This window comes from Aerococcus viridans, assembly GCF_002083135.2.
In the GTDB taxonomy this organism is placed as follows: Bacteria; Bacillota; Bacilli; order Lactobacillales; family Aerococcaceae; genus Aerococcus; species Aerococcus viridans_C.
Genome location: NZ_NBTM02000001.1, coordinates 749,727 through 807,397, shown reverse-complemented (window position 1 = coordinate 807,397; position 57,671 = coordinate 749,727). Strand labels below are relative to the sequence as shown.

Annotated in this window: 47 protein-coding genes, 1 tRNA gene, 3 pseudogenes and 1 riboswitch (1 of these 52 only partly in view); of the genes and pseudogenes, 30 read left to right on the top strand and 21 right to left on the bottom strand. The window is 38.5% G+C overall.

The window, feature by feature from the left end; translation table 11 throughout:
- Nucleotides 1–323: 323 nt before the first annotated feature.
- Complete coding sequence (locus A6J77_RS03985; RefSeq protein ID WP_083068405.1) at nucleotides 324–1,532, top strand: IS110 family transposase; 1,209 nt, start codon at nucleotides 324–326, stop codon at nucleotides 1,530–1,532.
- A 286-nt stretch (nucleotides 1,533–1,818) separates the two neighbouring features.
- Here the strand turns inward: A6J77_RS03985 and A6J77_RS03980 are convergent, their stop codons facing one another.
- From A6J77_RS03980 to A6J77_RS03950, 7 genes are all read right to left on the bottom strand, one after another.
- Nucleotides 1,819–2,886, bottom strand: coding sequence for an iron-containing alcohol dehydrogenase family protein (locus A6J77_RS03980; protein ID WP_083068404.1), 1,068 nt, complete (start codon nucleotides 2,884–2,886; stop codon nucleotides 1,819–1,821).
- A gap of 77 nt (nucleotides 2,887–2,963) precedes the next feature.
- Nucleotides 2,964–3,998 (bottom strand): branched-chain amino acid aminotransferase, encoded by a 1,035-nt coding sequence (locus A6J77_RS03975; RefSeq protein ID WP_003142898.1) that lies wholly within the window; start codon nucleotides 3,996–3,998, stop codon nucleotides 2,964–2,966.
- A 403-nt stretch (nucleotides 3,999–4,401) separates the two neighbouring features.
- Nucleotides 4,402–6,216: an oligopeptide ABC transporter substrate-binding protein gene (gene opp4A / locus A6J77_RS03970; protein WP_083068402.1), complete on the bottom strand. Its 1,815-nt coding sequence runs from the start codon at nucleotides 6,214–6,216 to the stop codon at nucleotides 4,402–4,404.
- Between the two features lie 50 nt (nucleotides 6,217–6,266).
- Entirely contained in the window at nucleotides 6,267–7,184 is a 918-nt protein-coding gene (locus A6J77_RS03965; protein ID WP_048726946.1) for an ABC transporter permease, read from the bottom strand.
- A gap of 17 nt (nucleotides 7,185–7,201) precedes the next feature.
- Nucleotides 7,202–8,164 (bottom strand): oligopeptide ABC transporter permease, encoded by a 963-nt coding sequence (opp4B, locus tag A6J77_RS03960; RefSeq protein ID WP_059134971.1) that lies wholly within the window; start codon nucleotides 8,162–8,164, stop codon nucleotides 7,202–7,204.
- A gap of 1 nt (nucleotide 8,165) precedes the next feature.
- The gene (locus A6J77_RS03955) at nucleotides 8,166–9,122 is read right to left on the bottom strand and encodes an ATP-binding cassette domain-containing protein (RefSeq protein WP_083068400.1); all 957 of its coding nucleotides are present in this window, start codon (nucleotides 9,120–9,122) and stop codon (nucleotides 8,166–8,168) included.
- Entirely contained in the window at nucleotides 9,122–10,153 is a 1,032-nt protein-coding gene (locus tag A6J77_RS03950) for an ABC transporter ATP-binding protein (protein ID WP_083068399.1), read from the bottom strand. Before A6J77_RS03950 ends, A6J77_RS03955 begins: the two co-directional genes overlap by 1 nt.
- Before the next feature lie 2,818 nt (nucleotides 10,154–12,971).
- On the opposite strand from A6J77_RS03950, the gene A6J77_RS03945 reads away from it, so the two are divergent.
- The 12 genes from A6J77_RS03945 (at nucleotide 12,972) to thiW (ending at nucleotide 25,886) form a co-directional block, all read left to right on the top strand.
- Nucleotides 12,972–14,999 carry a DHH family phosphoesterase gene (locus A6J77_RS03945; protein ID WP_083068394.1) on the top strand — a complete coding sequence of 676 codons (2,028 nt, stop codon included), beginning with the start codon at nucleotides 12,972–12,974 and terminating at the stop codon, nucleotides 14,997–14,999.
- Nucleotides 15,000–15,001: 2 nt separating this feature from the next.
- Entirely contained in the window at nucleotides 15,002–15,454 is a 453-nt protein-coding gene (rplI, locus tag A6J77_RS03940) for a 50S ribosomal protein L9 (protein WP_083068392.1), read from the top strand.
- A gap of 118 nt (nucleotides 15,455–15,572) precedes the next feature.
- Nucleotides 15,573–16,961: a replicative DNA helicase gene (gene dnaB / locus A6J77_RS03935; RefSeq protein WP_083068390.1), complete on the top strand. Its 1,389-nt coding sequence runs from the start codon at nucleotides 15,573–15,575 to the stop codon at nucleotides 16,959–16,961.
- 18 nt (nucleotides 16,962–16,979) lie between these two features.
- On the top strand, nucleotides 16,980–18,272 hold the full coding sequence (locus A6J77_RS03930; RefSeq protein ID WP_083068388.1) for an adenylosuccinate synthase: 1,293 nt from the start codon (nucleotides 16,980–16,982) through the stop codon (nucleotides 18,270–18,272).
- Between the two features lie 509 nt (nucleotides 18,273–18,781).
- The gene (locus A6J77_RS03925) at nucleotides 18,782–18,994 is read left to right on the top strand and encodes a heavy-metal-associated domain-containing protein (protein WP_059349347.1); all 213 of its coding nucleotides are present in this window, start codon (nucleotides 18,782–18,784) and stop codon (nucleotides 18,992–18,994) included.
- A gap of 21 nt (nucleotides 18,995–19,015) precedes the next feature.
- Nucleotides 19,016–21,481: a heavy metal translocating P-type ATPase gene (locus A6J77_RS03920; protein ID WP_102950016.1), complete on the top strand. Its 2,466-nt coding sequence runs from the start codon at nucleotides 19,016–19,018 to the stop codon at nucleotides 21,479–21,481.
- 150 nt (nucleotides 21,482–21,631) lie between these two features.
- Nucleotides 21,632–21,704, top strand: a tRNA-Lys gene (locus tag A6J77_RS03915).
- A gap of 191 nt (nucleotides 21,705–21,895) precedes the next feature.
- Nucleotides 21,896–21,984: riboswitch (TPP riboswitch) on the top strand.
- Nucleotides 21,985–22,110: 126 nt separating this feature from the next.
- Nucleotides 22,111–22,677 carry an ECF transporter S component gene (locus A6J77_RS03910; protein ID WP_048727693.1) on the top strand — a complete coding sequence of 189 codons (567 nt, stop codon included), beginning with the start codon at nucleotides 22,111–22,113 and terminating at the stop codon, nucleotides 22,675–22,677.
- Entirely contained in the window at nucleotides 22,674–24,029 is a 1,356-nt protein-coding gene (locus A6J77_RS03905; protein ID WP_083068385.1) for an ABC transporter ATP-binding protein, read from the top strand. The genes A6J77_RS03910 and A6J77_RS03905 overlap by 4 nt, the downstream gene beginning before the upstream one ends.
- A 6-nt stretch (nucleotides 24,030–24,035) precedes the next feature.
- A complete protein-coding gene (locus A6J77_RS03900) occupies nucleotides 24,036–24,698 on the top strand; it encodes an energy-coupling factor transporter transmembrane component T family protein (protein ID WP_083068383.1) in 663 nt (220 codons plus the stop codon).
- Entirely contained in the window at nucleotides 24,698–25,393 is a 696-nt protein-coding gene (tenA, locus tag A6J77_RS03895) for a thiaminase II (protein ID WP_083068381.1), read from the top strand. The genes A6J77_RS03900 and tenA overlap by 1 nt, the downstream gene beginning before the upstream one ends.
- Nucleotides 25,383–25,886, top strand: a complete 504-nt coding sequence (thiW, locus tag A6J77_RS03890) for an energy coupling factor transporter S component ThiW (protein WP_083070238.1) — start codon at nucleotides 25,383–25,385, stop codon at nucleotides 25,884–25,886. Before tenA ends, thiW begins: the two co-directional genes overlap by 11 nt.
- 117 nt (nucleotides 25,887–26,003) lie before the next feature.
- Here thiW and A6J77_RS03885 read toward each other — a convergent pair whose 3' ends face one another.
- Together A6J77_RS03885 and A6J77_RS03880 are read right to left on the bottom strand one after the other, a co-directional pair.
- Nucleotides 26,004–26,519, bottom strand: coding sequence for a type 1 glutamine amidotransferase domain-containing protein (locus A6J77_RS03885; protein ID WP_083068373.1), 516 nt, complete (start codon nucleotides 26,517–26,519; stop codon nucleotides 26,004–26,006).
- A 280-nt stretch (nucleotides 26,520–26,799) separates the two neighbouring features.
- On the bottom strand, nucleotides 26,800–27,444 hold the full coding sequence (locus A6J77_RS03880; protein ID WP_227645114.1) for a deoxynucleoside kinase: 645 nt from the start codon (nucleotides 27,442–27,444) through the stop codon (nucleotides 26,800–26,802).
- Between the two features lie 169 nt (nucleotides 27,445–27,613).
- Between A6J77_RS03880 and A6J77_RS03875 the strand changes: the two genes are divergently transcribed.
- The 7 genes from A6J77_RS03875 to A6J77_RS03845 all read left to right on the top strand — a co-directional run bounded on the left by A6J77_RS03875 (nucleotide 27,614) and on the right by A6J77_RS03845 (nucleotide 33,519).
- Entirely contained in the window at nucleotides 27,614–28,390 is a 777-nt protein-coding gene (locus tag A6J77_RS03875) for a threonine/serine ThrE exporter family protein (RefSeq protein WP_193756633.1), read from the top strand.
- Nucleotides 28,390–28,914 (top strand): threonine/serine exporter family protein, encoded by a 525-nt coding sequence (locus A6J77_RS03870; RefSeq protein WP_083068367.1) that lies wholly within the window; start codon nucleotides 28,390–28,392, stop codon nucleotides 28,912–28,914. Before A6J77_RS03875 ends, A6J77_RS03870 begins: the two co-directional genes overlap by 1 nt.
- 125 nt (nucleotides 28,915–29,039) lie before the next feature.
- Nucleotides 29,040–30,221: an alpha/beta fold hydrolase gene (locus A6J77_RS03865; protein WP_083068366.1), complete on the top strand. Its 1,182-nt coding sequence runs from the start codon at nucleotides 29,040–29,042 to the stop codon at nucleotides 30,219–30,221.
- An 87-nt stretch (nucleotides 30,222–30,308) separates the two neighbouring features.
- Nucleotides 30,309–31,133 carry an immunity protein Imm33 domain-containing protein gene (locus A6J77_RS03860; protein WP_227645113.1) on the top strand — a complete coding sequence of 275 codons (825 nt, stop codon included), beginning with the start codon at nucleotides 30,309–30,311 and terminating at the stop codon, nucleotides 31,131–31,133.
- Nucleotides 31,134–31,173: 40 nt separating this feature from the next.
- Complete coding sequence (locus A6J77_RS03855) at nucleotides 31,174–31,542, top strand: CidA/LrgA family protein (protein WP_083068358.1); 369 nt, start codon at nucleotides 31,174–31,176, stop codon at nucleotides 31,540–31,542.
- Nucleotides 31,542–32,234 (top strand): LrgB family protein, encoded by a 693-nt coding sequence (locus A6J77_RS03850; RefSeq protein ID WP_083068356.1) that lies wholly within the window; start codon nucleotides 31,542–31,544, stop codon nucleotides 32,232–32,234. Before A6J77_RS03855 ends, A6J77_RS03850 begins: the two co-directional genes overlap by 1 nt.
- 265 nt (nucleotides 32,235–32,499) lie before the next feature.
- Nucleotides 32,500–33,519, top strand: a complete 1,020-nt coding sequence (locus tag A6J77_RS03845) for a branched-chain amino acid aminotransferase (protein WP_083068355.1) — start codon at nucleotides 32,500–32,502, stop codon at nucleotides 33,517–33,519.
- 162 nt (nucleotides 33,520–33,681) lie between these two features.
- Here A6J77_RS03845 and A6J77_RS03840 read toward each other — a convergent pair whose 3' ends face one another.
- The 3 genes from A6J77_RS03840 to A6J77_RS03830 form a co-directional block, all read right to left on the bottom strand.
- On the bottom strand, nucleotides 33,682–34,185 hold the full coding sequence (locus tag A6J77_RS03840; protein ID WP_083068353.1) for a nucleoside 2-deoxyribosyltransferase: 504 nt from the start codon (nucleotides 34,183–34,185) through the stop codon (nucleotides 33,682–33,684).
- A gap of 69 nt (nucleotides 34,186–34,254) precedes the next feature.
- The gene (locus A6J77_RS03835; RefSeq protein ID WP_083068352.1) at nucleotides 34,255–34,920 is read right to left on the bottom strand and encodes an HD domain-containing protein; all 666 of its coding nucleotides are present in this window, start codon (nucleotides 34,918–34,920) and stop codon (nucleotides 34,255–34,257) included.
- A 28-nt stretch (nucleotides 34,921–34,948) separates the two neighbouring features.
- Complete coding sequence (locus A6J77_RS03830; protein ID WP_083068350.1) at nucleotides 34,949–35,623, bottom strand: deoxynucleoside kinase; 675 nt, start codon at nucleotides 35,621–35,623, stop codon at nucleotides 34,949–34,951.
- A 563-nt stretch (nucleotides 35,624–36,186) separates the two neighbouring features.
- On the opposite strand from A6J77_RS03830, the gene A6J77_RS03820 reads away from it, so the two are divergent.
- Entirely contained in the window at nucleotides 36,187–38,283 is a 2,097-nt protein-coding gene (locus A6J77_RS03820; protein ID WP_083068348.1) for a copper-translocating P-type ATPase, read from the top strand.
- Nucleotides 38,284–39,218: 935 nt separating this feature from the next.
- On the opposite strand, the gene A6J77_RS03815 is transcribed toward A6J77_RS03820, so the two are convergent.
- The 3 genes from A6J77_RS03815 to A6J77_RS03805 all read right to left on the bottom strand — a co-directional run bounded on the left by A6J77_RS03815 (nucleotide 39,219) and on the right by A6J77_RS03805 (nucleotide 43,192).
- Nucleotides 39,219–40,400, bottom strand: coding sequence for a putative phage abortive infection protein (locus tag A6J77_RS03815; protein ID WP_083068347.1), 1,182 nt, complete (start codon nucleotides 40,398–40,400; stop codon nucleotides 39,219–39,221).
- A gap of 46 nt (nucleotides 40,401–40,446) precedes the next feature.
- The gene (locus tag A6J77_RS03810; protein WP_083068345.1) at nucleotides 40,447–41,010 is read right to left on the bottom strand and encodes a recombinase family protein; all 564 of its coding nucleotides are present in this window, start codon (nucleotides 41,008–41,010) and stop codon (nucleotides 40,447–40,449) included.
- A gap of 256 nt (nucleotides 41,011–41,266) precedes the next feature.
- The gene (locus A6J77_RS03805) at nucleotides 41,267–43,192 is read right to left on the bottom strand and encodes a heavy metal translocating P-type ATPase (protein WP_083068343.1); all 1,926 of its coding nucleotides are present in this window, start codon (nucleotides 43,190–43,192) and stop codon (nucleotides 41,267–41,269) included.
- A 364-nt stretch (nucleotides 43,193–43,556) separates the two neighbouring features.
- On the opposite strand from A6J77_RS03805, the gene A6J77_RS03800 reads away from it, so the two are divergent.
- The 3 genes and pseudogenes from A6J77_RS03800 to A6J77_RS03790 form a co-directional block, all read left to right on the top strand.
- A complete protein-coding gene (locus A6J77_RS03800) occupies nucleotides 43,557–43,871 on the top strand; it encodes an ArsR/SmtB family transcription factor (RefSeq protein ID WP_003143660.1) in 315 nt (104 codons plus the stop codon).
- A 38-nt stretch (nucleotides 43,872–43,909) separates the two neighbouring features.
- Nucleotides 43,910–44,818: a cation diffusion facilitator family transporter gene (locus tag A6J77_RS03795; protein ID WP_083068341.1), complete on the top strand. Its 909-nt coding sequence runs from the start codon at nucleotides 43,910–43,912 to the stop codon at nucleotides 44,816–44,818.
- A gap of 328 nt (nucleotides 44,819–45,146) precedes the next feature.
- Nucleotides 45,147–45,278, top strand: a pseudogene (locus tag A6J77_RS03790) (ATP-binding protein); the annotation flags it as partial.
- An 823-nt stretch (nucleotides 45,279–46,101) separates the two neighbouring features.
- On the opposite strand, the gene A6J77_RS03780 reads toward A6J77_RS03790, so the two are convergent.
- Both A6J77_RS03780 and A6J77_RS09345 read right to left on the bottom strand, forming a co-directional pair.
- Nucleotides 46,102–46,992 carry a DegV family protein gene (locus tag A6J77_RS03780; RefSeq protein ID WP_083068339.1) on the bottom strand — a complete coding sequence of 297 codons (891 nt, stop codon included), beginning with the start codon at nucleotides 46,990–46,992 and terminating at the stop codon, nucleotides 46,102–46,104.
- A gap of 26 nt (nucleotides 46,993–47,018) precedes the next feature.
- A pseudogene (locus A6J77_RS09345) lies at nucleotides 47,019–47,234 on the bottom strand (TetR-like C-terminal domain-containing protein); the annotation flags it as partial.
- A gap of 152 nt (nucleotides 47,235–47,386) precedes the next feature.
- Here A6J77_RS09345 and A6J77_RS09340 point away from each other — a divergent pair.
- A pseudogene (locus A6J77_RS09340) lies at nucleotides 47,387–47,723 on the top strand (transposase); the annotation flags it as partial.
- 38 nt (nucleotides 47,724–47,761) lie between these two features.
- Entirely contained in the window at nucleotides 47,762–50,260 is a 2,499-nt protein-coding gene (locus A6J77_RS03775) for a type I restriction endonuclease subunit R, EcoR124 family (RefSeq protein WP_321572537.1), read from the top strand.
- A gap of 177 nt (nucleotides 50,261–50,437) precedes the next feature.
- Here the strand turns inward: A6J77_RS03775 and dhaL are convergent, their stop codons facing one another.
- The 3 genes from dhaL to dhaM all read right to left on the bottom strand — a co-directional run bounded on the left by dhaL (nucleotide 50,438) and on the right by dhaM (nucleotide 52,492).
- Entirely contained in the window at nucleotides 50,438–51,013 is a 576-nt protein-coding gene (gene dhaL, locus A6J77_RS03770; RefSeq protein WP_083068336.1) for a dihydroxyacetone kinase subunit DhaL, read from the bottom strand.
- Nucleotides 51,014–51,037: 24 nt separating this feature from the next.
- The gene (dhaK, locus tag A6J77_RS03765) at nucleotides 51,038–52,030 is read right to left on the bottom strand and encodes a dihydroxyacetone kinase subunit DhaK (protein ID WP_083068334.1); all 993 of its coding nucleotides are present in this window, start codon (nucleotides 52,028–52,030) and stop codon (nucleotides 51,038–51,040) included.
- Between the two features lie 75 nt (nucleotides 52,031–52,105).
- Nucleotides 52,106–52,492, bottom strand: a complete 387-nt coding sequence (dhaM, locus tag A6J77_RS03760) for a dihydroxyacetone kinase phosphoryl donor subunit DhaM (RefSeq protein ID WP_083068332.1) — start codon at nucleotides 52,490–52,492, stop codon at nucleotides 52,106–52,108.
- Between the two features lie 314 nt (nucleotides 52,493–52,806).
- Between dhaM and A6J77_RS03755 the strand changes: the two genes are divergently transcribed.
- A complete protein-coding gene (locus A6J77_RS03755; protein ID WP_083068330.1) occupies nucleotides 52,807–53,991 on the top strand; it encodes a MalY/PatB family protein in 1,185 nt (394 codons plus the stop codon).
- An 87-nt stretch (nucleotides 53,992–54,078) separates the two neighbouring features.
- Here the strand turns inward: A6J77_RS03755 and A6J77_RS03750 are convergent, their stop codons facing one another.
- Nucleotides 54,079–54,972, bottom strand: coding sequence for a cation diffusion facilitator family transporter (locus tag A6J77_RS03750; RefSeq protein WP_083068328.1), 894 nt, complete (start codon nucleotides 54,970–54,972; stop codon nucleotides 54,079–54,081).
- A 247-nt stretch (nucleotides 54,973–55,219) separates the two neighbouring features.
- On the opposite strand from A6J77_RS03750, the gene A6J77_RS03745 reads away from it, so the two are divergent.
- The 3 genes from A6J77_RS03745 to A6J77_RS03735 form a co-directional block, all read left to right on the top strand.
- Nucleotides 55,220–55,594 carry a MerR family transcriptional regulator gene (locus tag A6J77_RS03745; RefSeq protein WP_083068327.1) on the top strand — a complete coding sequence of 125 codons (375 nt, stop codon included), beginning with the start codon at nucleotides 55,220–55,222 and terminating at the stop codon, nucleotides 55,592–55,594.
- A gap of 102 nt (nucleotides 55,595–55,696) precedes the next feature.
- Entirely contained in the window at nucleotides 55,697–56,917 is a 1,221-nt protein-coding gene (locus A6J77_RS03740; protein ID WP_083068325.1) for an LL-diaminopimelate aminotransferase, read from the top strand.
- 208 nt (nucleotides 56,918–57,125) lie between these two features.
- Nucleotides 57,126–57,671, top strand: partial view of a MetQ/NlpA family ABC transporter substrate-binding protein gene (locus A6J77_RS03735; RefSeq protein WP_083068323.1) — the 5' portion only. The gene runs 297 nt beyond the window's last position; 546 of the gene's 843 nt are visible here — the first part of the coding sequence; the start codon lies at nucleotides 57,126–57,128; its stop codon lies beyond the right edge, outside the window.

Sequence of the window (57,671 nt, the reverse complement as noted above, 5' to 3'; positions counted from 1 at the left end):
TTGATCCCACTTCTTAAGTTAATCATAAATTCCTCGTATAATAAGATTAGTCTTAAATGGCTAATCTTTTTTTACTATATTTGTCATTTAAGGCTGACTTAAACCTGTGACTCTTATGAGTTATAATTGTTTCGTATAGATAGAGGTCGTAGTTAAACTCCTTGAAGCTTCGTCTTCCTTTTAAAGACTGACGCCTCTTCTCTACGGACAGTATATGTATGAGCTGGATAGAACATTGTTTCTGAATCTCACACGAGGCTATATCGTCCATAGAGCTAAGAGGAGAACCCCTATCTGAATTTTTAATAGAAAGGTTGATTCGAATGTTTTTTGTATGTATTGATATTGGGAAACGAAACCATGAAGCGGCGATTATTGATGAACAGGGAAAGCCTATAGGAAAACCTATTCGGTTTAGCAACACGAAAGCCGGCAGTGAAAAATTACTGCAATTCATCAATGACCATGACTTATTACCTGATAACTCCATGATTGGTTTAGAGGCTACTGGACATTATTGGCTTTCTGTATTCTCTTTTCTAACCGCTTTAGAATTTAATGTAGTTCCTTTCAATCCCATTCAATCCGATACTCTCCGCAACTTCTATATCCGCAAAACGAAAACTGATACCATCGATGCCGTATTAATCGCACAAGTGGTTCGGATGGATTTACCTGATCAAACGTATTTGCCTTCCGAAGATATTGTACGCCTAAAGCAATTATCCCGTTTCCGTTACAGCATCGTTGACCAAACTTCTGATCTCAAAAGAAAAGTGATTGCATCTTTAGACCAAGTGTTTCCAGAATACGAAACACTTTTTTCAGATATGTTTGGAAAGTCATCCACCCAACTGTTACTTCAATCCCCCTTGCCTGAAGATTTACTCGAGATTGACGCTCAGAAGTTGATTGATCTTCTTAATGAAGCCAGTAATGGCCGTTTAACCATTGAAAAATCAACCCAGAAAGTTCATCAATTAAGAGATTTAGCGCAAGATTCCTTTGGAATCCGAGTCGCAACCGATGTTTATAAACTTCAAATCCAATTATTACTTCAGCAGATTCTTCTTTTAGAAGAACAATTGAAAACAGTTGAAGATGAAATGGCTGAATTGGTTGCCGCCCAAGATCAATATTTAACCACGATTACGGGGATTGGCCCCGTTACAGCAGCTGTGATTCTCTCTGAAGTGGGCGACATTCATCGCTTTGAACGCCCTAATCAACTGCTTGCCTTTGCGGGTTTAGACGCTTCCGTTCATCAATCGGGTGACTTTACAGGTACGCGTAATAAACTCTCTAAACGAGGTTCTCCATATCTTCGACGAGCCATTTGGCAAGCGGCCTTTATCGCTTCGAATCGAGATCCTGCGCTGTCTCTTTATTATCAAAACTTACGAAAACGTGGAAAGCATCATGGAACAGCCGTTGGGGCTGTATGTCGGAAACTTGTCAATATTATCTTTGCGGTTTGGACAAAAGGAAAACCTTATGAAGTGCATATAAATCCTGACTTAAAAACTGATTGAGATTATTTTTTTGAATAGTTTTTTCAGGGTTTATTTGGGTTGCCTTTCTTTAAAAGCAATAACATAAATTCCTTCAAAATCACACTTCAGAATCACGTCCTAAACTTTCAATTTATTCCTTGACATCTTTATAGCTGGCTTTGATGTGTAATTTAGAATACGCTTACACACTATAGGATAAAGCAAAACGAGCTGTGACGCTAGTCACAACTCGTTCTTAGGGGAATTCCTATGTTAAGTATGTTGATTACTTGTTTAATTTCATGTTCTAAGGAGGAAAATCTGATTAGTCTAAAGCTTCAACATCTCTAATTGCTTGTTCAAATTTCTCACGGGTAATGGTATATGGAGAGAATGTTAAATCGTCCATAGTCATCGCTTTATCAACTAATTTGTCGATATCTTCTTGCGTTGTTACACCTTGAGCTGCCAATTTAGTTGGCAATTTAATTGATTCCATGAATGCTTTCATACGGTCACGGTATTCAAATTGTTGGTCCATTGTTAGTAATAACAAGATACCATATGAAACTACCTCACCGTGTAAGTGTTCATGGGCTTGTGGCAGAACAGTATAGCCATAGTAGTAGGCATGTGCCATGTTTGAGTTGATGTCATTTTCCACTAATACAGACGCATAAGCTGATGCACCAATAATTTCAAGGACAACTTCTTCTAAAGCCTGGTTTGCTTCTTGGTTACGTACAGCTTCTAAAGCTTCAGCACCAACAGCCATCAATTTATCATTCGTACCTTTGACAATATTTACACCTAAACGATTTTCAAAGTTTAGGTCTCTGCCACGTGAAGAAAAACTAGTCTCTACTTCTTTAGACATACAATCACCAATACCAGCCCATAAGTATTCAACAGGCGCCTCAGCAATGATTTGTGTATCGATGAAGGTATGGTCAGCTGGTGCTTTACGGTAAGCTAAACCAGCCATCTCATGGTTATCATGGTACATAACACATACTGACGAAGTTGGCGCTGAAACTGAAGCTAGAGTTGGGAAAGTGAATAATGGTTTGTCTAAGTCACGAGCTACTACCTTAATTGTATCAATTGCGCGTCCCCCACCAACTGCAAAGATCATATCCGCATCTTGCACTTCTTTGATCGCTTTCATTTTCTCAACGTTGGTATATGAAGCTTCCTTACCGTAGACTTGTACGGTTGCTACTTCTAATGATGATTTTTCTAGGGCAGCAGTTAAACGTTCCTTACTGGCTGCCAAGGCTTTTTCACCACCTAGAATCGCGACGGTTGTACCAAATTGACTACAATATTCATCAATTGCATCAAAGGCATCAACACCAATTGTTAAATTCGGTAGGTTTACTGATAGAGACATATTTATCTTCCTTCTTTCTTCATAATCAGCCTTTTAACCTAATTTATGCCTGGTTTAAAAGGCTTTTGGCAAAATGATTAATCTTCATCAACGTCTACGATCCATCCTTCAGGCGCTTCTAACTCACCAAATTGGATACCCGTTAATTCTTTGTATAATTTTTGTGATACTGGACCAACCTCAGTTTCTGAGAAGAATACGTGACGGTTGTCTTTGTATGTTACAGAACCAGCTGGAGAGATAACAGCCGCGTTACCCATAGCCCCTGCTTCAGAATATTTGTCAAAGTCATCTACTTTAATATCGCCCTCTTCAACTTCTAATCCTAAACGGTGTTCCGCTAACCATAACAACGATTTTTTAGTGATTGAAGGTAATACTGTATCTGATTTAGGTGTTACAAATTTGTTTGTATCTTTCTCGATAGCAAAGAAGTTTGCTGATGAGAATTCATCTACTTTAGTATGTGTTGCTGGGTCTAAGTATAATACGTCATCGTAACCAGATTCTTGGATACGTTTAGCTGTTGCTAATGTTGATGCGTAGTTAGCTGTTGCTTTGATGTTACCAGTACCATCAGCTGCTACACGGTCATGTTCGTGGTCGATGATGTAGTTATGTGGTGCTAAACCACCTTTGTATAAAGGACCAACTGGTGTTACGTAGATTGTAAATAAGTATTCTTCAGCTGCTGATACTTGTACGTGGTCACCAATACCTAATAACATAGGACGGATGAACATTGCAGCACCGTTGTGGCCATATGGTGGCACATAGTCACGGTTAGCTTTAATAACTTCCTTACAAGCACGGACAAATTCTTCAACTGGTACTTCTGGCATCGCCATACGACGAGCACCACGGTTTAAACGTTCACCAAATTCATCTGGACGGAATAAAACGATCTTGCCATCTTTTGTACCATAAGCTTTATTACCTTCGAATACCCCTTGGCCGTAGTTGACGATTGGAGCAGCTTCACGAATTGGTAATTGAGGATCTGTTTCTAATCCTGCTTTATACCATTCGCCATCTTTCCAGTATGCACGCCAGCGGTATGGTACTTCCGTATAAGAAAAATCTAATTCATCCCAGTTTAATTTGTCAGTCATATTGAGCAACTCCTTTAAGTTTAATTTCTAAGTAACAATATCAGCAATTTATTAGCAAAAGAAAAGGCCCCCCACGCGCTGGTGGGAGGCCTAAGTCCCATTCAGCGTTAACAAGCACGAATAGGACTTACGATTTGTTATTAGTGAAACTCACTAATTCGTAAAGTCCTGTTTATTAATAATAATGACCACTTGTGCTGTCTTTTTCATGAGACTACCTCTTTCGTTTTTCTAATGTGAATTTAATATAACGCAAAAACATAATGATTGCAATAGGAAAAATGAAGAAAATCTAATAAATATGAGAATTAATTAAAATCATCTAATAAAAAGGCGTATATGGCCACGCCACATACGCCTAACCACTATCTAAAAATGGTTGTAATATCTAGTTTAAATCACTTTATTCTGATACTGGTGCATCAGCTGTCACTTCAACTGTGTGCCATCCAAAGTCATCCGCTGGGTTATTAGCGTAGTCAAAGTGTTTTACGCGGTTGTTAACAGGCATAACTTCTTGACGGAATAATGTTGGAATAACTGGTGCTTCTTCAGAGAAGTATTTTTGCCATTCAACAAAGGTGTTACGTTGGAATTCTTCGTCAAAGGCTTCTGCACTTGTAAAGTCAGCCATGAATTGGTCATTTTCTTCAGTCGCCCAACGAGTAAAGTTAAAGGCAGAATTACGCGCGTATAAACCGTTTGGTGCTGGGTCAGAACCAGTACCCCAAGCTGCTTGATAGATATCGATATTTTCATCATCTGCTTCAATACGGTCATAGAAACTGTTGAATTCTAGTAAACGACCATCTGTTAATTGAACATCCAAACCAACTTCTTTCCAAGCTTGGATATAGTATTGTGCAATTGGCTCAGCCGTTTCTCCACCTTCCATAGAGGCGAAGTTAATTTGTAATGGTTCACCATCTGGATCTTCACGAATACCATCGTTATCAGTATCTACATAGCCAGCATCATCTAATAATTGGTTGGCTTTATCTGCATCATAGTAGTAACCAGGTACTTCTTCAGTTGTAGCACCAAAACTACCAAATACTGGTGGGATAACAGTGTTGGCATTTGAACGTAAGCCGTTGTAGAAACGTTGTGCTACAGCGTCGTTATCAATGGCATATCCCATAGCTTGACGAAGGGATTTATCCGCCATTTTGGCATCTTCATCATAAACAACTTCACCGGCTTCAGCGTCCCATTTACCCAACTTAAATCCAATATATGTATAAGATAATTCTTCACGACCTAGTAATGTATAGCCAGGCAGTTCAGCGTAACTTGCATATAAATCAGTTGGCATACTTAAAGCAACGTCATATTTCCCATTTTCTAAAGCTGGTACAACCGAACTTGAAGGCACTACTTCAACGACAACGTTATCTAACTTAGGTTCACCTTGCCAGTAATATTCATTGGCTTCATATTCAACGGACTCACCTGGTGTTACTTTGGTAATACGGAAAGGACCGTCTCCAACTGGTGTAGATCGGATTTTCTCAGATGAAGCTAATTCAGCAACTGGAACGTCTTCTAAATAGTGTTTAGGCATTGCGTATGACCAAACACCCCCACCTGCTTGGAGCATTGAAGGACTTACTTCTTGGAATTCGATTTCAACAGTGACATCATCGACTTGGGTGATACCAGAAATCGTATCAGCTTCCCCACTGTGGTATTCTTCCATACCGACTACGTTTTGGAAGGTACCATCATAACGGATACCAGTATAATCAGGGTGACCAATGACTTCATAAGAGTAAATCACATCTTCAGCTGTTAATGGTTCACCATCAGACCATTTCAAACCTTCTTTTAAGGTAATTGTTGCTTTATTATTTTCTTGATCTAATGCCAATGTGGCTTTACCGGAGTCGTCAATTTGGAAGTCATCGTCAGTGCCAAATAATGACTCGAAACCAAACTCCATAATTTTTGCATCATAAGCATCTTCATAAAACTCCCAAGAGAAAATACCTTGGAAAGGGGAGTTCGTTACTAAACCAACTTGTAAAGTACCACCATCAATTGCATCACCCTCGTTATCGACTGTAGTCGCTAGTTCAGGTGCAACTACCTCACCACTTTCGCTACTAGAAGATGAATCTGCAGTTTCACTGTCACTATCACTGTCACTGTTACCACACGCCACTAAAGCCAAACTTGCGGCAGCTGTTAAACCCAATAACTTATACCATTTCTTCATACACTTTCCTCCTAAACTAAATTGTGATGTTGTAATTTTTAAAAATATAATTACCCTAAACGTTGTTTTGCATCTGCAGATCGTTTTAATGCTTGACCCACATAGTTAATGCAAAGCATCAATACTAAAATCAGTAGTGATGCAGGTAGCCATACCCAAGTCTTATTTTCCAGAATATCTGGTGACTGAGCGTAGCTGACCAATGTCCCTAAACTAGGTGTGGAAGTAGGTAACCCAAATCCTAAATAACTTAACCCAGTTTCAATACCGATATTTGCGGCAAAGTTCAAAGTGACATTTACGATGATCAGAGAGCTTAAATTCGGGAGAATTTCCCTAAATAATATCTTGTAAGTTGGTGTCCCCATCGTTCTTGATGCTGAGATATAATCTCTTCGACTCTCTGATAAGGCTTTACTGCGGATTAACCGCGCTTGCCCTACCCAATAGAAGGCACTCATGATGAGGATAAAGGTCCACACATTATAGTCTGAAACTAGTGTGATAAATACGATGATTAACATGGTTGTTGGAAGTAACATGATAAAATCAATGATCCGCATCAAGAAATTATCAATAATACCACCATAGTAACCAGCAACCAAGCCAACCGTGATTCCAACGATACTGGTCAGTGCCGTAATGGTAAAACCAATCGTAATGGAGTTTCTAGCACCTATAATTAGTTGGCCAAAAATAGAGCGACCACCGGAATCAGTTCCTAAGATAAAATCATCATTAGGTGGCATATAGGAATCTAATAGAGAAATTCGTAATACTTCATCTTGGTCGATGACAATTGCCCCAATGAATACCCCAAGAATAATAAGGATAAAGAAGATTAAACTAAATAGTGCTAGCTTATCTTTTAAAAATTCACGCCAAATTACGCGCAAACCAGTTGGCGGTGCACTAGCTAATTCTTGTGCAATCGCATCTTGGTCAGTTGTTTTTTTATAATTTTCCATTCGTCATCACCCCTTCCCTAATCAATTCGAATACGAGGATCTACAATCGTCATAATAATGTCAGAAAGTAGCGTACCTAGAATTGTTGAGATACCAAATATCAATACCAGGGCAGTAATGACCGAATAGTCACGACTATTAATCGATTGAATGAATAGTTGACCCATACCAGGATAAGCGAAGATTTGTTCAATAAATACTGAACCCCCAATTAAACCCGTAATTTCATAACCAAATGTTGAAGCCACTGGTAATAGCGAGTTTCTAAAAATGTGACGGTTGTACACCACATTCTCAGGTACCCCTTTAGACCGAGCCGTCTTCACATAGTCTTGCTGTTTTGCATCAATTACCTCACTCCGCAAATACTGGATGATCCCTGTTGTACCAAGCAAGGCGTAGGTAATTGCTGGTAGTAACATATGGTAGAATCGGTCCCAATAATAAGCAGGTGTGCCGGCACTTAATCCGGTAGATACCGACCCATTTGTTGGGAACCACTGCAACTCATACCCGAACAGCCAAACCATTAGTAAGGCAAGTACGAAAGTTGGAATTGCGTAGGAAATGAAGTTGTATAATACGACCCCTTTATCAAAAGAAGAATTATTATAACGACCTGATAAAATCCCAAGTGGTAAGGCAATTAAGTAGGTAAAAATCAAAGTGAGCAGTGACAGGAAGATCGTGTTAACTGCCCGTCCACCAATTAAAGTGGATACTGGCACTTTATAGGTATAAGACATCCCAAAGTCACCCTGGAAGGCATTCTTCAACCAATTAAAATACTGGACGATAATCGGTTCATTCAAACCAGCCCGTTCACGCAAGGCTTCAATCGTTGAAGGATCAGTTTCCGGTGTGATAAGCCCTGTAAAAGGGTCACCAGGCATCAATCTAGCTACCGCGAATACTAAGATACTCAAAATTAAAATTTGCGGGAGCATCAGCAGAACTCTTCTAAATATTGTCTTCCACATATTAATTGCCCCCTTTCAATGATTGATCAAAGGCAACATCATGATTGTCTGAGAATGGAGATAAATCATAAACACGATTATTTTCATCATAATAAATGTTAGACGTCTTTTGATACTCAGCATCAATTTGCTGACGTCGAGCTTTAATCTCAGCCCGTTTATTCGGATCCATTTCAGGAATTGCAGCCAATAACCGTTTGGTATAAATATGTTGCGGGTTATTGAAAATTTCTTTTTTGGAACCACGCTCAACAAATCGTCCTTTATGCATAATGGCAATTTCATCTGCCATGTGTTCCACAACCCCTAAGTCATGGGAAATGAACAAGTAACTCAAGTTATATTCACTTTGAATTTGCTTCATAAAGTTTAAAACCTGCGCTTGAACCGATAAATCCAAGGCTGAAGTAGGTTCATCGGCAATAATCAGTTTAGGGTTACTGGCTACAGCCCGGGCAACCCCTAAACGTTGCCGTTGACCACCCGAGAATTCATGCGGATACTTATAGATTGTATCTTCATTCAAACCAACAATCTCTAACAGCTCAATTACCCGATGCTTTACTTCTTTTTCAGAATATTGATAATAATTGCGAATTGGTTCAGCAATCACATCTAAAATCCGTTTCTTCGGATTCAAGGACATAGTCGAATCTTGAAAGATCATCTGAACATTCCGATTATACTCGCCGTATTTACCAGACCGCTTCCGCGCTTTATTGGTGACATCGGTTCCTTCATATAAAATCTGTCCAGCAGTCGCCTTCTCCAAACCGATAATGGCACGGCCGATAGTCGTCTTACCAGAACCTGATTCACCAACTAGGCCATAAGTTTTACCGCTTTCAATTTCTAAATCAACACCATCCACGGCAAATACATTGTCCTGTACCGTATTAAAGAATCCGCCGCGAATAGGATAATGTACTTTCAAATCTTTTACTTCAATAAATCCCATTACTCGACCCCTTCCTTCAAGTCCGCAACATCCGCTTCCTCGGGGAAATGGAAATGCTGCCAACAAGTACATTTCACGAAATGATTTGGCGCCAGCTCATGCATGGTCGGATTTTCTTCATGCTCACTATCATCAATCCATGGAATACGACTAGCAAAACGGCAACCACTTCTTGGCAGGTTTTGCAGTGAAGGCACAGTTCCTTGAATAACATGAAGCTCATCTTCCTCACTCTCAAGCTCGTGTGGCACTGAATTCAGTAGTGATCGCGTATAAGGATGTTTTGGATTATTAAATATTTCAAACACATCAGCAATTTCAACTACCTCACCGGCATACATCACGGCTACCTTATCTGCCGTTTGTGCAACTACCCCTAAATCATGGGTAATTAATAGGATGCCAGATCCCGTCTCATCTTGAATATCATTCATTAAATCTAAGATTTGCGCCTGCACAGTCACATCTAAGGCAGTAGTCGGCTCATCAGCAATAATAATGGCTGGCTTGTTTGCTAAAGCAATTGCAATCACTACACGTTGGCGCATACCACCAGATAATTCATGCGGATATTGTTTCATCACACGTTTTGGATGAGGGATTTGAACCTGTGTTAATAGTTCCTCCACCCTCGCAAGACGTTGAGATTTGGATAAACCAGAATGATACAATAAAGTTTCTTCAATTTGATCTTGTATTGTCATCAAGGGGTTTAAAGAACCTAAAGGATCCTGGAAAATCATCCCAATATCATTTCCCCTAATTTTGTTAAACTGCGCTTCAGTATTTTCTAAAAGATTATTCCCTCTATAGAGAATCTCACCCTGGATTTGCGTATTCGCTCGATTATGTAAGCCAACAATCGAGGTGGCTAAAGTACTTTTACCTGACCCTGACTCCCCTACAATGGCAAGGACTTCATTCTCATTCAAAGTCAAAGTAACATCATCGACAGCATTAAAGTACTCATCGCCAAAACGAAATCCAGTATGTAAATGATTAATTTCTAATAATACCTGGTTAGAGGACATGGTTTTAGCTCCTTTAAAAATGATAGTTTAATAAATTTTATCATTTAATTTTAATCGCTTTGAGTTTAAGATACTTTACATCAACTAGAATAAAATTTCAAGGAAAAATAGTTTTCTATTCATATTTTCTTAACATTTGTCTTAATTGTTTTTAATACTACTTCTTACCGTTTTAATAATAATAGGAAGAGAAGTCGATTAAGTAGCTTAAAGATAAAATTCAAACTAGAAGACATGTGTTTGTGGATAAGTCTGTGTCTAAGTCGAAAAAATGTTCGCATTTCACTGTTGCAGTAGGCAATTGTGTTGTGGATAAAAACCAGAATATTGAGTATATTCCTATTTATAAATGACTTATTCACATGTGGAATAGGTATATTTTAATCGATTATTTTTACTGAAGTGGAAGTTTCACATGAAAACTGTTGTTAAAAATAGCTGCATAATGATGTGGATAAATTGACGGTATATAAGTGTTTGAAAATTAAATAAAGAGCAAAAATAGTCTATATCATGTAAGGATATATAACATATACGAAAACTAATTGTTGTAGTACAGTGAAGGGAATTTAGATGAAAAGATTGCAATTTTTAAAAAGCGGGTATGGATTGCTAGTGGCTTTATGTAAAAACATTAGGGTAAAAAAGGGAAAAAGTAGATAAAAGATAAGTGATCAAAAGATGGTAATTAGTCGTATAAAAGTAAAGAGATATATTCAAAGCAGCAAAAGTAGAAAAGAAAAGGTGGTGTATCTCTTTTTAAGTGAATATAGATGTGAAATTTCACAAGCAAATGAGGTTGCATAAAGAAGAAGAAAGCAAAGCATTGATATATTTTAAACATGAATATAACAATCTAATAGGGGAAGTTAAGGAGAATTTAGAATGGGTACAATATTAGTTACACTTGAAATAAGTGAATAACGGAGAGCAGTATAAATATAACCTAGAAAAGTAGAATAAGAAGAATTATCTGTTGCTTGGTTTTAATGACATTTCACGTGGAACTGTATTAATAAGCGCACCCTTCTTACTTGCTTATCTTATTCCAATCCTTACTTAATTGGTAATTTTTAGTAGCAGGCGAGAGTTAATAAGGATCTATTTATTGAATTTCTCTTATATATTATGATTGACCAAGGTCTTGTTCAATAAAGGGTTAATGCATGAGTTTTTCACTGTATCTTTTGGCTAATATCCTATTAATAAGGCTTATTTTAGACAGTTTGTAGGGTACCGGTTTCTAAAATCAATCACCATTCACCATTTCCTTCACCCGTTAAAAGTAAAATCGATGCTTTACTATAATGAGTTACAAAAGTTTCTGTGATTATAGAATGACTTATGTTTTATTTACATGCTACTTTAATTAGGCTTTTTTATTAAACTAGAGGGATGTTTCACGTGAAACATTCCTCTTTAGTACTGATTATTCCTCTATGTGTGGTAAATGTTAAATGCCTTAGGCTTTATAATCCTTATACAAAAGGGTTAACCCTCGCTGGGTGCTTCTTTGCAAATAAAATTTAAAGAAAAAAGTATTAGACTTCTCACCGTCGCACTAGGTCAATATTAGATTGATTTGAAATAATTACTAGCCTCATGGCTGATGCTATGTTGTTTTAGTATGTTTCACGTGAAACAATTCTCCATAAAAGACTCTATTAGTATTATTCTGATATAAATAGAAGGTTTTAGAATAATAGAACTTATATGCAGCAGGCAAAGGTAGTAATAAGTTAATACTAGTAGTACAAGAATAATGTCCTAAAGTTTTCTGTGAAATAAATACTTATTTTTTATTACTTATTACTGTGCACTGTGATATACTAAAACATTTTATAGCAGCAAACCAAAGAACTTCATTATATTCTAGGTTTAACAGATGGATGATGTGATGTATTGATGTAGTTAGTAGCTATCCAATAAGCTGACAAGTTGGGTGTCTAATTAATATAGTTAGGACTAACAGTATGGATATGGATTCTATTGATTTAAGATTATATAGTAGCTACTTCAATAAACTTGTAATCATTTTGTCCTTCGATGATGTTTCACGTGAAACTTCATTCATCGTCGGTTATTTCAATTTGTAGCTAGCTATTGGATAATTACTTTCATTCATCAATTTGATTTACGGTAAATAAATAGCTTCTAGTGAGTGGGGGTAGGCTGGTATAAAAATCTATCCTCTTTAGAACAATTTGCTTTGCGGATAGGATAATTCAAAGGTGAATCAATACAATGACTTATAGCGTCCTTAGAAGCATTTGTTAGTGGTCTGAGGTAAGATATTTTAGTATCGGAGAGTACTCACATTATAAAACATGCGATCACATAAGACTCGTTGCAATTAGTATGCATGTTTCACGTGAAACATGCATGTTGGTTATTTCTTAAAGAAGTTTTTGACTTTGATATTTTTGATAAGACATGAATGATACCGATTTAAAGAAATATTATATCTATTTTCTACTTACTTGAAACGATTAAAAAATTTATATTTCCTACCTAGAAATAAGACCATATCAATTACAGGGGTTTGTCGATTTTAAAAATGCTTATACAATATGGTAATAGGGTTTTAAATTATTTTTTCAACACATAAGATTTTTATAAAATATATAGATATTAAAATTTTCATTTAGAAATCAATAATCCCATTATGATTAGATACCATTTAATTGTTTCACGTGAAACAATTATAACAGAACAAGTGTTTGGCAACGACTTAAAATATATAAAAATGATTGTTTCTTAAGATTGTGTTAAAATAGTATATGTTAAAGTGTCGAATTTTGACCTAAAGGAGATTATTATGAAGAGAGAGAATTGGCAGTCTAAAATTCCTTCTTTCTTATTGAAGTCGGCAATTATATGGCCACTTATTATCGCGCTATTATTATTAATTATCGTGACCGGTATTAGTGCAGCAGTTAGTTTACAAATGGGTTTTGTAATTGTTAGTTTGATTGTTGTTGTAATAGGTTTACTTGGTTTTGCTTTGGTCCAGATGTTAACCGCCTTAAGTGAATATATCTTAGGATTAGGTAACCAGATTAAATCTGTGCAAAGTGAAATTTTATTGAAGATGCCTATTGGTATTATTGTCTTCGATGAAAATGATCCAACAATTGAATGGGTAAACCCCTTTTTACAAAAGTACTTCTACCAGAAGGAAATCATTGGATTAGATATTAATGATTTAGATGAAGAAATTTTTGAATTATACAAGGAATTCCAGGAAGATCCGTCATTGAAATCTAAACGATTTCAGTGGAAGAATGCGCATTTCGAGGTAACTTATTTAAGAGATGAGCATGCTATGTACTTTATTGATGCAACCGAGTACGGGATTATTGCTGAGCATGCTGACCTTGGCCGTATTGTAATTGGTCATATCGTGATTGATAATTATGATGAAACGGTATCTTCAATGAATGATAGAAGAAAATCTACGATTGATAACTTGGTAACGAGTGATTTATCTAAGTGGGCTAAGAATTATGATTCTTATATTAAACGTTTGGATGATGATCATTTCTTACTGGTATCAACTTATGGTCAGTTGTCTCGAATGGAAGAGAATAAGTTTGTGGTCGTTGACAACCTTCGTGACAAAACATCAAAGGCTAATACACCATTAACGATTTCTATGGGAATTTCTTACCAAGAGAAAGATGACATTATTGATGTGGATGATATTTCTGAACAAGCACAGTCTAACTTAGACCTTGCGCAAAGTCGTGGGGGTGACCAAGTCGTTGTCCGTACTAAAAATCAAAAAGCGCGTTATTATGGTGGTAAGACAAACCCGATGGAAAAACGTACACGTGTACGTTCACGTCAAATCGCCAATACTATTTCAACGATGATTCAAAACACGTCTTCAGTATTCGTTATGGGGCATGATTACCCTGATATGGATGCTATTGGTGCCTGCTTGGGTATTCGTCGTATTGCTCAAATGAATAATCAAATTTGTTATGTGATTATTGATGAAAGTCGTGTTAATGATGATATTGAACGTTTATTGGTAGAGTTACGTAAGGATGGATCAATTGCGGAATCAATCATCTCGCCTGAACAAGCGGAAGAGTTGATGGCACAGGATTCCCTACTATTCTTGGTGGACGTGCATCGTCCGTCAATTACCACTGCTCCAGACTTGATTACACCGAATAGACCTGTTATTATTATTGACCACCACCGTAAGGGTGAAGAAGTGCCGGATAATGTATTGTTAGAATATATTGAGCCTTATGCTTCTTCTGCAAGTGAGTTAATTACAGAGTTCTTCGAGTATCAAAATCAAGAAAGTGAACCAATTAAACGAATTGAAGCAACTGCTATGTTAGCGGGTATGATCGTGGATACACGTAATTTCTCTCTACGTACAGGGTCAAGAACCTTTGATGCAGCTAGTTACTTAAAATCTGTAGGTGCTGATTCATTTATGATTCAAAACCTATTGAAAGAGGACTTAACGGACTACATTAAACGTAATCAATTAATTGAAAATGTTGAATTGATTTCTGGCAATCTGGGTATTGCTAGTGGTGGAGATAAGGATGTCTATGACTCAGTTACGGCTGCCCAAGCAGCTGATACTTTGCTATCTATGCGTAACGTGGATGCTTCTTTTGTGGTTTATCTAAGAGAAGACGGTCGGGTAGGTATTTCTGCACGTAGTCTTGGAACGATTAATGTTCAACGTACAATGGAAGAGTTAGGTGGTGGTGGTCATTTATCGAATGCTGCTACACAAATTTCAGATGTGACTGTCTCTGAAGCAGTAGACATGTTAAAATCTGTTATTATGGATAAAGATGAGGAGGATGAATAATCATGAAGGTTATTTTTCTACAAGATGTTAAAAATCAAGGTAAAAAGGGTCAAGTAAAAGAAGTCCCTAATGGCTATGCCCAAAACTTCTTATTGAAAAAAGGTTTAGCCAAGGAAGCTACAGCAAGTGCTGTTTCTGCGCAACGTGGTAAAGAAAAAGCCAATGAGAAACAAGCGCAAGAAGAACTACAAGAAGCAAAAGACTTAAAAGCGAAAATCGAAGACGAGAAAACAGTCGTAACGATTAAAGCTAAGGGTGGAGAAGACGGCCGTTTATTTGGTTCAGTCCCATCTAAACAAATTGCTACTGGCATGTTGAAACAATACGGTATTAAATTAGACAAACGTAAAATGGACTTGGACGAACCAATCCGTTCATTTGGTTACACAAATGTACCTGTAAAATTACATCATGATGTTGAAGCTACTATTCGCGTACATATCGTCGAAGAATAGGGCTAGTCTATCTATATGTTGGAGGCTAGGATGATTTCCTGGCCTCCTATTTTATTCAATTTTTATATCAATTTGCTTATGTTTTTTAGTATAATAGTTAGGTGATGGAGGTGCTGATTTGGCGGAGAATTTAGATCATACAACACCGCCTCAAAGTATAGAGGCTGAGCAAGCTGTGCTCGGTGCCATCTTACTTGATTCCGATGTGTTCATTTCAGTGCTGGAGTATGTTTCTGCCGATGATTTTTATAGTCGTGCAAACCAACTTATTTTTGAAGCGATGGAAGAACTGAACCGGGATGATGAGGCAATTGATGCATTAACGGTTCAACAAAAATTAAATAACATGCATATGCTTGAAAATGTTGGCGGCTACGAGTACATTTTCCAATTGGCAAATGATACCCCGACTGCAGCGAATGCGGAATACTATGCCCGCATAGTTGAAGAGAAATCTTTATTGAGAAAGCTGATTCAAGCTTCTAATAAGATTGCCCGCGATAGTTTTGAGCAAGAGGAGTCAGTATCTGTCATTTTAGATGAGGCTGAAAAGTCTATTTTAAATGTGGCAGAAAACCGAAATCGAAATGGATTTATCCATATTCGAGATGTCGTGTTCGAGTCTATGCAAAATTTAGATGATTTATCTAAAAATGGTCAGGACGTAACAGGGATTCCAACTGGTTATCCTGATCTAGATGCGATGACAGCTGGGCTGCAACCAGAAGAGTTGATTATTCTAGCAGCACGTCCGGCCGTTGGTAAGACAGCCTTTGCTTTGAATATCGCACAGAATGTGGCAACTAAGCAAGATGGTGTTGTCGCAGTCTTTTCTTTGGAGATGGGGGCTGGATCTCTGGTAAATCGTATGATTTGTGCGGAAGGTAGTATAAATGCTGGTCATTTAAGGACCGGACAGCTAACTGAAGATGAATGGTCAGATTTGATCGTTGCTTCAGGGGCGCTATCGGAAGCGGATATTTATATTGATGATACACCAGGTATTAGGGTAACCGAAATTCGTTCTAAGAGTAGACGTCTACTTAAAGAACGGGGGCGCCTGGACTTAATTGTGATAGACTACCTTCAATTAATTGAAGGGTCTGGTAAACGAAATGAAAACAGACAACAAGAAGTGTCTGATATTTCGCGACAATTAAAGAAAATCGCCAAAGAATTACACGTGCCTGTAATCGCCTTATCTCAATTATCACGTGGTGTGGAACAGCGGCAGGATAAACGTCCCGTCCTTTCTGACATTCGTGAGTCGGGATCAATCGAGCAGGATGCGGATATCGTTGCTTTCCTATATCGTGATGATTATTATGAACGTGGCGAGGGCGAAGATGATGATGGTGGCGAACCGAGACTAGAAGATAATATCGTAGAGGTTATTATCGAGAAAAACCGGTCCGGTGCGCGTGGAACAGTGAAACTTATTTTTACAAAAGAATTTAACAAATTTTCATCAGTGAGCTTTAGAACTGATGATGAAATGTTTGCATAACAGAGAGGAAAATCATTTATGTCAGGGATTGTCGTAGTAGGTACACAGTGGGGAGACGAAGGTAAAGGTAAAATTACCGATTTTCTAGCCAAAGATGCATCAGTGATCGTACGTTACCAAGGTGGGGACAACGCAGGTCACACGATTCAATTTGACGGCACTAAGTACGCTTTACACTTAATTCCATCAGGTATCTTTTCATCTGAGAAGTTATCTATCATCGGAAACGGCGTTGTTGTAAATCCGAAAGCATTGATTAAAGAATTGAACTACCTAAAGGACCATGGCATTGATGTGAGCGGCTTACGTATTTCAGACCGTGCTCATGTGATTTTACCTTATCATATTGAGTTGGACCGTCTTCAAGAAGAAGCTAAGGGCGACGACAAGATTGGTACAACAATTAAAGGTATTGGTCCAGCTTATACTGACAAAGCTAGCCGTAGCGGTATTCGTGTGTGTGACTTATTGGAAAAAGATACGTTCGCTGCTAAGCTTAAGGCGAATCTAGCATTCAATAATCAAATCATTACGAAAATCTACGGTGGTCAAGCCTTGAACTTTGAAGAAGTATATGAAGAATACTACGCTTATGGCCAAGAAATCAAAGGCTATGTAGCGGACACTTCAGTGATTATTAATGACTTCTTAGACCGCGGCGAAAATGTCTTATTTGAAGGTGCTCAAGGTAACCTATTGGATATCGACCAAGGTACATACCCATATGTAACATCATCTAATCCAGTTTCAGGTGGTGCGACAGTTGGTACTGGTGTTGGACCAACACGCTTTAATAAAGTTGTGGGTGTAGCGAAAGCTTATACTTCGCGTGTTGGTGAAGGTGCCTTCCCAACTGAATTATTTGATGCGGTTGGTGATCAAATCAGAGAAGTTGGACGCGAATTTGGTACAACTACTGGCCGTCCACGCCGTGTTGGTTGGTTCGACTCTGTTGTGATGCGTCACTCTAAACGTATCTCTGGATTAACTGATTTATCATTGAATTCAATTGATGTATTGTCAGGGTTAGAAACAGTGAAGATCTGTGTAGCTTACGAAACAGCTGATGGTACACGCATTGACCACTACCCAGCAAGTCTACAACAATTGGCTGAATGTACACCAGTTTACGAGGAGTTGCCAGGTTGGTCTGAGGATATCACTGCTTGTAAGACTTTAGAAGAATTACCAGCAAATGCACGCCAATACGTTGAACGTGTAGCAGAATTGGTTGGCGTGAACATCGCTACATTCTCTGTAGGTCCAGACCGTACGCAAACAAACATTTTAGAAGATATTTGGAATAGCTAATTAGATACAACATTTATAAGATATTCATAAGCGGGGCTTTGATAGTCCTGCTTTTTTTGGTTCAAGAAATGAATATTGGGATTTCTAGTGTGTTAACGGACTATAGTACGCTATTAAAAAAGCCCTCTGAATTAACACAAGACGGTAGTTTAAACCAGATTAGTCAGGACATTACTGAATATAAAGCTATCTGTATTTATGGACTTGGTAATTCAGGTCTAATTGCAAAGGAAATAGAACTACGATTTAACCGGATAGGTATTCCTTGTCGTGTGTAACGGATAGGGAACAAATTCTAGTGAATAATCCTATTATGGACAATGATAGTGAATCCAGTTATTGATGAGGAAGAATTCACCACATGAGCTATTTAGCCTTCATTTTTTAGGAAATTGAAAAAATGGCGACTTTATCGTTGACAAGCGTAATCAGTAAAGGTATATTAAGTTTATTAAGATTACAAATGTAAACAATATAAAAACACATACATAAATAAGGAGCGTTTTAATATGAATACGAAAACTTACTTAGTCCCAGATATGTCATGTGCCCACTGCAAGGCGCGTATTGAAAAGGAAGTAACTGGCTTAAATGGCGTTGAAGCAGCGGATGTACCGGTTGAAAGCAAAGTGTTAACGGTCAAATTTGATGATCAAGTAGTAGATAGTGCGGCCATTGTGGCTGCTGTTGCGGAAGCGGGCTATACAGCCAACCCGCAATAATTTTCGTCTAAAGGATGATGCATGATGAGAGATACTTATACAATTGAAGGCATGACTTGTGCATCCTGTGCGCAAGCGGTCGAGAAATCGGTAGGCAAGTTAGCCGGCATGGATGCTGCGAATGTGAACTTGGCAACTGAAAAGTTGACGGTTACTTATGATGACCAACAAGTTTCAGAGGCTGATATCACTCAGGCAGTTGAAAATGCAGGTTACAAGGCGGTGAAAAATTTATCGGCGACCAGTTTTGAAATTGAAGGGATGACCTGTGCGTCTTGCGCCCAAGCGATTGAGAAATCGGTAGGTAAATTAGCTTCTGTTTCATCGGTAAATGTGAATTTAGCCACTGAAAAAATGACAGTGACCTTTGATGAAGCGGCCCTAAATGTTTCTGATATAGTTCATACAGTTGAAGATACGGGCTACCAAGCCAAATTGGAAACCAGTGAACAGGAAGGGACTAGTCAAGCCGAGCGTCAAAGTGCCCATATCCAAGCTTTATGGCGCCGCTTTTTATGGTCTGCCGTTTTCACTGTGCCTTTACTTTATATAGCCATGGGTCCTATGCTACCCTTTGGCGGTTTACCCTTACCTGAATTCTTGAATCCAATGACCAATGCCGTGAATTTTGCGGCTATCCAGTTGTTGCTGACCTTACCGGTAGTGTATTTGGGACGCGACTTCTACAAAGTGGGTTTTAAAGCCCTCTTTAAAGGACACCCCAATATGGATTCCTTGATCGCTATTGGGACAGCGGCAGCGCTTGGTCAAGGGATTGTGATGACAGGTCTATTGGTGTCCGGCCAGCTGCATGTGGGTCACGGTCATCCTGACTTATACTTTGAGTCAGCAGCGGTTATATTGACATTAATTACTTTAGGGAAATATTTGGAGACTGTGTCTAAGGGCAAGACGTCTGAAGCCATTAAAAAATTGATGGGCTTGGCACCGAAAATGGCCCGAGTAATGCGCGACGGTCAAGAGGTTGAAGTGGCGATTGACCAGGTGGTGACGGGCGATATTTTGGTCGTTCGCCCTGGCGAGAAAATACCAGTTGATGGCGAGGTCGTTGAGGGCAGCTCAGCGGTTGACGAAGCCATGATTACTGGGGAGAGTATCCCAATTGAAAAAAGGGTAGGCGACAAGGTTGTTGGTGCATCTATCAACAAAAATGGGACATTCCAATTCAAGGCCACTAAGGTCGGCAAGGACACAACCCTTGCGCAAATTATCCAACTTGTTGAAGAAGCGCAAGGGTCTAAAGCGCCGATTGCTAAATTAGCAGATAAAGTGTCGGGTATTTTCGTACCCATTGTGATGGGCTTAGCGGCGATTTCTGGACTTGCCTGGCATTTCCTAGGGCAAGAATCATGGGTATTTGCCTTGTCAATTACCATTTCCGTTCTAGTGATTGCTTGTCCATGTGCCTTAGGTTTGGCGACGCCAACAGCGATTATGGTGGGGACTGGTAAGGGTGCCGAAAATGGCGTCTTGATTAAGAGTGGGGATGCCCTAGAGGAAACTCATAAAGTTCAAACCATTGTTTTTGACAAAACAGGTACCATTACCGAAGGCAAACCTGTAGTGACAGATATTAAAGCTTTCAATGGCGCGGATGCAGATGATATTTTGCAAGTTGCAGCGTCTGCAGAAGTGGGGTCAGAACATCCACTAGGTGAAGCGATTGTAGCTGAAGCCAAGGACCGCAAGTTGGCATTAACAGCTAGCCAAGATTTCCAAGCGATTCCTGGACACGGCTTACAAGTTAGCTTGAATGACCGAATCGTTTTGTTAGGCAACAGTAAATTAATGGCTGATCACAATATAGATTTATCGGATGCAAGAGCTGTGGCTGACCAATTGGCTACTGAGGGTAAAACGCCCATGTTTGTTGGGGTTGACGGCCAATTATTAGGGATTATCGCAGTAGCGGATACGGTCAAAGAAAACTCTATAGCAGCTATCCAAAAATTACACCGAATGGGCATTGAAGTGGCCATGATCACAGGCGACAACAAGGGGACAGCTGAGGCGATTGCCAAACAAGTCGGTATCGACCGGGTCTTTAGTGAAGTCTTGCCGGAAGACAAGGCTAATGAAGTGAAGAAATTACAAGATGAAGGCTTACACGTGGCCATGGTTGGTGATGGGATCAATGATGCACCAGCGCTTGCCCAAGCCAATGTCGGAATTGCCATTGGTTCCGGGACTGATGTAGCCATTGAATCAGCAGATATTGTCTTGATGCGTAGCGACTTAATGGACGTACCAACATCAGTTGAGTTGAGTAAAGCAACTATTCTCAACATTAAACAAAATCTCTTTTGGGCCTTCGCCTATAATGTGGTTGGGATTCCAATCGCCATGGGTATCCTCTACCTGTTTGGTGGCCCATTATTAAGTCCTATGTTTGCTGGTGCAGCCATGAGCTTGAGTTCAGTTTCTGTGTTGTTAAATGCCCTTCGCTTAAAGCGCTTTAAAGTATAGTTATAAAAAGTATAATACTTAAAATATTAGCCATCCTTTTTTGAGGGATGGCTATTTAGGGTAAATATATATTTTTTAAGTACAATGCCTTGAAAGATTCCTTGATTGGGTGTAAAATTTTAGTATTGTATTTGGCAAATTAATGAATTTGGACTGGTAGCTCAGTTGGTAGAGCAACGGACTCTTAATCCGTGGGTCCAGGGTTCGAGCCCCTGTCGGTCCATCTTATAAAAGGCGTCGTATCAGAGTTTATATACTTTGATGCGATGCTATTTTTTGTGATGAAAAAAGGTGATCGGAAAATAATTGATAAACATAAATATTGCTATGTAAAATTGCATAACTCAAATAATAGTCATTTTTAGGTTTCCTTTTTCATATCGATATGGTAATATCGGATACAAATGAATATAGTAGTGACATTTGGGGTGCCGAAAGCTGAGATTATACCCATTGAACCTGACACAGTTAATACTGGCGAAGGGAAATGTAAAAATGTTTATGATACGGAAACTATCGGACCAAGTGTGTCTGGATAGTTTATTAAAGTGTTTAAAACAAGAAGCGAATTCGTCTTTGCTCACCCCTTATGCCTCTATTTTTAAAATATAGGAAAAGGGGTTTTTTTGATGGAAAAATTTAAATGGGCCTTGCCCGACGTCATCTTTTTAGCATTTCTAGCTTTCTTATTTGGAGCTGTATTTATGGGCGCTGGTGTCCTATATGCCATTTTAGTGTCCCTATTAACACCGTTTGGTTTAACACCATTTGCCAATGAAATCTTATTTGGTATGTGGACGATTGCAGCGCCAGTGGCGGGTATGTTGATCCCGAAAGTGGGTAGTGCCTTGTTAGGTGAGGTTTTTGCCGCCCTTGCCGAGATGCTATATGGGTCATATTTTGGGGCTGGCGTTTTACTTTCTGGCTTAATTCAAGGACTGGGTACTGAAGCGGGCTTCTTTGTTACCAAATACGAACGCTATGATACGACGACTTTAGTTTATGGTGCCATTGGGACAACGGTATTTAGTTTTGCCTTTGAATTCTTCAAATTTGGCTACGCGACTTATGGCCTTGGCTTTGTCGTGGCTTTATTCTTAGTTCGTCTGATTTCAGTGACATTTTTCGGTGTCTTTTTAACTAAACAAATCGTTAGCCTATTCAACAGGGTCCAAGCCAAAGGACTTGCCCAATGAGTGCCTTAGTACAAATTAGTGACTTGACCGTCCGGAAAAATGAGACCGTCATCCTAGACAGGATTTCTTGTGATTGGCAGCTAGGCGATTTTATCTTACTGACAGGTGATAGTGGTAGCGGCAAAAGCACCCTCATCCATACCATAGCTGGCTTCAATGGTGCAAGTTTTCAAGGGAATGTTGTAATGGATGGCCAGCGGATGTCAGACTATACTATTCCAGAAAAAGCTCAGAAAATCGGGTTGATGTTTCAAAATCCGGGTCAACAATTTACCATGCGAACCCTGGAACGGGAATGCTTCTTTGCTTTAGAAAATTGCGGTCTACCTTATGACCAGGCCAAAGTACGCTTAAACCAAGCGGTTGACGATTTGGGTATCAGACATTTACTAGAGCAAGACTTGATGACCCTGTCAGGTGGGGAGAAGCAGCGGGCGGCCTTGGCTATCTTGATTGCAGTCAATCCACCAGTTTTCTTTTTAGACGAACCCTTTGCATCAATTGACCCAACCTCTAGACTTTTCTTGATTAACGTATTGGCGAAATTAAGACAGCAAGGCAAGTTGATTGTGGTGATAGACCATGAGTTGACTGACTATAAGGGGCTAATCAACCGATTCTTTATCATGCGAGATGGCCAACTTTCTGAAGCAGATGTAACCACCTTGCCGGAAAAAGCGCCTATTCCATTGTTGACTAGTGGTCAAGCTAGCAGCGAATCAGCTTTCACCTTGGAAAATATTGCGATCAAACAAGGCGATAAAACCCTGCTTCACCAAGAAAAATTCATTTTTCAAAAAGGGGTATCCACCCTAACTGGCGATAATGGGGCGGGGAAATCAACTTTGTTAAAGGCCATGGCCCAGTTACACCCTTACAAGGGCAAGATGCGGTTTCAGGACCGGAGACTTTCAAGGTTTTGGGGCAAGAAAAGCTTATACGAATCACTCACCTTGGCTGTTCAAGATGCAGCCCAACAATTTGTGACGTTGGAAGTAGCGAGTGAGTTACGTTTTCCAAATGAAGATGCTGGTGAAATTCGTGACCGACAGATGCAGGCACTTGAAGACTTGCATATAAGCCACGTTTTAGACCGAAGTTTATATCATTTAAGCGAAGGGCAGAAGAAGATGGTGCAATTAATCGCCTTGTTGAGTCTAGACCACGAGTTTTTAATGCTGGATGAGCCTTTTGCGGGTTTGGACCAGAAAGCCAGTGATTACTTTGCGGATTGGATTAAAGACAAGAAAAGAGATACGGATTTCTTGATCGTGTCTCATCGCCTTGGTCCGCTCGAAGGTGTAAGTGATCATCATATTCACTTGTCCAATCAAGTGCTGAAGGAGGTTTGATAATTGATGGAAGAGAAGAAGACAGCGATTCCAGCTATTCTGGCCTTGGTATTCTTGTTCACGATTGAAATATCTTTTACCTATTCGGTTTGGCTGAATATTTATGTCTTATTGATGGTTGTGGCCTACTTAGCTGTTAAAAAACGATTTGGTGTACTGGTATTTTTATTAGCCCTACCTTTTATTCCCGCCATCACTACTTTTTGGTCGGTCTATATCCAAGGAAGTGGACTTGATGACGCCTGGGTATTATTCACTAGAACCTATGCCTTTGCGGCTTTAGGAATAGGATTTATGGTTGCGGTTGACTTACAAGATTGCTTACTAATTTTTGAACAGTATAAAGTGCCGGCTATTTTTATCTATGGCTTGTTGGTTGTGATACATGCTGTGCCTGAAATTCAAAGGGAAATCAAGAGTATGCATGATGCCAGTTTATTAAGGGGGAAGAAATTATATCCATGGTCACCTCTCTATTATGTGAAAGTGATCTTTCTAGCCCTCAATTGGCGGGACCGGTACGCAGAAGCCATGTATTCTAGAGGTTTCTCTGAAGACCAGCCGCGCCGCCAGTACCGTCAATGGAAAATGTCTACACCAGCTATTGTTTTATGCATGAGTTTAATTGTCGTCGGCAATATGATTATGAGATTGGAGAATATGATTTAATGGAGAATACTTTTACAGAAATCGCCCGCAGTCAAACGAGACCCTTTTGGGAGGGGAGTTTCCACCATCCTTTTATTTTGCAGTTACAAGATGGGACGTTACCCATTGAAAACTTCCGTTACTATTTGATCCAAGATGCTTATTATTTGCGTCACTTCTCAGCTCTTTATGAGAAAGTCGCGGAAATTACTGATGAGCCTGCGTTAAAGACGCAGATGCTTGAAAATGCCGGCCATTTAGCGGAAGGTGAATTAGCGATTCGTGCCAACTTTTTTGAAGAATTGGCGGTAACGGATGACGAGTTAAAAGAAACCGGCGTTGCGCCAACTGCTTACCACTATGTGTCACATATGTACCGGCAGTTAGTGGAAAATAATGATGCGATTGCGGCGGCTAGTTTATTGCCATGTTCTTGGCTGTATTTTGAAATTGGTCAACGGTTAAGACAATTAAATGTGACGTCACCTGTCCCAATCTACCAAAGATGGATTGAGACATACGGCGGGGAAGAAGCAAGTGAGGCTATCGAAAAGGAATGTGCCCTATTGAACCATCTGTACGCTGAGTCTAGTCAGGAAGACCAGGATAGTATGATTTCCGCATTTGTCGTAAGTGCTAGAATGGAATTTAATTTCTGGGAAATGGCTTTTAATTTTGAAACTTGGCCGGAGGGTATCCAACATGTTGACAAATAATAAAGTACAAAAAATGACGATCTTAGCCATGATGGTAGCCATGGATGTTGTCCTTTCACCACTATTTCGGGTGGAAGGGATTGCCCCAATGTCTAGTGTTATGAATGTGATTGCTGCTGTGTTGATGGGTCCCATATACGGGACAGTGATGGCACTCGCATGTGGGATTCTCCGGATGATCTTGCTTGGGATTCCACCGCTAGCACTTACTGGTGCCGTATTTGGGGCCTTTCTGGCTGGTGTGGGTTATAAATGGATGAATACATATCTTGGTGCCATAATAGGCGAATTTATTGGAACAGGCTTGATTGGGTCCTTACTCTCTTACCCAATCATGGTCTGGTTTACAGGGTCTGCCCAAGGTATGTATTGGTTTGTCTATACACCGCGGTTTATCTTAGGGGCATTATCAGGGTCATTAATTGCCTACCTAGTCCTGGTCAGAATAGACAAAGTGCCTTATATTCAACGGGTCAAGAAAACATTTGGCTAATAAGTTGAAGGCACAAAAAACTACCTTTTGCGAGGTAGTTTTTTTCTATAAAAAGTGTTATCAAAAAAAGCGCTACACCTATTCAGGTGCAACGCTTGCTTTCAGCTAGTTTAGCGTTTATTTCAATGCGTCGACAATAGCTTGATCAAATGCAGGTAAGTCTTCAGGCGTACGGCTTGAGATTAATTTACCAGCTTCATCAATCACAACCTCTTTGTCATAGAAGTTTGCACCAGCATTTTTTACATCAATTGCCACTTGTTTGACTGCGGTAATGTCTTTACCTTTTAAGGTATCAGCATTGACCAATAATTGAGGACCATGGCAGATGGTGAAAATCCACTTGTTATTGCTATCGAAATGACGCACAAAGTCTAACATACGCTCATCTGCGCGTAATTGGTCAGGAGAGTAACCACCTGGAATGAACAATGCATCAAATTCTTCAGCTTTCACTTCATCAATAGCTTTTTCAATGGTTACTTCCGTTCCATCTGTTTTACCTTGAACAATTTCACCAGCCTTAACACCAATAGTTATTACATCATGTCCTGCTGCTTCTAAAGCTTTCTTTGGTTGAGTATATTCAGAGTCTTCAAATAAGTTTGCTAATACAGTTGCAATTTTTGCCATAATTTATAGCCTCCTTAAGCTTTGATACTTATATCATATAATGCATATCCATAGCATGCAAAGGATATGCATTATATGATATTTAACTGATCAATATTAAAGAACAATTTCTATTATATTGGTTAACAAGCTAATATTGGCATGTTAACCATATATTCTAAGGTAAGTTCATATATTATTTCATTAGTTTTTACGGCTCCACAACTTCTCTCACTATTAGAATATATATGGAAGTGATTTAACAAAGTAAAAAAAGCTCAAGTGGTAGTAATTATAGTGATTAATTTTTTTGGAGTGTTGCCCACTTATCTTGAATTTTTTTCGCAACGATTTCTTGGTCCTTATTTGTTAAAATGTCAAATTGGCTAACATCAATGGCCATTTTAGCTGAATGGTCATAGTTTGCGTACCATTCATCATATAGGGTGTGTAGTTGCTTATAGTAGGCTAGTAAATCTGGTCGACCTTCTACTTGTTCGTATGGACGCCCACGACGCTTGATTTTCTCAAGGACTAAATCGAAAGGCGCATGTAAGTAGACAAGTAATTCCGGTGATTGGTTGGTTGATTCTGAAATAATATGAACATCGTCCATCATATTGGCCAATAAATCTTGGTACAATTGCCACTCTACATCTGATATATTGCCGTTAATATTATTTACCTGAGTGAATAAAGCATCTTCATAAATTGACCGATCTAATATTGCACGGTCAAATTTCATCCCGCGTTTAATACTTTTAACGCGTTGGTTTAAAAAGTAAATTTGCAGTGAAAAAGCATATTTCGTCGGTTCGCTGTAGTATGCATCCAAAATTGGATTTTCTGATACCTCTTCAAAAAGTGGTTCTGCTTGAAACATTTTTGCCATATGGTGGGTATAAGTAGTCTTACCAACACCGATCATGCCTGCCATGGTAATCATAATTAATTGCTCCTTCATCTAATTAGTCGGGGCAATTATAGCATAAATTTGACCTGACTTGGGTTAGAAGACAGGTTGAAATAGGATACATTTACATGGAAAGTGGCATCTTTATTCTTTGATGACCTATGGTACAATAGCCGTGGATTATGAGAAAGGGTGGGTCAAAATGGTAGACTTAAATAAGAAAATTTTAGAAACTGCCCTGTTAGCCGGGCAAATAATGACAGAAAGTAATGCAGAGTCATATCGTGTTGAAGATACGATGAACCGTATTTTAACAACATCAAATGCAGCATATGCAGTGGCAATCTCTCTTTCAACAGGTCTTTATATGACCCTTGATGACCCATCTTTTGAAGGTTCTGGGTTTACTGGTATTAAGAGAATTACACGCCGTTCTAACAATTTAAATAAAATTACCCAAGTGAATCATATTTCACGTGAATTGACTTCAGGTAATATTTCAATTGACGAAGCTTATGAGCGGTTACAGGTTATTCGGTTCCAGAAGCCCCAATATTCAAAATTACAAGTATCAATCGGGGTAGTTGGTTTAGCTGCAGCTTTCTCTTTCCTTTTTGGGGGAGGTATTAACGAGTTGATCTTGTCTTCAATTAATGGTTTAATTTTAGCCTTATTATACCGTCTAGTGGATAAATACTATATTAGTGAAGGTTTTTCAAATATTATTCAAGCATTTGTTGTAACCGTGGCTGCTTATTTAATGCAAGCCTATGTATTATCGAATACAGATATCAATATTGTAATTATTTCTACATTGATGCCAATGGTTCCAGGAACGGCCATAACGAACTCCTTACGTGATATTTTTCATGAGGACTACATTGCGGGCGTTTCTAGAGCAACAGAAGCCTTCTTGAATGCCTTAATGATTGCCTTAGGCGCAGCACTGGGTCTTGCGTTGATTGGAGGTTTATATTAATGAAGGTAATGGATATTATTTTACAATTAATAGGTGCTTATGGGGTAGGTTTGTTCGCAATTTTAACGATTGAAGGACCACGAAAAGTTCTATTTTGGACGCCACTCATTAATATTGCTGGCTGGGGTAGTTATCTGATAAGTTTACATCTTGGTGGTTTTTCAGAAATAATGGCTACTTATTTTGGTTCCTTGGTTATTGCCATAATTTCCCAGATGTATGCGCGTATTTTTCGAGAACCAGTAACAGTTTTCTTTATTCCAGCCTTCTTCCTCTTTGTGCCAGGAGGTGGCATGTACCGAACGGCATTAGCCTTTATTCAAGGGAATACGGCCCAAGGCTTTACTGAACTAGGGGGTACGCTATTTACTGCCTTGGCTATTGCGCTTGCAGTTTATACATCTGATACCTTTATGCAAATTATTAATAAACAAAAATTTCCAAAATTTATCCGAAAAAACTACCGTGTGATACCTAAAGTAGCAAAGAAAACTGAAAAGAAAATCGAGAAAAAACTTAAATAGATTAGGCTTACTTCTCCTAATAACTAGAAAAAAGCTGATAATGGATTACTATTTCATTTTAAGGGCGTATGTGATTTGTCACTGCGTCTTTTTCTATATAATGATAGAAAAGAGGGGGAGATAGTATGAAAAACTGGCTTGTGTTATTGGTAACCAGTGTTGTACTTACTGGTTGCGGGTTAAATTACCAGGATAAAGGTGTAGATTTGGATACGCTGAATGTGGATGAGGAGGTTGCTAGCTTGGATGAAGAGCCATCCCTTTTCACGAAAGATTTTGAGGCCAATGGAGAAGAGGCATTGAGTCAATTTAATGCAAAACTGGCTGATTTACCGGCAGTTGAGCTAAGAGATTCAGGCATTCAAGAGAGTCATTTTCTGCGGTTGAATGGGCTAGACCAGTATGTGTATGAGGTAGGTCAGGGTGAAGGCTTACCGGTGGCGATTTTCCTCCATGGGGGACCAGGCTTTTCTTATACAAACCAAGCAGATACTTTGGTTGGTTTATCTGATCAGCTGAATGTACTTTTTTGGGATCAGATTGGTGCAGGTCAAACTTATGAAGTTAATTCAAATGTAGAACCCAATATGGTCGATTTACAGGCTTCTTTAACAGATTTAGTTGCATATACCAAGGCCCGTTATGGGGTTGAACAAGTGGGCATTGTTGGTCATTCATGGGGGTCGGCGTTAGGGGTCTCTTATGCGCTTGACCATCCGGATGATGTGGCTTTTTATGTGGGTATTGGGCAAGTGGTCACACCAGTTGAGGATGAGGCAGTGGCTTTAAGTCAGACGCGAGAATTGGCGACAAGTTTAGGGCGTCAAGATCTACTTGATCAATTAAGTGAGATTTCAACTGATTATCCTAACACGGAAAATTTTTTGACTTTAGCTTATGAGGCGGCGATTTTAAGGTCAGTTCAGCGTGAATTAGGGTTTGGAACAGCTGATTTTGTCCAATATTTACCTTTATTGTTAACCAATCAGGTGGATAGGCTATCGGCAGGTGAGCGGGAAATGCTTGATCGTATATTACTCAACCAGCGCTTGTATCGAGAGTTATTAGCGACAGATATATATGCAAGGGACCTTGAATTCAGTATGCCATTTTACCTGATTTCTGGGGAAAATGATATCCAAGTACCAAGAAGTCAGTCTGAAAAAATGATTGAAAGGGTTCAAGCACCTACAAAAGAAATGATGATTATACCGGATGCGGGGCATACCCCAATGATTGATCAGGAAACTGATTTTATACAATCGCTAACAACCATTATAAACCGCATATTTTCGGCAAATGGATGATTATTTTTTGCCGATTTTTATGCTAAAATGGATACAGACAAATCTATTCAACAACATTTGATCTACAACAATATGCGGAGGATAAATATGACCAAGCAATTGATTCCAAACGGGGGTAATTGTTTAGCTTCGGTAGCACTACTTGAAGGTAAGCAGCCATTATTATGGGCCTTCCGTGAAAAGAGCTTGATGCCAAGTGATAGTGGTTGGCGTTTTTTTGCTGCGACGGATACGCAAACTGAAATTATGGACGGAAAGAGCATACTTCTTGTCGATATTAATAAAATTGCTGAACTGGAACCAACTGTAGCGGGTATTTATTGGTATCCAGAAGGAGCTGATTTTCAGCTAGCCAGTAAAGATGGCAGCAAGTATTTCGTGTACAACGATACTTTTGAGCGAGTTGTACCGGCAACCAACTATAAAGACTTACCACTTTCGTCAAAAGCCTTCGTACAACATTTTAATGAGGCCACGGCAACATTAACCCATACTGCCATGGCTGAAAGCTTACAATTATCTGCTGAAAAAGTGGATATGCTAAAACTATTAGATTTAATGCATACAAGCGATGCAGAGGAACTATCGGATACGGAGATTTTCCTCAATACAGGCTTATTACTTGGCTTCGTAGAAATGCGGAATAAAACCTTGCATACGACCTTATCAGATAGGCAATTGGATGATATCGCGGGAACTATGATGGATTATTTTAATCTAAAGCAAGAGAAAGCTAGTGCATACGTTTACCATTACGCTAACTTAAAGCATGATGGGACAGCGGTTGCTGAACAACAATTGACGATGTATGGTGGCAAAATGTATGAGTGGTTAAAAGTTGACGACTTTCATGCAATCAAAAATGAGTATGCTAACCTCGTGATGCATCATCGCAAAGCCAAAATGGTTTAGCGAATTTTACCGAAACTAAATAGAATGGAGCGTTAAAAAAGTGAAGTATTTGAAACAAGCTTTTATTATTATCGTGATTACTTTAATTGCTGAAGTATTATCACATACACTACCTTTACCTTTGCCAGCCTCAATTTACGGCATGCTAATATTGTTTGTCTGCTTGATAACTGGTGTGATAAAGATGGAACAAGTTGAAAATGTAGGAGAATGGTTAATTGCCGTAATGCCTGCTATGTTCGTAGTGCCAGGTGCTGGTTTTATTACCTCTTGGGCAAGTTTACAGCCGCATTTGTTATCATGGTCAGTGATAATTTCCGTGACAACTGTCCTTGTAATGGCTGTTGCTGGTCTTGTGGCACAATCGCTACAAAAACGTCAGGATGCTAAGAACGGAGGAAAAAAATAATGAATAGTTTATTTGATTTATTACCGTCTTTTGGCTTATTCCTAACACTAGGCGTATATATGATTGCCCTTTGGATAAACAAGAAATTAAAAACACCTATTGCCAACCCATTGTTAATTGCAGTTATTTTAATTATTGCTATCTTAGTTGTTGGCAAGGTGAATGTTCCTGTTTACCAAGAGAGCGCCAGCTTTGTGTCTTATCTTTTAACACCAGCGACTATTTCTTTAGCCATTCCAGTATATAAACAACGCCATATTTTAAAAGAAAACTTCTGGACAATTATCATTACTGTTGTTTCAGCAATGATTACAGCAGTTGTGAGTGTCTTGATTGTCGCTGTTATCTTTAATATGGACGAAGAAATTTTACGTTCAGTATTAGCTAAATCAGTAACCACAGCGATTGCTATTGATATTACGAAGATTATTGGTGGTGTTACACCGATTATTGTTGGTTCAGTTGTTTTGACGGGTATCTTTGGTGTTGTGGTGAACGAATGGATCTTCAAACTTCTAAAAATTGATTCATATTTTGCACGTGGTTTAGCTATGGGTACTTCAAGTCACGCTATGGGTACTGCAGAATCGATGAAAACTAATGAGTTACAAGGGGCAATGTCAAGTATTGCCATGGTAGTATCTGGTATTGTGATTGCTATTTTAGTACCAATCGTTGCAGGTTTCCTATAAAAATTGGTAAGCGCTAGTTACTAAATATATTTCAAAAAGTGTTGTCTATTTTGGACAACACTTTTTATTTATTTATAAAAAAGCAAAAAACAATAAAATGAGATTTATTCTCATTTTTATTAGAAATAAACTACCCTATTTCTAATAAATAGTGTTAAACTAATAGTATATTAATGAATCGTGAGAGGCGTTTATTTGCTTAGATGAATGATATCCAAACCAACACGAATTTCATATAAACAGATGATTTGAAAGGATGAGTAGCATGACAGTAGATATCAATTGGGAAGAATTAGGTTTTGAATATATAAACTTACCATACCGTTGGCGTGCCTATTGGAAAGATGGCGAATGGTATAAGAGTGGTTTGGAAACTGAAAATACGATTCAGATTGAAGAAGGGGCACCAATTTTACATTACGGACAAGGTGCTTTTGAAGGATTGAAGGCATTTAAAACAAAAGAAGGCGATATCCAAATTTTTCGTCCTGACCAAAATGCGAAACGTTTAAATGCATCAGCAGCTCGTTTAGTGATGCCTGAAGTACCAGAAGAGGACTTTATTCATGCGGTTAAAGAAGTGATTAAAGCAAATGCTGAATATGTGCCACCATATGGTACAGGTGCATCATTCTACCTACGTCCAACATTAATTGGCGTAGGGGATAATATTGGTGTGCATGCAGCAAAAGAATATATCTTCACAGTATTTGCCATGCCTGTGGGCCGTTACTTCAAAGGTGGTATGGTGCCAACAGCCTTTACAACATCTGAATTTGACCGTGCAGCACCTCATGGTACAGGAGCAGCAAAGGTTGGTGGAAACTATGCGGGTAGTTTACAGCCAGGAATTGAAGCCAAAGAACAAGGATACTCTGACGTTGTATACTTAGATCCGGCTACACATACGAAAATTGAAGAAGTAGGTTCCGCAAACTTCTTTGGTATTGAAAAAGATACCAATAAATTTGTGACCCCTAAGTCACCTTCAATCTTACCGTCAATCACTAAATACTCATTACTTTGGTTAGCTGAACATCGTTTAGGCTTAGAAGTTGAAGAAGGCGATGTGTATATTGATGATTTAGACCGCTTTAGCGAAGCAGGAGCATGTGGTACAGCGGCTGTTATTTCACCAGTATCATTTATTACCCATAACGACCATAAACATGTATTCTATTCAGAAACTGAAGTAGGCCCAATCACTAAAAAATTGTATGATGAATTAGTGGGCATCCAAAATGGTGACGTTGAAGCACCTGAAGGTTGGATTGTTAAAGTTTAAAGTAAAAACATAACGACCAAAAGTGATTAGCCTGATAAAAAAACGAATGGATTGTTTGATCTTTAATGAACATATTAAAAGGCATGAAAGGGTGGTAAAATTTCTTTCATGCTTTTTTGGTATACAAAAAGCACCAGGCCAACCTGATGCTTTTTCATTTTTTTAGATAACATCCATATCTGGAAGTGGGTTTGTTGGGAAGTGGTTGAAGTCATAAGTTGCTAATTCATTGATATCAGTCATGAAGTAAGTACCTCCACGCGCAATCATCAAGTTTAATTCTTTATTTTCTAAACCATTTTCACTTAATAAGACAACGATAGCAGGTTTGTGCATCGCACGCATAAAACCTAACTCAAAGGCTGTACCGTCATCAACGTTTTCAACGTCATATAAGAAAACACCAGCGTCTGCAGTATTCATTGCAGATAGGTCGTTTTGATAAGTCGCTACTTGCCATTCAAATGAACCAAAAATACCTTCTGGATCACGGTCAAAAGATGTGTCTTTGTATTGGTGATCAAATGGGAAATGAACAACACCAACAGTAGGGTTTGCATTTAAGGCTTTTGTCGCCTCATCTACACGGCGAACTTGGTCAGGATTGAAAAAAGGTGTTGCTAGATATAGCTTAGTGCTTGCTGAAGTATCTTTACGTTTATCCAATGATATAACCTCTTTCTTAAATTCAAAATGACTTGCTAATTATATTCTACAATAAATAATACGAATTGTTTAAATATTTCCTTGCCATTCAGCCATAAATTGGTCAAGAAATTGTCGCATAAAAAGTGTCCGCTCATGCGCAATCTCTTTGCCAGCTTCTGTATTCATAGAATGTTCTAGTTTAAGAAGTTTTTCATGAAAATGGTTAATTGCAGTTGAAGGATGGTTGCGGTAATCATCTTTATTCTGCACATCAATCACAGGGATTTTTGGATTATAGATTTCGTTATTAGCGTGACCGCCGTAGGCAAAAGTGCGAGCAATACCCATTGCACCAAGGGCATCAATTCGGTCTGCATCCTGAACGTATTGGCCTTCAACAGACAAATCATATTGGGTGGTTAAGTTTTTTGAGTAGGACATATGTTGAATAGTATAAAGAATATTTTCTCGACTAGCTGGCGAAAGACATAACTCATCTAAAAGTTGTTCAACTTCCATTTGACTAAAAATAATATCTGAAACTAGCTTGTCATCAATTGTATCATGTAAATAAGCAGCAGCTTCAATGATGATCAAAGCCTCAGTATTACTTTCACCATGATCTTCTATATAAAGGGTTTTAGCAAGGTTAGCAACTCGATCTGCATGCCAGTAATCATGACCAGTGGGGTCAAACGCCATGCGTTCTCTTGCAAAATCTTGAATTTTTTTAAGCCGTATTACCATTTCCATTTGCCCATCTCCTTAACCAAACAGTATTTTATTCAAATGTGTCAGCAGTCACAATATCATTTTCAATCATAAAGTCTTTAATATCTTGAATTAAGACATTTTGATGGTGGGGGTACTTGACCAAGTCGTATTTTTCCATATCAATGAACATCACTTTGGATTGATTATAGTGATTTTCCACCCAATCATCATAACCAGACCATAAGCGGTGGTAATAGTTGGTGAGTTCCTCTCCTTGTTCAAAATCACGTCCACGGTTTTCGATGCGAGTCATCACTGTTTCAAAAGAGCCATGTAGATACAACATTAAATCAGGATGCTTGCGCGGGATTTCAGCTAATTCTTCCATCATATTACGAGATAGATTTTCGTAAATTGAAAACTCTTCTTCACTAATACGGCCAATGTCTGTATTCACTCTAGCAAAGTACCAATCTTCAAAAATAGATCGATCTAAAACTGACTTATCTTCTCTAGAAGCTTGCTTAATTGTTTTAAATCGTGAATTCAAAAAATCCAATTGTGTTAAAAATGGATAGCGCTTCAACAATTGCTCTTCTGGACTAGCTTTATAAAAGTAAGGTAGCATAATGTTATCTTCAACTGATTCGTAGAAGGGTTTAAAGTCTAATTCATCTCTGATTAAGTTTGTAACGGTGGTTTTACCTAAGCCAATCATCCCACCAACGGTTATCATTGTCATTGTGTAACTCCTAACTTTTTTAAAAATCTTAAACCTTTAAATGAAATGGTTTAGCTAAAAAATCATTCTATACCTATCTCAGAATAAAAGGGCATTTGATATTTGTAAACCGATAAAATGATTACTTATATGCAATCTATCATTATTTATCAAAAGTACAAGCTCAATTTTTTGAAATTTGCTGGTTTCCACTCCCTATAAACTTTAAAGTTAAATTCATTTGATTTTGTAGGAAACGGTCGTCAACTAATACATCGTCAAAAGTATCTTAATGTAATAGTTCATGAACTACTTTTACCAAGAATACTGCCTTATTACTATAACATGAAAAAATTCATTTAAACACAATATATAGTATTATTATAATAACAATATATCATATATAGTGGTTTGTACAAGAATAATCTAAATTTCGGTAGTTTTGAATATCTTAACCTAGAAAAAAGTATCCTGGATGTATGCATGATTATTTGCATTTTCAAAATAAGACAATTATACTTAAATCAAATATAGTTTACAAACGTAAACAAATATAATTATCATGCAGTAGGAGGCAGGAAATAATGAATAAAGAAAATAAGACAAAACATCATCAGGATATGCACCATGATCACGACCATGAACATATGAATCACGGAGAGCATAACCGTGACCACCATGATCATAGTGGCCACGATGGTCATGGACATGACGGACACAGCGCTCATATGATGGCTGATTTTAAGCAACGTTTCTGGGTAGTTTTGGTATTATCTATCCCGTTAGCGATTATTGCACCTATGTTAATGCACTTGCTTGGTTATCATATTGATTTTCCGGGCCAAGGGCTTTTAGAATTTGGCCTTGCTACTATTGTATTCTTTTACGGAGGTAAGCCCTTCTTAAGTCATGCTTGGCATGAATTGAAATCGGGGGTTCCGGGTATGATGATGTTGATTTCTCTAGCGATTGTCGCAGCTTATGTCTATTCGGTTTTAACCACCTTCTTTATTAGTGGAATGAACTATTATTTTGAACTTGCTAGCTTGATATTGATTATGTTGGCGGGACATTACATTGAGATGAAAGCGCAAATGTCAGCTGGTAATGCCGTTGAATCACTAGCTAAACTCTTACCATCAGATGCTGAAGTGATTCATGAAGACGGATCAACAAGTGAAGTAAAAGTCGACCAATTGAAGAAGGGCGACCGTATCTTCATCCGGCCAGGTGCGAAGATTCCTATCGACGCTACAGTTTATGAAGGGCACTCTGAAGTAGATGAATCGATGTTAACTGGTGAATCTGTTCCCGTATTAAAAGAAGCGGATGCACAGATTGTTGGGGGTGCTATTAACGGTGACGGTATCCTAAAAGCTATTGTATCGAAAACGGGTACGGATACTTATTTAGCTCAGATTATTAACTTAGTTACTGACGCACAAGCACAAAAATCTAAGGCGCAATCCATTGCTGATGTCTGGGCTAAATATCTATTTTATATCGCTTTAGTTGTAGGGATTATTGCCTTTGTTGCTTGGACTGCTATCGACGGTTATCTAATGGGTTTACAGTTTATGGTAGCAACCTTTGTTATCGCATGTCCGCATGCACTTGGGCTGGCAGTTCCCTTGGTAAATGCTGAATCTACGTCCTTAGCTGCTGAATCTGGCTTATTTATTCAAAACCGTATCGCATTTGAAGACGCTCATAAGATAGATAAAATCGTTTTTGATAAGACAGGAACCCTTACTCAAGGTGAGTTTGGGGTAGACGAGATTACTGTTATGGATGGCAAGTTTAATGAAACTTCTCTTTTACAAATTGTCTACGCGATTGAAAGCCAATCTGAGCATCCAATTGCTCGAGGTATTGTGAAAGAAGCTGAAAGTAGAAAGATCGAAAAATTACAGGTCGCGGATTATCACAATCTAACCGGTAAAGGACTTGAAGGGACTGTAGATGGGAAGAATATTCAAATCCTAAGTCCAAAAGCTACTAGACAAGCAGGTTATACATTTGATGAAGAAGCTTTTAAGGCCTCTGCTTCTAAAGGGCGTACTGTTGTCTTTGTTATCTATGATCAGGTGTTAGTTGGTGCTATTGCAGTGTCGGATATTGTCCGTGAAGAAGCGAAGCAAGTAGTCGCTCAACTGCAAAATAAAGGGATTCAAGTGCTGATGTTAACGGGTGATAACCAACAAGTGGCAGATTCAGTAGGTCAAGCGCTCCATTTAGATGGTGTCTTCGCAGAAGTTTTATCTGATGAAAAAGCCAGCAAAATCAAGGCATTACAAGCAGATGGTGGACGTGTTGCCATGGTTGGTGATGGGGTCAACGATGCGCCGGCCCTTGCTCAAGCTGATTTAGGGATTGCAATTGGTGCAGGGACAGATGTTGCGAGAGAAACAGGCGATATCATCTTGGTTGATTCAAATATCCATGATGTTTTAAATATTCTTAACCTATCAAAAGCAACTAAACAAAAGATCAATCAAAACCTCATGTGGGGTGCGGGTTATAATGTGGTGGCTATTCCACTAGCCGCTGGTGTTTTTGCTGGACTAGGTATTGTCCTTGGACCAGCTTTGTCAGCTATTATTATGTCATTGTCTACCGTTGTCTGTGCAGTGAACGCACGGATGTTACGCCGTGCTTATAAGAAATTACAAGCCAATTAATTCAAAATAAAAAGTATCCATGTATAGTTTATTGATATCTAACATGAACCGCAACAGTCCGATAATTCAATTAACTGGTAAGAGGATAGCATTCGTATGTTAGAGAAGACTACTAGGAAGTTTCATATGAAAGAGGAGTCTGTTGATATGAGAATAGTAAGATTAGGTCCAACAATATGCCTAAATAGTAATTTCCTTTCCTCACCGCATATTGCCTAAACTGACAGCGTGAGAGTATGTTTATATAGACATAGCAAAACATCAAAAATAATTCTTTTCAACAGCAGATTTGAGTGACCTTTGTTCGGTGAAGAACTCTTCTTTGAGAATAAGGCAAATTAAATGAAGAGGCTGGGACAAAAGGTCTCTCAAAAAAATACACTCCCAAAACTATGAACTTTTTTGTTCAGTAGTGGGAGTGTATTTTTCTATATCTTTATAAAAATAAACGAAAGTGGGACTACCTTTTTCGTAAAAGTAGTTTTGTCCCAGCCTCTTTTTTATACTTCTATTCATTGTACTAGAGGTAATTTAAATGTAATATACAAACAAATATTTAATTATAGTCATAACTTAAGACTAATGACCATGTATTAATAGTCCATACTTAGTGCCTATTTATCATACTTATATCTTATGTTTATAAGTCAGTAAGGCAATCCTTCCTTCATAAAAGATACAGATTCCCATAAACTAAAACGCATTTTAAGCTTGTTTCGTGGATAGTTCTCCACATTGATATTCGAAACAGCCTTAAAATGCGTTTTTTTGTGCTGATTTTTAGTCTCACGAAGCGTTTCCTAGTTATTTACAATGGTTAACGTAAGGCATAAGTATTTATTTTGTATATAAATAAGAAGATTGATGATATAGACACATAGATAATAATACTTGCTAATGCTAAAATACTTTTTCTGATTTACTAATAGATATGTTTACTCTTTACCAAATTCTCTCATGATTTTTAAATCATCAGATTTCCATAATAAGGAGGAAGAGTTAAAGTGCTGAACGGTGCCGTCTTCTAATAATTCGTGATATTCTCCGAAGAATGTTGTTTTACTTATTTCTTTTAATAATCCACTTCCTCTTTCTGTATATACAGCATTATAAAAAATAACTAACATTTCTTTTTCATTTAAGGTGGCCCTTAAAAAGCCCAAATAATCTTTTTTGCTTTCCTTACTAGGTACTTTCTCATTGATATATTTTATTATTCTATGGAATATTCTAAAATATGAGCCAATTTCACTGTAGTAATCTTTAAGAGCAATCTCTACGCTTTTCTTTCTTCTATTGTCCGGTAATAAATCGAAATGATTAGATTTATACTTTTCTAAGTCTGAAATCAATCTATTCCATTCTTCTGGAATTTCAGATTGAAGGTATTTATAAGCTTGAACAGACTCATCTAATCTTTCAAATGCTCCTTTATGTACACCTTTAAGTGCATTTTCAAATAATACATTAGAAAATAATTTAATCTTTTTAGTATGGATAAGTTCTAAGAATTCCTCTATCCTTTCAATTTCATTTAATGCACAATATAGGTTTTCATATAGTATTGAATCATCTGTGGTTGTGTAGCTATCGGAGAAAGGTCCTTCTTTTTTTCTTCTTTCCCACCTTGCTGAGAATTCAGGAGATAATTTTCCCTCGTTATCTTCAATGTATTTTTGATATCCTTTTGTAACGTCACTTAGTATTTCTATAATTAAATCGTCCTGTGAGTAAAAGAGATTTAATCCCTCTTCAAGTAATTGTTTTTTCAACTCTTTAGTAAAATTTAAGTAGATGTTTTCAAAGATAGATTTTTTAGTTAATGCATTTTTTTGTTCATTATGCAATGAAAGTAAATTAAAGAAGGTATTATCAACCTTTTCTGCTTCTCTACTTTTGTTTTCTTCATTTAGTTGAATTTGTACAACAAAAATTGCTCCAGCTACCCCGATAATAGAGCCTAAATATCCACCCCAGAAACCTAGCCAACCATCATCGGAACCGTTACTATTCGTTTCAATATTAATTAATACCTGAGTCAATATAGGTATAACAATTAATACTCCTATAACTCCTATTAACAACACTTTCCAATGATCTTTGATATATTTATTCATATTAATTCCTCCACAAATGTTACAGATTCAGGTAAATTAAAATACGTTATTCTGTACTGCCTTTTAAGTAGCGATAGAGCGTAGCTTTACTTATGCCAGTCATTTCCGTAATTTCTTTTATGCTATATGCCTGACTGTCATACAGTTTCACCGCTCTCTCGATATCTCGTTGATTAACGCGTGGACGCCCACCTTTTCGACCTCTAGCACGCGCACTTTTTAAACCTTCTTTCGTACGTTCGACAATCAAATCACGTTCAAACTGACTAAAGGCTTGGAAAACGGTCATCATTAAGCGTCCGTGAGGAGTGCTAGTATCGAAGTTTTCTTTCAAACTCACAAGCTTCACTTCATGCTCTTCAAAGTAGGTAACGAGGTCAATCAAATCTTTGGTACTCCGACCTAAACGAGAGAAACTTTCGACTATAACTGTGTCTCCAGGACGCACCTTATCTTTTAGTCGATTCAGCTGAGGACGATCGGCTTTAGTTCCGGTCATTTTTTCCGTTAGGATCTCATTGCAATTTTGTTCATTGAGTAGGTCTATTTGTCGATTCAACTCTTGCGATCGTGTACTCACTCTGGCATAGCCATATATATATCCACTCATAAAAATCATCCTTTGTTTTTTGCTATTATTGTATCATAAACGGAGGTTAAAGATTCATACATAAAGAGAAAAGTTTTGAGACTAAAAAAGACTGCTTTTTAGATAAAAAAGCCACGCTCCAAAATCGTCTCATAATCGATTGTTTTTGAGACAAAGTAATTTATAAAAAATATGCCTCTAACGTTTTTAGAACGTTAAAGGCATATTAACTTCAGACAGTTATTACTATACCCTAGATTTATGGGTTTTGATAGAATTAATTAGATTTTAATAAACGAAGTCCATTCAGAATAACGACCAACGTACTTCCTTCATGAATAATGACACTGATTGCTATATCTGTTAGACCTAATAAACTCACTACAACTAAAAAGGCTACGACTGCCATTGAAAAAAGGATGTTTTGCCATATGACACGATTCATTTTAGAAGAAATTCCATGAGCTTTAACCAATTTAGATAAGTCATCCTGCATTAAAACTAAATCAGACACCTCTACTGCTACATCGGTTCCGTCTCCCATGGCAATCCCTACATTTGCATTCACAAGGGCTGGGGCATCATTTACACCATCACCCACCATTGCTGTTACGCCGTATTTCTCTTTTTGCTCGTCTATAATTCGAGATTTATCTTCTGGCATGACATTCGCGATTACTTCATCTATTCCTAATTGTTCAGCAACTGCTTTTCCTGTCATTTCTGAGTCGCCAGTGATTAGAGTGGTGTGTATGCCTTGTTCTTTAAAGTATTTAATAGTTTCTTTTGCATGTTCACTTGGAACGTCCATGAGAGCTATAAGTCCAATGACATTCTCATCTTCTGCTACATATACGACTGTCTTACCTTCTGATGCCCACTCATTATTTAAACGAATATATTCATTTGCAACCTCGTCAAATGAAGTTGGTTTTCCGATCCGATAATTTTTGCCGTTGTAATCTCCTGTCAACCCTTTACCAATCTGATTTTCTACTTCAATAGTCAGTTGATTTTTTTGTTCAAACTTTCTTAGAATGGCATCTGCTAAGGGGTGATTGGATTCTTTTTCAAGAGCTACCACGATATCAATCATATTTTCTTCGTTCACGGAATCAGCAAAATAATAATTGGTTACTTCAGGTTTTCCTTTGGTCAAAGTTCCGGTCTTATCAAATGCAATGGCTTGAGTATCGGCTAATTGAGACAGGTAAGAACTACCTTTTGAAAGGACGCCTTTTTTGGCCAAGTTAGAAGTCGTCGATAAAGTTACCGATACAGTAGCTGCTGCTAAAGCACAGGGTGAAGCTGCCACTAAAAGGACCAATCCTCTATAGATACTTTGTGACCATGTCCAGTCTAGGAGAAAAGGAGCCAATAACATGAATAACGGAATGGCAATTAAAACAACTGTAACGTATTTCGGTTCAAATTTTTGGATTATACTCGCAGCTTTTGTTTGGTTGTCTTGGTTCTGGTTTACTAACTGTAAAATTTTTGAAAATACTGTATCTTTATTTTCTTTAGTGACTTCCATTGTGAAAGTACCTGTTCCATTGATTGTACTTCCGAAAACGTCGTCTCCTTTGGACTTCTCTTTTGGGATACTTTCTCCATTAATAGACGACTCATCAATGGACGTAGAGCCTGACAAAATGACGCCATCAATGGGGACTTGATCGCCATTCAATACTTGAAGTTGATCTCCCACTTTTAATTCACTGACGTCAACATTTTTTGTACTGCCATCAGGCTGGATTAACCGGGCAGTCGTTGGATTCATTTCGAGTAATTTCGTGATTTCTCGTTTACTTCTTCCTTCAGCGTAATCTTCCAGGAAATGTGCGCCTGAAAAAATGAGAATCAACAACGTTCCTTCCCAAAAATTCCCTATCGCTGAAGCTCCTATAGCCGCTAATCCCATTAAAATATGAGAATTAGGCGTAAACTTATTATTTGCTTTTGTATTCTCAATTGTCTCTCCAAGACCTTCCAGAACAATGACATGATAGCCCGCACTAATTGTGGCGAGTGAGAACATGATGTTTTTAATTAATTGATATTCTCCACTTAAGAACAATGCAACAATTGCCAATGCCAAACCAATAAAGTATAGAATAATAGGCATCTTCCCGTGATTGTGATCATGGTCGTGGTTATGTTTCTCTTTTTCCTGTGAATGTTGCTCTTTGGTAGTTTCCATTTCTATCACCTTTCTATTAAATTTCTTTGATTTTTGTTGACTTTTTTGTGCCTTGCAAATTCTGAGCTCGTTTGTTTGCTTAAGTAAGGCAAGGATTCATATGGTTTGGGCTTATCCAGTCTCCATCTCCTTTTATTTGTAAATCGGAATGATTCTGTAAACACATGAATTTACATTCATGTGTTTACAGAATCATATTAACTCACTGTATGAGTTTTGTCAAGACAAGATGCTTCTTATTCAAATGGACTACTATTGCTGATACAAAAGTCTTAATTTTGTCTATAAACAAAAAACTAGCATCGTTTTACTCATGTGGTATTATATATATGAATGGAAAATCATGTGAGAGGAATAAGAGCATATGGATACATCAACAACTTCGCCAATCAATAAAGAGAAGATCCAATCAATAAGCAAAGTATTCAAAGTGATTAGTGACCCTACACGCTTGTCAATTCTCTTTCTTTTACAGAAAGAAGAGCTCAGTGTTGGAAACATTGTGCTTGCATTGGATAAGGAACAGTCCGCGATTTCACACCAACTAAAAATATTGAAAGATTCACGTTTAGTGAAGGCAAGAAGAGAAGGGAAAAGCATGGTTTACAGTCTTGATGATCTTCATGTTTTCAGTATTCTCGAACAAGTCTTAACTCATATCAATGAACAAGAACAATAAAAGCTAATAAGGTATAAAACTAAATGGAGGTTTTTAAAATGTCAAAATCAGATAAAAATCATAATCACTCGCATCAGGATCAATCGAAAAAAAATATTAAAATTGCTTTTTTCACCAACTTTATTTTCTCCATAAGTGAATTTTTCTTTGGGTTTCTTTTCAATAGTGTGTCCATTATGTCTGACGCCGTTCATGATTTAGGGGACTCTATTTCAATTGGATTCGCTTGGTTTTTTCAAGGTTATTCAGAGAAAAAACAAGATGAACGGTTCACCTTTGGCTATAACCGATTTTCTTTACTGGGCGCGCTGATAACTGGCGTTGTGCTAATTAGTGGCTCGTTCTTTATGATCTATCGTAGTGTGCCACGTTTGCTTGACCCACAACCCGTAAATTATAGTGGCATGTTCTGGCTTTCTCTCGTAGCTATTGCATTGAATGGATATGCTGCTTGGATTTTAAGCAAAGGCACATCCAAAAATGAGGGTATGTTGAACCTCCATATGCTAGAAGATGTATTAGGGTGGATTGGGGTCTTGGTTGTGAGTATTGTAATGAACTTTACCGAGGCTTACCGATTGGATCCAATCTTATCGATTTTGATAGCACTCTATATCCTCTATAAAACTGTACCTGAATTTTTCAGTACAATGAAAATTTTATTGAACGGTTCGCCGGAAAATGTAAACGTAGAGAACCTGGCGAACTCCATTAACAATATTCCTGCTGTAAAGGACCTCTCTCATTTTCACATTTGGTCACTGGACGGAGAAGAAAATGCCCTTATCGTTACGGTTCTTATAGACTCTTCCGATATAAACAAGACTAGGGAAATCAAAGAAGAAATTGCAGAGCTTGCCCATACATCGGGTGTAAAGGATCATATCACAATAGAAATAACTACAAGTAAAGACGAACTGGAAAAAGGGTATGCTTATGGCAGTTAAAGTATTTATATATTGAAAAAAGGACTATTTTAAATCGAGTAGGAGACTAGCCAATTAATGGCTAGTCTCCTACTCGATTTATTAGTGCAAAGCACCCCTTAAATTTAATGCAAAATAAAATTACAATTTACACTTAATTGGCTTTTTTTACTTAATTTATCGGTTTCATAACTTATTGTTTTTGATACTGAAATTACAGAGAAAAAATAGAGTTTTTTTCTGATTTAACAATCTAATATAGATCCTGAATAATTCATACTTTTCGTTGAAACATGTGCCAACTGCCTAACGGCAGCTTAAATTTACTTTTTCATTTTCACCTGAAGGTTGGCATGAAAAAATCAAACACACTCAACTAGCCGATGCGATTCTGGATCGAATCAAGCACAATTCTCACCAAATCATAGTTGATGGTGAAGTATCCATGCGAGAGCGTCACGGTTTGGAGGGCATGAAATGATTCCGATTGAAGTTGAAACTCGTATCGCTCTTTTTTTATTTTCGACGATACCTTCCAGAAGATATCGATTTAAATCTATCCTCGTTACTCCTACCTTATTACTTAGAGGACGAAAAGCAGCCTTCGGCTGATGAAATGGTTAATTTAGCCACTAAGTTCCTTGAACAAGCTATGAAGGAATACGAATAATCTATTAATTTATTTTAAGATGAAAAACAGAGCTCATATTGGGCTCTGTTTTGATTAATTTCTTATTCTCTTCAATCAATTAGCGGAATGGACGACAACTTTCGCATTCAGTGGACGACTATTCCGCATTTACTGGACGAAACTAGTCGCCGTACTCACTTATTTTTTATTATACCACCGATACTATTCGTCAGAATATCCTCAGATTCATTGAGCTCGATAATAATCGGTGTCGTATTCATAGTTCCCTAGGACATAATAATTCCGTTGAGTTGGAGCGGTATCATGCATCATCAAGCCAGTGTGTCCATGATATTTTCCTTTTTGCAACTCAAAATAGTATGTGCTGTGGATCTAGTTTCTTTTTACTTCGGTGAACGGTTAATTTTGTTTGCCAGCATGTAATAACGTGTCCCCTTATACGACCTCGATCACTACTGACACCAGCAGCCGGTTTTTGATCTCTTTATAAAGACTTTTGTCCTTAGTATCAATGAACGTGATAAATCGCTCAAAGTGCTGGAATCTAAGGATTTCTAGGTATCGTCCCGACGTATCGAAACCACGCACTCTATGTGTGTTGTAGCTTAGCTATCGATGCAAAATAATATGTGAAGTGGGAAGTTTAAAGGTTTCATCTATTTTTTCTTGAGTCTCCCCAGAAGAAGAGTGCCACAGTTCCTGGACCGGTATGTGAACCTATTGTAGTTCCAACATTATTTATTTCAACCTTGTTCTTCAAGTTGGGAAATGATTCCTCGATTAATCTCGCGACTTCTTGAGCTTCAGAATTAAAAGCAGAATGAGATATATAACATTTATCAGAATATTCAAGATCTTTAATAGCATGATTCTTCATTTTATCTACAATTAAACTAATTACACGTCTCTTACCTCTTACTTTTTGTTGAGGAGTTAATTTTCCATTTTCATCCATATTTAACAATGGACAGATTTTAAATGTTGTTCCAACAAATCCAGATGTCTTTGAGATTCTTCCTCCTTTAACATAAAAAGATAAATCAGTCGAAAAAAACCAATGATGTAGATTCAGTTTGTTATTTTCTACCCAGTCATACAACTGTTCAAGTGTGTATCCGTCGTCCCTTAGATCTGCCAGTTTATCCATCAATAAACCATAACCAGACGATGCCGCAAGAGAGTCAACGATGTATATTTTTCGATCCGGATATTCCGCTTCCAATAGTTGCTTTGCTGCACACGCTGAATTATATACTCCAGATAATCCTGAAGACAGTGATACGTGTAAAATATCCTTCCCTTCTTTCAGAAACGAAGAAAAGTAATCTACAAACTCTCCTACATTTACTTGTGATGTTTTCGTCTCAGCCCCATTACTCATTGCTTTATAAAAATCGTCATATGAAATCGACTTACCAAGATCATCTTTATATTCTTTTCCATCTACCATAAAATGAAAACAAACATAATTTATACCACGACTGTTGAAGTGCTTTTCTGTTAAGTCTGCAGTCGAACAAGAACTTAAAATAAATTCTGACATCATCTTACCTCTTTTCTCTTCTCACATTAGCCTTTAATGAAATAATTGAATCCATTTGCAGAAAGTTCAGAAAGCTTAACTGAAATCTCATCAATAGACACGTTCTGATTGTTTCTAAACCAAGTTTGATATACAGCTATAATCCCAGCTATTGTATAGTCAATGATCATATCTTTATCAATCTCGTCCAAATCAGCAAACATGGTTTTATTCCTCTTGATTATTTCCTTAAGTTTTTTCCTGAATAATTCATACTTTTCGTTGAAACATGTGCCAACTGCCTAACGGCAGCTTAAATTTACTTTTTCATTTTCACCTGTTAAGTGATGAAAAAAGAACCCCATTCTGATATGGTAAAGGTGTCTAAACTAACCATAAGAAAGGAGTTCTCTTCATGATTAGCTTACACAAAAACCAGGTAAAATTCAATTCAAACATCATCATTTCGCATACAGGTGGTCGCTTATCGAGTGATTCGGGTTTAGTCTTAGTTAAAGAAGTAATGGATACCTTCAAGTTTTCTGATTTGGCAAAATCACTTCTGGACATTAAAGATAACCGTGCTTACTACACGCATGATAATTTAGCGATATTAGAACAGCTCATTATGCAATTGATTGCTGGTTATTCGGCAGACTCGTCAGCTAATCTGTTACGACAGGATCCAGTCTTTCAAATGGTGTTAGGCAGAAAACAATTAGCCTCACAATCGTCAATTTCACGGTTCAAGAAATACTCAAACGAAGGTAAATATACTGGTATCTTTTCAATGCTTCAAATGTTTGTGGTCACAAATGGGGTAGATACGAAGTACATCGCAGCTGCTGACGGCCAACATATTAATAAAGAGTTTTTAACTTCATGGGTAGATAAAAATAATAATAGAGTCAATAACTATTTAGGTTTTGCCAAAGAAGTGCTGTCTATCCCACAAGGTCATAAAATGATTACCGAGTTCTCTGTGTTAGATGCTGACCATAAAGCCATTATTTTACTTAGACCTTATCAAATTCATGCGATCTTAGCAGTAGAGCAAGCCGTAAGGCAACGTCAGTCTGGTTACGTGTGGCATACAACAGGTTCTGGTAAAACACTTACGTCTTATAAAGTGGCCAGAAACTTATTAAGAAGCCCCGCGTTAGATAAAACGATATTTATCGTAGACCGAATTGACCTTGACCAACAAACGGGTACTGCCTTTAAATCTTATGCAATGAATGACGTTGTAGAAGTGAATGATACGGATAACGTATCCGATTTGGTGCGAAAATTAACCGCTAATGACCGTGACTTAGTGATAACAACGATACAAAAATTAAATTATGTCATGAAACGTTACGGTGACAAAGAAGATAACCGTATCGCAAAGAAATTACGCAATTTAAACATAGGGTTCGTTGTAGATGAGTGCCACCGTGCTGTGACCCCTAAAAAACAACAAGAAATCACGAAGTTCTTCCCTAAATCCCTTTGGTATGGCTTTACTGGAACCCCAATATTCGCGGAGAATGCGCGAGATGAATTTGGGGATATGCCACGTACAACAGAAGAACAGTACGGCCCACGTCTACATGAATATACGGTAAAAGAAGCTATTCATGATAAAGCGGTACTCGGTTTCCAAGTTGAATATATTAATACACTCGAAAAGAACTCTATTGTAGATTATTTTGACCAATCAGGTATCGATATAGATGGGTTGAGTGAACATGAAATAGAAGCCAAATTACCTAGAGAAGCTTATGAAAACGATGAACACAAACTAAAAGTCATTGATCAAATCGTTAATTACTCAAGACATAAATTCAAACTTACTCGTGGCCCAGGGAACACCTATAGTGCGATTTTAACCACACGTTCTATTCCTGATGCACAACGCTATTATGAACTGTTTAATGAAGTAAAAGAAGGTAAATCAAGTGTTAAGATAAGTGAAAAAACAAAGAGTCTAGTATCAGACTTCCCGAAAGTAGCGGTGACTTATTCTTTAAACGAAACAGAAGAAACTTCTTTTGAACGTCAATCACAGTATAAACAAATCATTCAAGATTATAATGAAACGTTCAACACACATTATGACCTAGAACAGGTTAGAGCTTTTAACCAAGACATTAATAATCGTTTAGCACGGAAAAAAGATATATACCGTACACGTAGTGAACAATTAGATATCGTGATTGTGGTTGATCGTCTATTAACTGGATTCGATTCACCTTCAACAGCAATTTTATTCATGGATAGACCACCCGCAAAGCCGCACCATTTAATTCAAGCTTTTTCACGGACAAATCGTATCTACGACAAGGATAAACAATACGGTCAGATTACGACTTTCCAATATCCAAGTCAGTATCAAGAAGCTGTAGAAAATGCCTTTATTTTGTATTCTAATGGTGGAGAGAGCGCAATACAGGCACCAGGGTGGAATGAGTCATACGGACGATTCCAGGACGCTTATGAGCGTTTAATTTCTGTTGCGCCTAGTCCAGAGAGCATTGATGTCAATGACGATGTTGATACCCTTAAACTCTTTGTTAAAGCTTATCAAGAATTCGATAAGAGCTTAGGGGCTATCCAAGTATATTCAGAGTTTGATGAAGATGTGTTTGAACAACAATACAACTTACGTCCTGAAGTAATAGAGTCTTACCATGGTAAGTATGAGAACGCCTTAGAAAAAATTAGAGAACAAATCGATGAAGACGAAGAAGATGACTTAACGATTGACTTCGATTATCAGTTGTCTGAAGTAGGCAAGCAACAAATTGATTACGAGTACTTAATGCTGTTAATGCAAACGATCGTTAATGAACCTAATAGTCAAAATCGTATCAAACGTATTGTTGACGCTGAAGCTTATTTAACGAAATTTAAAGATAATAACCCTAAATTAGGTGAAATTATTGAAGATATCTTCTTAACAATCAAGGATGGTAATGAGTTAGCACAAGCAGAAAATACGCTTAATGTATCGAGTGAAATCGAAAAACGTATTGATGAGCGTGTCAGTGAATTGGTTCATGATTTATCGGAAAGTCTCTATGTCCAAGAAGATGATTTGCATTACTTAATCGAGAATTATAAACCAGAAAAAGCGGGTAAACAAACTGGAGAGAGTAACCTCCTTGAGAATATGGATAAAGACCGTTATCTAGAAGAAAATCGGAAGAAAGTGCAGAAGAAATTCAGAGTGAAAAAATTCGCTAAACAAGCGTATACCGATGTAATCGAAAGCGAAATACTCCCGTTAACGAACAAAAACTTCTAAAAATGAATAACAAAGAAGGAGCTGGGACAAAAGGTCTCTCAAAAAAATACACTCCCAAAACTATAAACTTTTTTGTTCAGTAGTGGGAGTGTATTTTTCTATATCTTTATAAAAATAAACGAAAGTGGGACTACTTTTTTCGCAAAAGTAGTTTTGTCCCAGCCTCTTCATTTAATTTTATGCTTGTGTCTTGATTAAGGCTTCAAATAAGTATTTACTAGATTCAGCTCCTGGATCAGGTTCACCAATAGACCGTTCCCCATAGTAGGAAGCACGACCTTTCGTCGCTTTAAGTTCAGCCGTTTTAGCGCTAGCCTCATCCAATACTTCTTGGCTTAAATTATTGGCTTTTAGAGCTTCAACAGCCGGATGCCACATATCAACCATCGTTTTTTCACCAGGTTCTGCTTTACCTCTTTGTTGAATTTTATCTAAACCAGCTGCAAAAATATCCGCGAGATTTTCTGAATTTTTAGCCGTTGTTGCCATGGCTAGGAAGGCAGAACCATATAAAGGACCGGATGCACCACCAATCTTACTCATTAGGGTTTGCGCAACAGTCATAAACAGTGCTGATACATCTGCTGGTTGTTTGCTTTCCAAGGCTTCCTTAGTAGCAACTGCACCGCGGGCCATGTTATTACCGTGGTCCCCGTCACCGATTTTTTGGTCTAAATCAGATAGATAAGCTTTTTCTTCTATTAAGCGGTCAAACCAATGGTCTAACCAAGTTATTGTTTCATTTACATCCATACATGACATCCTTTCTTAACTAAACTATCCCCAAGCTGCAGTGTTTACTGGCGCTTGTAGGGCACTTACCCAGTCTGGGTCCTCAAGTTTCAGTAAGGTTAATGACGCCCCTTGCATTTCCAGTGAAGTCATCAGGTCTCCTACCTTAACAAAATCAACTTCTAGCCCTTCATCTCCCAACTGTCCTTGAATATCATTCCAGAATAGGTAAAGTTCCATTAACGGTGTACCGCCCATACCATTGACCAATACGGCAAAATGATCTCCAGTTGTCCAGTTGAATTCTTCTTTTAGTCTACCAATCAATTCAGCGGCCATTTCCTTAGCCGGTTTGATTTTCTCACGACGATAACCAGGTTCCCCATGGATCCCAATACCATATTCAAATTCATCATTTGCAATGTCAAAACCAGGTTTACCTACTTCAGGGACGGTTGCGGCTGTTAAGGCAAGGCCGATAGATTTAAGATTATCGTTAACTTTTTCCGCAATAGCTTTTAAATCATTTAAAGATTTCCCTTGGTCTGCGTAGTAGCCGATGATTTTATGCATAAAGACTGTACCGGCAATGCCACGTCGGCCTGCGGTATAGGTAGAATCTTCCATAGCAATATCATCATCAACGATGACTGCGGCGGTTTCAATGCCTTCAGCTTCCGCAAATTCCTGGGCGATTTCAAAGTTCATCACGTCACCAGTATAGTTTTTGATGACTAAGAAGACACCAGCCCCATTATCAGCAGCTTTAATCCCTTCTAAAATTTGGTCTGGCGTTGGAGAAGTAAAGACTTCCCCAGAAACGGCTGCTGACAGCATCCCTTTACCGACGAATCCTGCATGACTTGGTTCGTGTCCAGATCCCCCACCAGAAACAATCCCAACGATATTTGGGGTTTCTGCTGTACGGTAGAGGACTTGAGTATCTGGCACTTGAGCAAGAATATCCGCGTGCGCACTGGCTAAACCCTTGACCATTTGGCTGACAATATCACCGGGTTGGTTGATAATTTTTTTCATGAAAAAACCTCCTTAGGCATGGATAACACGGTTACAATCAACGACTTTAAATAAGATAAGCATGCGTTAGGACACTTAGCTTTGTTCTTTAATGGCTTCTAAAATTTGGTCTGGTGTACGATTAATGGTTGATTGAACAGCACCCACATAGGCCCCTTCAACCAGCGGCCCTTCAACAAGGTGGATATGGGCTTTTATCTCGTCCTCCACGAAGTCTAGGGCCGTTTCCGCCGATAAGACGGCTGATCCCATATCCGTGAAGATGAAAATTTCCTTGTCCGTATTAGCAAAAATGGCCTCCGTGATCTTGCTGACAGACGTACCGATTTCGCCGTCGTCGGTCCCCCCGGCAGCGATGACTGAAAAGGCATTGTTGTCGTCGGGTACCATGGTTTCTAACAATTCTTTGAGCCCCTCTGTGATGGTTTGGCTATGAGACACTAATATTAGTAAATTTGTCATATATGAGAAGCCTCCGTATGTAAGTTCCCTAAAGTGGTATGTACTCGCTTACATTCTATCAAGAAAATGTTAAGACAACAAGCAATAGCCATTGGGACTTAAATGAGATGTCATGATTAGTGAGTAAGACTTCGGACTATACTTTCCTAGCATTGCCCTGAAGAGCTGGACAAGCGGTGGGGCCAGAATTAGCCAAGGTTTTGATAGGTTAAAACGATTGCCTTTAAGCGATTGTCTCTTGAATCAAAATCCTGTTAGATATGATAGAATGAGAATATCAAGACAAGGATAGACAAATTATAGGAGGCACAAACATGGTAGATATTTTAAAAGATTACAGTCCTGACCGTTCAAACACCAAAGCAATGAAATGGCATGATTTAGAGACAGTTTTTGGGGACAAAGACTTATTGCCGATTTGGATTGCGGACATGGATTTTGCGCCAGCCAAAGAAGTGACGGCAGCCATTCAATCTTTTGTGGATGACCAATACTTTGGCTATTATTCAGTGCCAGATTCTTATTACCAATCAATGATTGATTGGTCAAATGACCATTTCCAATATGAAACAAAGGCCGAATGGTACCGGTTTGCTCCAGGTGTATGTACGGGTATTGCCTTTGCCTTACATGCGTATACCAATGAAGGGGACAACATTTTAATTCAAAACCCCGTTTACAATCCCTTCCGTACGGTTATTGAAGAAGCTAATCGGACTTTAGTGATGCAAGATTTATTGGGCAATGAACAAGAAGGGTACACAATTGATTTTGACGCTTTGGAGAGTGCCTTCAAAGATGACGATATCAAGGTTTTCTTATTCTGTTCACCGCAAAACCCAACTGGTCGCGTTTGGCATCGTGATGAATTGGCTAAAGTAGTGGCTTTATGTAAGCAATACGATGTCTTATTATTCTCTGATGAAATCCACCGTGATTTGATTATGCCAGGACATGAGCATATTGCTATTGGAAATATTGACCCAGATTTTGACAATTATGTCCTTTTCGCCTCGCCATCAAAAACCTTTAACTTAGCTGGTTTTAACCATTCATTTATGGTGGTGCCACGGGTTGATTTAAGAGAAAAATTGGATACGTTCTTACATGCGATTCATGTGACTGGCGGGCAACCTGCTGGTTATATCGCGTCAGAAGCGGCCTATACCTACGGGGCTGAATGGGTGGAGAACGTCAACCAAGTGATTTGGGACAATTACCAATTACTTAAAACAACAGTCCAAACAGCCTTGCCACAAGTTCAATTCTCAGACTTACAAGGAACTTACCTTGCTTGGCTTGATTTAGGCGCTTATGTGAAAAATGCAGACCTGAAAGAAGTGGTTCAAGACCGTGCCCGTTTAGGTGTCAATTATGGGACCACTTACTGGCCAACTAGACCAGAAGATACCCATATCCGGATTAATCTAGCGACTAAGACAGAGATCATTGAAACAGCTGCAAATAATTTAGTTAAAGCAATTCAAGAATGGCAATAGTCTGTCGTAGAAACAGTCAATATACATAAAAAGACCTGCTTCTCATATTGAGCGTGGCGGGTCTTTGTTGTAAGTATATTTAATGAATTAGTTTTCCTGGTAGGGTTCGACATGGACGTCGATAGCGGTGACATCTTCTGTTTTTTGTAGGGCGGATTCTACTTTTTCAGTGATAGCATGACCCGCTTGAACAGAAATTTCTGGGTTTACCAAGATGGTAATGTCGATATAGACATTGGCCCCGTAATTACGGCCGCGGATATCAGAAACTGCGCGCACGCCAGATACCATGAGGACTATTTTCCGATAGTTATCTAAATCTTCTTGGGGGAAGCCGTCTGATAGGGAAAAGGCGGACTCTTTGAAGATGTCATACCCTGATTTGATAATGATTAAGCCAACGACAATAGCCATGGCACCATCTAGCCAAAGGATACCGGTACGACTTAGGACGACCGACAAGGCAGTTGCGAAAGAGGTCAGGGCATCGGATAAATTGTCCTTTGCAGAAGCTTTAAGACTTGGACTATTGAGTTTATTGCTAAGACGGTTGTTGTACCAGTAAACACCGGACATAATGACCCCAGAAGACAAGCCAACAACCGCATTAATGGGTGTTGGAGCTGCGTATTCTTGGTTGATTAAGGCCGTAGTTGAATCAATGGTCACCGTAATCCCGATATAGAAAATCACGAAGGACATAATCAGTGTAGTAATGGTTTCAATTTTATAATGACCATAACGGTGGTTTTGATCAGCTGGGCGTTGGGATAGGATCATGCCCACTAGTAGGGCGATTGACGCAAATGAATCGGTAAAGTTATTCAAACCATCCGCAAAGACCGCATCTGAGTCAAAGCTGTAGCCGACAAGGAGTTTGGCGGTCGAGATGATGACGTAAGTGACGATACTGAGATAAATTCCGCGCCGGGCTAGTTGTGGGTTGGTGTTGCTTGGTGTCATGTTAGGTTCATTTTCCATGTGAAAACCGCTCCTTTAAATTGAATCGATAAGGGGTAAAAGTTGCCAATCTAGAAAAAAGCAATTCTTTCCATTATAGCGACTGGCCATACACTTTACAAGGTAGTTCATCTAGAAATGACACCTCTTTTTTACAAAAAATTGTCTGAATTCTTACAGAATTTCAATAAAATATGATTGACTTAAAATGTCAAGTAATATAACATGAGATTAAAATACAATTAAAAAAGAATGAAGGTGACTTGACATGAAGGAAAAAGAGCTACGCCGTACGCTAGCTGTTTTCCCAATTGGGACAGTTGTACAGCTAACAGATTTGACACCGAGACAGGTGCGTTACTACGAAGAACAGAAGTTAATTAAACCAAAGCGTTCAGAAACAAATCGCCGGATGTACTCCTTAAATGATGTCGATCGATTATTAGAAATCAAAGATTATTTAAATGAGGGTATGAGCATCCAAGCGATTTATAATACATATAATCGTCAACATACGCAGCCTAAAGTGACAGATACCAAGCAGCTGACCGACGAAGATGTTCGCCGCATTCTATATAATGAAATCTTGAACCAAGGTGGTTTCAGAAACGCTGGCGCCGATCAAGACTATCCATTGCGCTAGTTGCGACAAAAGTCGTTACGGCTCTCACACCTTTAAAAATGAAAGTGACTAAAAAGCAGTATAGTAACTAAAAAGTAGCATATCTAGTAGAGGAGATTTTCTATGAACCAAATTAATAAAGATTATCAACGATTACCAGGCTCTTATTTATTCGCAGAAGTAAAACGTCGCCAAGAGGCTTATGAAAAAGCACATCCAGACCAAAACGTGATTCGTTTAGGTGTTGGGGACGTCACTTTACCGCTAGCACCAGCAGTCATCGAGGCCTTACATAAGGCCGTAGACGAACAAGCAGATGCCGCTACTTTTAAAGGTTATGCGCCAGACCACGGTTACGACTTCTTACGTGAAGCCATCCAAAAAAATGACTTTGCAGCTCGTGGTGCAGATGTGAAAGTGGATGAAATCGTTATTTCTGACGGTGCGAAATCAGATTCTTCAAACATTCAAGAAATCTTTGGCCCAGACATCAAAATCGCTGTTGGTGACCCTGTTTACCCAGTTTACATCGACTCAAACATCATGGCTGGTCGCGGTGGTGACTACAACGAAGAAACGGGTAAATGGTCGGACTTAGTTTACTTATCAGCTACTGCGGAAAATGACTTTAAACCCGCGCTACCTGAGGAGCCAGTTGATTTAGTATACCTTTGCTACCCTAACAACCCTACAGGGACAACTTTAAACACCGCTGACCTACAAAAATGGGTAGACTGGGCTAACGAAAATGATGCGATCTTAATCTTCGACTCAGCTTACGAGTCATTCATTACTGAAGAAGACGTGCCACATTCAATCTTTGAATTACCAGGTTCACGTACTTGCGCTATTGAAATCCGTTCATTCTCAAAACGTGCCGGCTTTACTGGTGTGCGTTTAGGGGCTACGATTATCCCTCAAGAGTTAGAAATCGATGGCGTATCCCTATTAGACTTATGGAAACGTCGTATTTCAACGAAATTCAACGGTGCACCTTACATCGTACAACGTGCTGGTGAAGCAAGTTACTCTGAAGAAGGTAAAGCACAAATCGAAGAAATGTTAGCTTACTACCGCCGCAATGCTATCCTGATTAAAGAAGGTTTGGAAGAGGCTGGCTATGAAGTTTTCGGTGGTGTAAACGCGCCTTACGTTTGGTTGAAAACACCAGCAGGCATGGACTCATGGGACTTCTTTGACTTCCTATTAGAAAATGCACAAATCGTTGGGACACCAGGTGTTGGTTTCGGTCCTTCAGGTGCCGGCTACTTCCGATTAACAGCCTTCAATACCTATGAAAAAACAGCAGAAGCTGTTGAACGTATTAAGGCTTTAAACAAATAGTTAAATAATCGAAAAGGGTAGGGCCTCGGTTCTACTCTTTTTGTTTGCACAAATTTAATCGAAATGATGCTGCTTTTTTTCTCAAAGCCAGTGTGCAAACTGTTATCGCTTTTTCCGATTATTCTTGAGTGATTACTCCTCCAGTCAATGTCTTACATGTCATGTTAAGATGGGAATAATAGATAGACTCGATTAGGAGGAATATATAATGAAGAAATCTTTGTGGTTATTAACGGGGGCAACCATTTTCCTAGGGGCATGTGGCAATAGTGGATCAGGTGAATTGGCGCAAGTTTCCGTGGCTTCGCGTGGGTCGGATGTTGAAATCTGGGACTTTATCGCAGAGTCAGATGCCGCAGCTGAAGCGGGACTTGATATTGAGGTGATTTCAATTGACGGTGACGGAGTCCAAACTAATACGGCAACGGCTGAAGGAGAAGTAGACGCCAACGCCTTTCAAAATATAGGCTACATGGATACCTTCAACGAAAACTCTGACAACAAATTAGTGCCAATCGCGACTACCTACCGAGAACCAATGGGGGTTTATTCTGACCAGTATACGGACATTGACCAGGTAGCTGATGGCGACTTAGTAGGGATTTCAACTAACAGCGCGAGCCAGGCCCGCGAATTAGCTGTCCTTGCAGGGGCCGGATTAATTACCCTAGCTGATGATTTCAACCCCAATTCAGGTACAATTGATGACATCACGGACAATCCCTTGAATTTAGAATTTATTGAAGTGGACGAG

Bases quoted from the DNA above. Each gene is read 5' to 3' on its own strand.
- A6J77_RS03985 (WP_083068405.1), top strand. From the start codon at position 324: ATGTTTTTTGTATGTATTGATATTGGGAAACGAAACCATGAAGCGGCG.
- A6J77_RS03980 (WP_083068404.1), bottom strand. From the start codon at position 2,886: ATGTCTCTATCAGTAAACCTACCGAATTTAACAATTGGTGTTGATGCC.
- A6J77_RS03975 (WP_003142898.1), bottom strand. From the start codon at position 3,998: ATGACTGACAAATTAAACTGGGATGAATTAGATTTTTCTTATACGGAA.
- opp4A (WP_083068402.1), bottom strand. From the start codon at position 6,216: ATGAAGAAATGGTATAAGTTATTGGGTTTAACAGCTGCCGCAAGTTTG.
- A6J77_RS03965 (WP_048726946.1), bottom strand. From the start codon at position 7,184: ATGGAAAATTATAAAAAAACAACTGACCAAGATGCGATTGCACAAGAA.
- opp4B (WP_059134971.1), bottom strand. From the start codon at position 8,164: ATGTGGAAGACAATATTTAGAAGAGTTCTGCTGATGCTCCCGCAAATT.
- A6J77_RS03955 (WP_083068400.1), bottom strand. From the start codon at position 9,122: ATGGGATTTATTGAAGTAAAAGATTTGAAAGTACATTATCCTATTCGC.
- A6J77_RS03950 (WP_083068399.1), bottom strand. From the start codon at position 10,153: ATGTCCTCTAACCAGGTATTATTAGAAATTAATCATTTACATACTGGA.
- A6J77_RS03945 (WP_083068394.1), top strand. From the start codon at position 12,972: ATGAAGAGAGAGAATTGGCAGTCTAAAATTCCTTCTTTCTTATTGAAG.
- rplI (WP_083068392.1), top strand. From the start codon at position 15,002: ATGAAGGTTATTTTTCTACAAGATGTTAAAAATCAAGGTAAAAAGGGT.
- A6J77_RS03930 (WP_083068388.1), top strand. From the start codon at position 16,980: ATGTCAGGGATTGTCGTAGTAGGTACACAGTGGGGAGACGAAGGTAAA.
- A6J77_RS03925 (WP_059349347.1), top strand. From the start codon at position 18,782: ATGAATACGAAAACTTACTTAGTCCCAGATATGTCATGTGCCCACTGC.
- A6J77_RS03920 (WP_102950016.1), top strand. From the start codon at position 19,016: ATGATGAGAGATACTTATACAATTGAAGGCATGACTTGTGCATCCTGT.
- A6J77_RS03910 (WP_048727693.1), top strand. From the start codon at position 22,111: ATGGAAAAATTTAAATGGGCCTTGCCCGACGTCATCTTTTTAGCATTT.
- A6J77_RS03905 (WP_083068385.1), top strand. From the start codon at position 22,674: ATGAGTGCCTTAGTACAAATTAGTGACTTGACCGTCCGGAAAAATGAG.
- A6J77_RS03900 (WP_083068383.1), top strand. From the start codon at position 24,036: ATGGAAGAGAAGAAGACAGCGATTCCAGCTATTCTGGCCTTGGTATTC.
- tenA (WP_083068381.1), top strand. From the start codon at position 24,698: ATGGAGAATACTTTTACAGAAATCGCCCGCAGTCAAACGAGACCCTTT.
- A6J77_RS03885 (WP_083068373.1), bottom strand. From the start codon at position 26,519: ATGGCAAAAATTGCAACTGTATTAGCAAACTTATTTGAAGACTCTGAA.
- A6J77_RS03880 (WP_227645114.1), bottom strand. From the start codon at position 27,444: ATGATTACCATGGCAGGCATGATCGGTGTTGGTAAGACTACTTATACC.
- A6J77_RS03875 (WP_193756633.1), top strand. From the start codon at position 27,614: ATGGTAGACTTAAATAAGAAAATTTTAGAAACTGCCCTGTTAGCCGGG.
- A6J77_RS03870 (WP_083068367.1), top strand. From the start codon at position 28,390: ATGAAGGTAATGGATATTATTTTACAATTAATAGGTGCTTATGGGGTA.
- A6J77_RS03865 (WP_083068366.1), top strand. From the start codon at position 29,040: ATGAAAAACTGGCTTGTGTTATTGGTAACCAGTGTTGTACTTACTGGT.
- A6J77_RS03860 (WP_227645113.1), top strand. From the start codon at position 30,309: ATGACCAAGCAATTGATTCCAAACGGGGGTAATTGTTTAGCTTCGGTA.
- A6J77_RS03850 (WP_083068356.1), top strand. From the start codon at position 31,542: ATGAATAGTTTATTTGATTTATTACCGTCTTTTGGCTTATTCCTAACA.
- A6J77_RS03845 (WP_083068355.1), top strand. From the start codon at position 32,500: ATGACAGTAGATATCAATTGGGAAGAATTAGGTTTTGAATATATAAAC.
- A6J77_RS03835 (WP_083068352.1), bottom strand. From the start codon at position 34,920: ATGGAAATGGTAATACGGCTTAAAAAAATTCAAGATTTTGCAAGAGAA.
- A6J77_RS03830 (WP_083068350.1), bottom strand. From the start codon at position 35,623: ATGACAATGATAACCGTTGGTGGGATGATTGGCTTAGGTAAAACCACC.
- A6J77_RS03820 (WP_083068348.1), top strand. From the start codon at position 36,187: ATGAATAAAGAAAATAAGACAAAACATCATCAGGATATGCACCATGAT.
- A6J77_RS03815 (WP_083068347.1), bottom strand. From the start codon at position 40,400: ATGAATAAATATATCAAAGATCATTGGAAAGTGTTGTTAATAGGAGTT.
- A6J77_RS03810 (WP_083068345.1), bottom strand. From the start codon at position 41,010: ATGAGTGGATATATATATGGCTATGCCAGAGTGAGTACACGATCGCAA.
- A6J77_RS03805 (WP_083068343.1), bottom strand. From the start codon at position 43,192: ATGGAAACTACCAAAGAGCAACATTCACAGGAAAAAGAGAAACATAAC.
- A6J77_RS03800 (WP_003143660.1), top strand. From the start codon at position 43,557: ATGGATACATCAACAACTTCGCCAATCAATAAAGAGAAGATCCAATCA.
- A6J77_RS03795 (WP_083068341.1), top strand. From the start codon at position 43,910: ATGTCAAAATCAGATAAAAATCATAATCACTCGCATCAGGATCAATCG.
- A6J77_RS03780 (WP_083068339.1), bottom strand. From the start codon at position 46,992: ATGTCAGAATTTATTTTAAGTTCTTGTTCGACTGCAGACTTAACAGAA.
- A6J77_RS03775 (WP_321572537.1), top strand. From the start codon at position 47,762: ATGCTTCAAATGTTTGTGGTCACAAATGGGGTAGATACGAAGTACATC.
- dhaL (WP_083068336.1), bottom strand. From the start codon at position 51,013: ATGGATGTAAATGAAACAATAACTTGGTTAGACCATTGGTTTGACCGC.
- dhaK (WP_083068334.1), bottom strand. From the start codon at position 52,030: ATGAAAAAAATTATCAACCAACCCGGTGATATTGTCAGCCAAATGGTC.
- dhaM (WP_083068332.1), bottom strand. From the start codon at position 52,492: ATGACAAATTTACTAATATTAGTGTCTCATAGCCAAACCATCACAGAG.
- A6J77_RS03755 (WP_083068330.1), top strand. From the start codon at position 52,807: ATGGTAGATATTTTAAAAGATTACAGTCCTGACCGTTCAAACACCAAA.
- A6J77_RS03750 (WP_083068328.1), bottom strand. From the start codon at position 54,972: ATGGAAAATGAACCTAACATGACACCAAGCAACACCAACCCACAACTA.
- A6J77_RS03745 (WP_083068327.1), top strand. From the start codon at position 55,220: ATGAAGGAAAAAGAGCTACGCCGTACGCTAGCTGTTTTCCCAATTGGG.
- A6J77_RS03740 (WP_083068325.1), top strand. From the start codon at position 55,697: ATGAACCAAATTAATAAAGATTATCAACGATTACCAGGCTCTTATTTA.